This window comes from Rheinheimera soli (genome assembly GCF_021290985.1).
Classification (GTDB): domain Bacteria; phylum Pseudomonadota; class Gammaproteobacteria; order Enterobacterales; family Alteromonadaceae; genus Pararheinheimera; species Pararheinheimera soli.
This window is the reverse complement of record NZ_JAJOYU010000029.1, coordinates 1-52,998: the sequence shown is the minus strand read 5'-3', so window position 1 is coordinate 52,998 and position 52,998 is coordinate 1. Positions and strand designations below refer to the sequence as shown.

The window sequence follows — 52,998 nt, the reverse complement described above, 5'->3', positions numbered from 1 at the left end:
CGTGTTGAATTCCGAACATGCCAATTAGATAGTTTGTACTGACTTATTTATTGGCAATATCCCAGAGCATCTTTTCTATTTCTTTTTGCTCCGGAAACTTCTCGAAGCTCACAGTGCCGTCGCTGTTCAGCCAATGTGCACTTTTCAGATGACATTCATAGACGACCTTCGTTTTGGTATCTCTATATGGATAAACACTGACGTTGGTGACGTATTGCATATCGTCTTTTTTCAGGAAGATAGACGCTGTTTTTTCAATCTTATGTTCTGTAGTGTTGTTCACACCCAACTGGATAAAGTTGGCGTAGACCGAATCATCTTTGTAGTTAACGATAAAGTCGCCACGGAGAGTTTTCTCTTTCTGATAGCCAATTCGATCTATGTGTAAGCTATTAAATGTGTCCACTACATTCGCAATGAATTGGGTTTCATCATAAGGCGGAATAATCATCGGGCTTCCGCCCAAATTGCCATTACGCGACAAGGGTCGACCAGCAAATCCAAATCGCCTTGTTCTGTGTCTGTGCCTTGCAGCACAGAACCAAAGCCCCGAACATTACGGACATGGTGAGCCGCGATGATGTTAAGGATCTCTTCTCGGTGTTTAGCTAAAGCATCTGGAGGTTTCATACCAATATCATTTCCCTCAACGAAACCCTTCAAAGCTAAAAATCTGCTCTACCGGCACTTCAAAATAACGCGCCATTTGCAACGCTATCACCACTGAGGGGGTAAAACGGCTGGTTTCTACTGTGCTGATAGTTTTACGCGATACACCAATGGCGTCGGCCAGTTGCTGCTGCGACAGCCCTCTGGCGGCGCGCAGCTCTGCAATTCTGTTGTACAGTTGTTGCTCTTCCATCAATTCGTTTCCTGGGCTGGTTCGTCCTGTTCAGCCAATACGGAGCGCAAACTCAGATAAAAGCTCAGGGTGCCGATGAATATCGTCAGTAATGGAAACAGCTGAAATGAGATCCATTGCGGGTCGCCATGCTTGTTGATTAAATTGGTTGCAGCATACCCCGCAAACGCTATCGTAATAGTTAAGTGAAATGCCAGCGTAGTAGCACGCTGAAAACGGCTGCGTAAATACTCGTCCTGAAAATCACCGCATATTTCCCGAATTTTCCAGCCATAGGACAGCAGGCTGGGTTGTTTGGTCACTTTGACTAGAAAATAAATCACCGAAAACAGCACGCCATACCCGAAAGCATCACTGACTAAGGTGAGTTGAAACCAAAACAAACTGATATCTTTTAACAGTTGAAAGCCTGTTAACAATACAAAAAACAGCGCACCGAACAGAGTCGCTTTCACGCAATTTTCCTGATCTTCGATAGTCCATACAGCCATAATAAGTGTTCCTTTTTATTAAGTTTAGATACCTTGAGGTATCAGTATGAAACCTTAAGGTGTCAGTGTCAAGTTTTTTTGATACCGCAAGGTTACATTTATGTGTGCAAGGCTGAACATCAGTATCAAGTTTTGTTGCTAGATACGGATCTAACTTTTTTAGCTGATACTAAAATTGACGAATGAAGCCTGAAAGGCTACATTCGTAGCTTATTTGGCTTCATTTGGTGCTGCTGTGTCTGCTCTTACGGATTTGCTTTTTACCGGTTACCGTCGTCAGGTATTGGGTTTGTTATTGCTGAAACCCGATCAGGCCTGGCATGTGCGCGAAATTGCCCGTTTAACTCATACTCAGCCCGGCACTTTGCATAAAGAGCTAACCAAGCTGGCGAAGGCTGGCATTTTGAAAAAAACACAGCAGGGGAATCAGCTGTGTTACCAGGCCGATACCAGCTGTGTGGTGTATGAAGAACTCGCCAGTATTCTGCGTAAAACGACCGGTTTGGCTGATGTGTTACGGCAGGTTTTATTACCTGTATCCGACCAACTGCAGTTTGCTGCTGTGTTTGGTTCAGTCGCCAGTGGTAAAGCGACAGCCAGCAGTGATATCGACCTGCTGATGGTGGGCGAACTGAGTTTTGTTGATGCAGTGAAAAGCCTGTATCCAGCGCAGCAACAGCTTGGCCGCGAGATCAATCCTAAACTATATTCATTGTCTGAATGGCAGAAAGCGTTGGCGGAACAATCAGGTTTTATCCGTGAACTGCTGGCCAGTCCGCTACTGATGATAGTTGGAGACAAGGATGACCTTAGACAATCTGATAGAACGAATTAGCCCATGGATTCCAGCACCGCTGGTCAGTAAAGCAGAACCAGCATGCATTATTTCTCCAGTACAAGCCCTTCAACCCAAAACACTTTCATTCTTGCCGCTTTCCCGCGCCACAAAACTAACCTTTTGTGCTGCTACATAACAAAGTGTCTTTAGTGCACAGCCATAAAGTAGAGTCAGCAAGCATACTGCGGTGGCTTGTCCAAAGCTGGAGGCGAAATTATCCGCATTCATGGCGTTTGCTATGGCCACTACGCCTATTAAAGTGCTAAAGAAACCAAGTAATAAAGCACTGTTGCCCATGACATTAAAGAAATGGCTGATCTGCTGGTAAGTTAAAGGGTCTGCGCCCGGTCTGGGGTTAAGCAAAAAAGCCATGGCCTGCTGTAAAGTGTGGCCTGAGGTTGCGCCAACGGCAAATAACACAGCTGGAGGGATAATCAGTACCAGTGAAACTAAGTCATAAAACATCCCTGAGTTACCAGCGCCCGCTATAAACATGGCCCACAAAGACACTGCAATAAAAAACACCACACTCAATACAAACATCAGCCAGTCTCCTTTGGTTTGATAAATAAAATGCCAGCAGGTTGAAAGTGTCTGCTGCCGATACCACCAGCAGGCGCGGCTGCGGTTTTGTTGTTGCCGTTCGATAAATTCTTCCTGCAAATCACCTAATACTGGTTCTTGCAGCGTTTCTGGTAATACCCATTCCAGCAGTCGCTGGCACAACAAGGGCGGTTGTTCTGACTGTTGGGTTTTGTGGTGTTTTTGCTGCTCCGCAGTTGGCTGTTTCATAGCAAAACCTCAGAGCCATTTACAACTGTGTTCAATTGCTTGCCGGATTGGCGCACCAAACCTTGCCATAACTGATCCAGTGCTTGTTTACTGCGATTAAGCGCCTGCTGGCCTTCGGCTGTAACGGCAAAATACTTTTTGGCGCGGCCACCCCGTTCCGCTGTGGCTTCACCTAATCGGCCTGTCAGCATGCCTTTTTGTTCCAGCCGCTCCAGCGTAGTGTATAAAGCGCCAATACTTAAATCCCGTCCGACTGCCTCTGCCAGATACTGCCTGATTTGGCTGCCATAAGCCTCTGCTTTCAGTTGCAGCACAGTAAGCAAAATCATCTGTTCCAGCTCACCAATAAATTTGTCCTGAGCCATTTATAGTCTCTTAATAAATATTCCTCTACAAAGTAGATTAAATTAGAACAGAAAGCAATTCGGCTCAAGGCTTAATGCTAAAGAGGGCCGCTATAACTTAGCTCCGCTCAGCCAATCTTTATGCCCGGCCAAACATCATCCAGTTTCTTCACTCTGCTTCAGAATCGAAGCGCGATTTTGTACCTGTTGCGCGTTTTCGCCCGTTATATGAAGCTTATTATTTTTTAATTATTTGATTTTATTGAAAATAAATTGTGGCACGTCTTTTCCATTGCGGTGGTATAGATCGCAGTGAGATTAAGTATGGATATCCGATTACCTGAACGCAGGCCATGGCGAATTTATCTGTTGGCGGCTGGTTTTAGTTTGCTGTTTTGTTTTGGGCTTTATCAGTTAGCCAGCCCTGCAATTCCGGCTGTGTCGCTGAAGGAATACGTTCTTGTTGAAGTGCAGCAGAGTGATATAGCGCTGTACACAGATGCGCTGGGTGAGTTGTTTGCCAGTCAGCAGTTGCTGTTAACCGCGCCTGCACAGGGAGCTGTGATTGAAGTGCTGCAAAGGCCTGGTGCTTTGGTACAAGCCGACACGGCCATTTTGCGGCTGGATAACCCAGAGCTGGATTTAAAAGTTCAGGCGGCGGCCAGTAATCTGAAAAAGATGCAGGCGGAATTGTCTGCGTTTCATGCGCAGCAGCAAAGCGAATTACTGGAACAACAAGGTCGCCTCGCAGAACTAGCTGCTTTATTAGAGCAAGCGGAGCTGGAAACCAACCTGAACATGGAGCTGGTTGAGCGGGGCATAGCCGCCAATATTGAGTTACAGCGCGCTAAGTTGCGGTTGCGGCAACAACAGCAAAAACTGGATTTTGAGCAGCAGAAATTCACCCAATTCAGCACTTTGCAAAAAGCTGAGCTGGAGCAAAAGCACGTGCAGCTGAAGCAGTTGGAAGAAGAGCTGAACCTTTTGCAGAAGCAACAATACAAGATGCTGGTGACCGCTGGTATTGCAGGTTATCTACAGCAACTGGATGTCGAACTTGGCCAAAGTGTAATCCAGGGGGCAGCTTTGGCCAGAGTGGGCAGTCAACAGAAACTGAGTGCCCGTATCTATATCAATCAACGTCAGGCGGATCAGGTTGCTGTGGGAAGCTCCGTGATTATTGACAGTAGGCGCGGTTTGATTGAAGGCCGTATTCATCGGTTGGAAGCTCTGGTTGAGAATGGCACCGTGGCTGCGGAAGTCAGTCTGCCGGACGATTTGCCAGCAGGCTTACGGCCCTCCTTACAAATTACCGCCAGTGTATTACTTGGCGAGCGTAGCAATGCGCTTTACATACCGCAACAGACAGGTTTAAGGCCAAACAGTTCGGAACGGGTTTTTGTGCAGGGTTCTGCAGGACTGGCGCAAGCCCGACAAGTTCGCTTTGGTGAACTTAGCAACCAGCAATTACTGATTGAAAGTGGCCTTGAGGCCGGTGAGCGCTTCATCGCAGTTCCATCCGACCTCTGGCCAGATCAATCTTTACTTCAGCTTAAACACCAGAAATAATCACCCTTGAGGAAAAAACATGACAGAAAAATTAACACCTCTGGTTCAGGTCGGAGATCTGCACAAAGAGTTTCGTCAGGGCAATATTGCTACTCTGGCTTTGCAAGGCATTAGCTTGCAGATCCAGCGCGGCGAGTTTGTTGCTATCACAGGCCCTTCAGGTTGCGGTAAGTCTACTTTACTGAATGTTCTAGGTTTGCTGGATAGCTTTGATAGCGGCAGTTACCAACTGGCTGGCATAGACACATCCACTCTGACAGTGGATCAGCGCAGTAGTATTCGCAATAAACATATTGGTTTTGTATTCCAGTCTTTTAACCTGATTGATTCCATGACCGTATTTGACAATGTGGCTTTGCCCTTATTGCACAGAGGCTGTGGTAAAGCCGAAGTGACTGAAAAAGTTGAGTTTTCCCTCTCGCAAGTGGATATGGCACACCGCTCGGGTTTTCATCCTAATCAATTGTCTGGTGGTCAGCAGCAACGTATAGCCATAGCCAGAGCTTTGGTTGGGTCACCAGATCTGCTGCTGGTGGACGAACCCACTGGTAACCTCGACAGTAAAAACGGTGATGCTGTGATGCAAATGTTGCAGCAGTTGCATCAGCAGGGCACCACCATAGTGATGGTGACTCACGATCATCGTTACAGCCGCTGCGCCAGCAGGCAAATTCAGTTATTGGACGGCCAGATCATTACCAGCGGTCAGAAGCTGGAGGTGGCCTGATGTTGTATTTGCAACGCTTGATTTTTGGGTTGAGGCGGTTGTTTTTGCAGCCTGCGCTGAGTGTACCAATCATCCTCAGTTTAGGACTGACTTTGGCCGCTGTGCTTACCGTATTGTCCATTTACTATGCGCTGATGGTCAGGCCTTTACCGCAAATTAAGGCGCCGGAACAACTAAGTATTCACAGCGCTCAGGTAAAGCTTGGGTCAACGGATCTTAGTGTGATGAACAAAGCTTTGTTTATGCATTTTAAGCAACATATGCAAAGTTATGGCGAATGGGCCTATGTAATATCGCAGACCGAAAAAACTGCACATATAGAACAACAAGAGCATCAACTCACGTTGCTGGAAGCCAGCGCTGGTGCACCGGAATTACTGGGAATACAGCTATTGCTTGGAGAAAGCAGTGCAACAGCGGATGAACAGAGTGGGGTTTGGATCTCCGAAAGTGTCTGGCAGCAGTTGTATAAGGCAGATACAGCCGTTATTGGTAAAACGCTGAGTTATGAAGACCACATTTATAAGATTGCCGGAGTCTACAAAGATACCATTGCTATTCCTACCCCACAGAGGCCAACTGCGCTGCAGTTCTGGCAATTTTTTGATAAGAAAATACAACAAAGCGCCGAAACAAATTCATTTGGTATGCCAGGCATTGCAATATTACGTGGTCAGCAGCAGCCAGATGAGGCCGCTATGCTGCAATGGGTAGAGCTGGCTAAGCAAGATTATATTTATCTGAGCAGGTTGGTAACAGCCGGCGTGTTTGGCAGCACACATGAGGGCTATCACGCCAAAATCTTGGGGGATAGCGCAAAGCTTGTCTGGTTACTGCTGGCTGTGACCTTCACTATACTGGTTATAGCAGCGCTAAACCTGACTAATTTATTGCTGGCTCATTACCAAAGCAGACGTCAGGAGTTTGCTGTGCAGATGCTGACGGGATGCTCAGCTTTGAAATTGAAACTGTTGGTCGCAATTGAAAATTTAGCTTTGGTTGTACCGGCTGTGATCTTAGGTGTATTGGCCAGCTTGTGGCTCATCAAAAGTTTGCCATTAATAGTGGGCTACAGTTTACCGCTGTTGAACAGTATTCATCTGGACAACACTGTGCTTGGTATTTTGTCTGTAATAGGTGCCGTTTTACTGTTGTTATTCAGCTGGCCTGTGCAGATCCCAGCTCAGTTGGCGGAATCATTAAGTGGCAGTGGTAAAGGTCAGCAAAAACAGCAAAACGCCACCTTGGTGAACTGTCTATTTGTTGGGCAGTTAGTACTGTCGACTATCATTGTCTGTGGCAGTGCTTTGCTGGCTTATCAGGGCTATCGCGAAGTGTATACCGACTATGGTTTTGAGCGTGTGAATAGTTATTTGATAGATACCAATCCAACAAACTCCACCCCCTACGGTCCCGAGCAGCGACAAGAGAAATCCAGTCGGCAGCAGTATCAGCAACAAAATGAGCTACTGCAGAAAAAGTTACGCCAACACTGGCCTGACGCCATAGTGATGAATAGCAGGCAGCAACCTATTAGTTCATCTATGCACATAAGCCAACTTTCTGATAAGCAGAGTAATATTGTTGTGAATACCAATTTTGCCCTGGTAGATGGCCAGTATTTCGCTGCCTATAGTATTCCGTTATTGTATGGCCGCAGTTTCACCGCAGAGGATTCGGAGCTGCAAGTGATCATCGACCTGACAACGGCCAAAGCATTCTCTGCTGATGATCCATCGCAAATGATAGGACGCAGGCTGGGTGAGAAGCAGGTGATTGGTATAGTGGCTTCGACTAAAAACATAAATAAAATGCCGACCTCTTACTATCTAAGTATGCCGTTATCTGCTGAGTCACAGCAACTGGTGGTGGTGTTGCCTGATGGTGAATACCTGACAGCCTTAGAGGTAAAAAAGGCTTTGGGTGAACTGGCAGCCGAATACCCTGAACTGAGAATAGAGAGCATGCGGCAAAACTGGCTGGATAACACCAGGCAAGAGCGGCTTAATTTTTATCTGATTTCCGCCATCGCGGCCACGAGTTTAGTGCTGGCGTTGTTAGGTATAGCGGGGATCAGTCAGCAGCAAAGCCGACAGAAACGTTATGAGATTGCGGTGCGCATGGCGACAGGAGCCAGTCGGCGACAGTTATTATGGTTTGCAACTCGTCGCAGTGGTTTATTGCTATTGCTTGGGCTGTTGGCTGGTTCTGGACTTACATTGTTGATTTTTAATTACTTATCTGGGTATTTCAGTTTGCTTAGCGCTATGAATTGGCAGGCTTTACTCGTACTGGAATTGTTATTAATGTGGGTTGCCTTGTCGGCCATGCTGTGGCCATGTTGGCAGGTGATCCGCAAAGACCCAATCCAGACTTTGCGGAACCAGTAACCACAATAACGAGGCAGTAGCAAATCTGCTGTCTCGTACAAGGACAGAACTATTGATGAGTGCACTGATTGTAGTTGCCGACGATGATGAAGATATTTGCCTGGCGCTGGACTTACTGTTGAGCAGCGCGGGGTACAGTGTGTTAACAGTGCAGCAACCGCAGCAGCTGATGCAGACCTGTTTGCAAAAGCCGGATCTGGTGCTGCTGGATATGAATTTTCGCAAAGATACCACTTCAGGTCAGGAAGGATTGGCGTTGCTGGAGCAGTTAAATGCTGCACAGATTCCGGTGATCCTGATGACAGCCTGGGCCAGTGTCGAACTGGCGGTGCAGGGCATGCTGCAAGGAGCCAGACACTTTATTCAAAAACCCTGGCACAATCGTCAGTTGCTGCAATTGGTCAAGCAGCAGTTAGAACATCAGCAGTTGCAGCAGGAAAATCAGCAGCTCAAGCAATTATTACAACCTGCAGAGGTGCCATGGATTGCGGTCAGTCCTGTGATGCAACAACTGGAGCAGCTTGTGCAGCAAGTTGCAGCAACAGACGCCAATATTCTGATTTTGGGCGAAAACGGCACAGGCAAATCCCAGCTGGCACAGCGGCTTCATCAGCTATCACATCGTCAGCAAGGTAGTTTTATCAGTGTAAATATGGCGGCTATTCCAGACACTTTATTTGAGGCTGAATTGTTTGGCCATGAAAAAGGTGCTTTTACTGATGCAAAACAGCGCCGAGTCGGGCGTTTTGCTTTAGCTCATCAGGGCACGTTATTTTTAGATGAAGTAGGTTGCCTGCCACTGCATTTGCAACCCAAGTTGCTGCGGGTACTGGAAAGTGGTGCTTTTGAGGCGGTTGGTGCAAGCCAGAGTCTGCACAGCAATGCCCGTATTATCAGCGCAACCAATGCTGATTTAACGCAGATGGTGCAAAAGGGGGCATTTCGCCAGGACTTGTTATACCGGCTGAATACTTTGGTATTGCAAATGCCGGCTTTGCGTCAGCGTACGGCGGATATACCTGCCCTGGCTGAACTAGCGATCGCGCACTTTTGTCAGAAGTATCGCAAACCATTAATGACGCTGACTAAAGACGCAATCAAACAGCTGCAAAGCTACAGCTGGCCTGGCAATGTCAGGGAGCTGAATCATGTGATTGAGCGAGCTGTATTGCTCAGCAGCGGCACCATGCTGGATACCTCAACTTTGCTGATGCAGGGCATGGCGGTAACAGATCAGACCGCTATACAGAGCCTGGATTTAGCAGCCATGGAGCAGCAGTTAATCCGTAAAGCCCTGACTCAAACTGGCAACCAACTGACTGAAGCCGCTGCCTTGTTAGGGATCACCCGTCATGCGCTGGCCAGACGGCTGGAAAAACATCAGATGCAGGGCGCTTAATATGCCCTGGCTAAAAACCAGCCATGTGTTGTTGCTGAGTTTCCTGCTGCTATTTGTGCTGCTGAGTTTGTATTTATTGCAACTGGGCTGGTCTTCCTTAGCTGTGGTGACACTCTTGTATGCGGCTTGTTGGCCAGCCGTTGCTTTTTGGTATTGGCTGTACCGACGTGAGCAGCTGCAATGGCAGCAACTGAGCAGTTATGTGATGGCATTGCAGGAAGGCGAAACCAACTACAGATTGATGCAGCAGCATTTGTCTGTGCCAGCACAGCAACTCTGCCAGCAACTGATACTGCTCAGCCAAGCGAAGCAACAGCATGATAGTCAGCAAGATTTGCTGTTTACTGCCTTGTGGCAGCATTTGCCATATCCGATTTGTGTATTTGATGCCGGGTATTGTTTGCTTTACGCCAACACGGCGGCGAGCCATAGCTTGCAACGTCCGCTGCTGTTGGGCTCTGATGCCCGTCAGCTTGGATTTACCAATACGGGTATGTATTGGTTTCACCCGGATCTGCAGACTGGCTGGCAACAACATTCGGTACAATTTCAGTTGCAGGGTCAGCAGTGTGTAATTTATTACGCTTCTGATTTACGTCATCCGCTATATCAGCAACAAAAAGCCAGTCAGCAACAGCTGGTTAGGGTATTAAGCCATGAATTACGTAACTCGTTGACACCTATGGCTTCTATGTCAGAAACCTTACTCGCGGCTGAGACATTACCGGAAGAGCAAACCCGTCAGGTCTTGAACCGGATCCGCCAGCGTAGTCAACGCTTATTGGCTTTTATTGACAACTATGTGCAGATACAGCAACTACCAGCAGCAAAACAACAATGGCTGAATTTAACAGAGTTGCTTCAGGAGTTGCCGCAGGCGGACTATGTGCAACTTAGTGGTGAACAACACTGTTATGCCGATCCTGAACAACTGGCACAACTGCTGCTAAATATTCTGAAAAACGCGGTGGAAGCCTGTTCTGCCGATGCAGAAAAAACACCGGAAATTTCGCTAAGCTTTTATTGCAGAGGGGAACAACAGCTGCTGACTCTGACGGACAATGGCCCTGGCTTTGCCAATACAGACAACTTATTCACGCCTTTTTACACCACTAAACAGGGTGGTTCGGGGGTTGGATTAATGTTGTGTCAGGAAATTATGCATTTACATCAGGGGACTATCGAGGCCAGCAATACCAGTTCTGGTCATGCCTGTATTGAATTACGTTGGCCTTTGCCTGCTGTGGCTGGCGGTAATAATGCATTGGTTTGAAGGTTAAACGGGCGAGGGCAGACCATTCAGGATCAGATTGGAATTGTAGACGGGCGGGTACAAGACCCGCCCCTACAGGTTGTTGGTTATATCGCAGATTAAATCTTCGTCAGCCAGCCATGAGTATCAGCCGTTTTGCCCCACTGAATATCGTTCAGGGTCTGGCGTAACTTGGCTGTGGTGCTGCCCGGTTCGCCGTTGCCTACTTTGTATTCTTTGCCTTGATGGATCAAAGTGCCAACAGGAGCTAATACAGCCGCTGTGCCTGAAAGCGCAGCTTCTGTGCCTGGTTTGGCGGCGCGTTCCAGCAGTTCTTCTACTGTCAGTTCGCGTTCTGATACTTTCATGCCTAAGTCACGGGCCAGCGTCAGAATGGTGTCGCGGGTGATACCGTGCAGGAATGATGCGTCCAGTGCTTTGGTAATAATTTCGTTGCCATCGATCAGCAGGAAGTTGGCTGCGCCAGTTTCCTGCACATCACCATTCGGGCAGAACAGCACCTGATCGGCCTGGTATTTGGCTTTAGCTTGCATTGTAGGTTGCAGAGCGCTGGCGTAGTTACCACCGCTTTTGATCATACCCATATGAGGTGCACAGCGGGCATTGTCTTCCATCAACAGACGTAAAGCGCGGCTACCACCGGCAAAATAATCGCCAACAGGAGATAACAATACGTATAACAAAGACGTTAGCGTTGGAGTGGCTGCTTTACCAATGGCTGGTTCAGTGCCGATATGAGTAGGGCGAATATACATAGAACCAGGAGGCGTTGGCACGTCGGCCGCATAATGGCGCACCACGTCCACAATCATCTGACTCAGTAAAGTCGCGTCAAAAGTTGGCAACGACAATAATTCTGAGCTTTGTTGCATGCGGGCCACGTTTTTGTCCATGCGGAAAATAGCCACAGAACCGTCTTCATGGCGGAATGCTTTTAAGCCTTCAAAACAAGTGCTGGCGTAATGCAACACATGAGCGCCCGGATGCAGACTGATGCTGTCAGACGGAACTATTGCGGACTGACCCCAAGCTGTACCATCAAAACGGGCCATTGCCATTTCAGGCATAAATACACTACCAAAAGCTGCCATTTTTTCTTTTTCCTGCTGATGTTCAAAGGCCTTTATTGATTGGCCTGATTAAAATAGGGTGCGCTTTGTTATATGGGTTTTGTTATGGCTATCAGCGTGGTGCTGCGCCATGGCCTTGGTGAATAAAGTAACCCTGAGAATTATCAACGCCTAGCCATTGTACTCAGGCTTGGTAAATTCGGCATCAACTAATTGCCACCTTGTGCGGTGGGCGTTGAGGGTTGACTGGCTTTTCTACAGAGAAAATTACCAGATGTTCAGCTTTTCCAAATAAGTAACACCAGACCTGGCTCGCAGATTATTCCTGTAAAGCCTTGTTTTTGATTAGTTCAGTCCCTATCCTCCGTTCATGTTGTACAGGAAGCTTGCAATGCCACTTCAACCAAACACAAAACTATTGCGAATGCTGGCATTGTTGCTGGCAAGCTGTGCTTTGGTGTGGCTGCTGGCCTTTTTACATACAGTACCTACGGCTGAGCAACACGGACCAGGGTATCAACAACTTTGGACGGCGCCTGCGGATAAAGCCGAAGCGCCTTTGTTGCAGCAACTTCAACGCAGCCCTGCTTTATTGTTTTTGCATCAGAAACAGCAGGCCGATTACCAGTTGGTGCTGGAATTTGGCAAACTGGCTTTGGTTTTAATTCCTCTGATACTTCCTTTGTGTTTTCTGCTTTTACTCTGGTTTATTCGCGCAGGCCCAGGCCGGCGTTTTCGGCTGTCGTTATGGCACGACGCTAATCTGCATAAAAAACGGCTTTATTATCAGCTTTAACTTCAAGTGACTGTGTTTACTAGTTTTACAGAACTTTTATCAGTAATTTGAGGTAGTTATGATTTCTTTATTAAAAAGGCAGGCCCTTGCTTTGGCGCTGCTTATGGTTGTCGTTTTTCCATTTTTTGTTCAGGCAAATACCGCTCTTACCCCAGCTGAAAGACAAGCCAGTATTGATGGCGTTATTCGCATACTGAATGAGCAGTATGTGTTCCCCGACACTGCGCTAAAAGTCAGTGCGCTGTTGCAGCAACAACAGCAAAGCGGTGCTTTGGCTGATATTACCACTCATGAGCAGTTTGCAGACAAGGTAGGCGATTTGATGCGTCAATACAGCGGTGATGGTCATTTGAGTTTGGCATTAATAGCTGCACAAGGTGGCGTATCGCATCGTTTAATCGAGACCGAAGCTCGTAAAATCAATAACTTTGCTTTTGAGCAGGCGCGCATTCTGCCCGGCAATATTGGGTATTTAAAACTCTATAAATTCTGGCAAGCTGAAGAAGCGCATAAAATTGGCCACGCCGCTTTGGTGTTTCTAAGTCACAGTGATCACATAGTCATCGACCTGCGTGACAGCGTTGGAGGTTCGCCGCAACTGGTGCAGTATTTGATCAGCCACTTTGTACCGGAAGGCACTTTGTTATGGGATCTGCAGGATCGCGATGGCAAAATCACAGAGCAAATACGAAGTCTGGCCGTGCCGGATTCAGAGCTGTTAAAAACTAAGCCGCTATACATTCTGCAAAGTGACGGGCTAGTTAGTGCGGGTGAGTTTTTCAGCTATACGCTGCAACAGCTTGGTCGTGCTGTAGTGATAGGCGAAACCAGCGTTGGTCTGGCGCATTACACAGGCGCAGCTCAAGTCAACGACTGGCTTTTTGTGCGTATCCCAATGTACAGGCCAGTGAACCCAATCACCGGCACTAACTTTGAAGGTGTTGGCGTGGAGCCGAATATCAAGGTAAGCGCAGAAATGGCACTTTATACAGCTTTGAGGGTGGCGAATAAGGGCAGTTAGAAAGTGAAGGGTCTGCAGTTGCTTTTGTGATTGTGGGCTTTTTTGTTTTACCCGTTGTTGAACTTCTTATATTTTCCTGTATCGAATCAGCAGCTTAAATTTTAGGGACTCATCATGAACAAAGGATTGTTTTTAATCAGCTGTTTCCTTTGCACCTTGCTACAAAGCACAGGCAGTAAGGCCGAGCCTAGGCTGCGTTATCAGTTGGAATTATCAGAAGACCCAGCCAAAGCCCATTTGAGTATTCAGACTAAGCAGTTGGGGGCTTTTCAGTTAAGTGCTGCCCGCAGTATGAAATCTGACGCTGCTCCTCCAACAGAGCTGCTTTGTTTGTGGCAAGGTAAAGCCAGTAAAGCGACTTTGGACACAGATTTAATCTGTGACGAAGTGCGCTGGCCCGTGCATTTTATTGAGTTAAAACAGCAGGATTATGATGTATCACAGCAGCAAAATTTGTATTCAGAACAAGGCTGGTGGCTGCTGACTGAATGGGATGATCTGCTGAGAATTAAAGGTGCAGGTGTTGCAGAGATTTGCCTGAAGCAACAAGATCAGTTGAGTGACTGCAAAAGCATTGCTGCAGAGAACCAGCCGCCTTTGTTTTATCTAGTCGGTAAAACTTTAAGCTCTGTCAAAATAGCGAATCAACGCTTTGATATTTATAGCAATATAGATGTCGGCGCTTTGCTTAGCCCGACGCAGTTAAAGTTACAACAAGCCCAGTTTGATTATCTGATGCAATTAGCTGCAGCAAAATCATCTCAGGCCATCAGCTTGCTTTGGCTGGGAGTCAGCCCAGCGCAGCGTAACTTAGGTGGGGCTGCAGGCTTAAATAGCTATCTGGCGAATTTTCATTATGACGCCTCGGGGATCAGTGCAAAAAGCCAACAGCGTTTATGGTGGATTTCCGGCCATGAACTTTTCCATATGCTGTACACCAAGCCACTACCTTTGTGGCAAAGCGAAAGTCTGGCGCATTACTTTGGCTATAAATCGTTGCTAAAAGCCGGGGTTCAGCCTGAACAGACGCCGCTGTATTATGCAGAGAGAGCTGCTTCAGGCCCTAATGCAACAGCTGGTTTGTATCTGGCGCAGCAGAAAGTAACAGAGCAGCAGGATTACAGCTACTATGCTTTGTTTTACGATAAAGGCGCTGCTTTTTGGTATGAACTGGACCAGTTATTACAGCAACAAGGCAAGTCACTGGACCAGTATTTGCCATTGCTGCACCAGCAGCAACCAGAGAGTGACCAGTTGCCTGCTGGCTTTATTGATTCGGTAAGCCATTTAGTAGGGAAACGGAAGTTTGAGCAACTGCAGCAGCGATATTTAACGGCTGCGCCCAGCTCATAATCAGCTGTTTATTCGTTGACGATTTCAATCTGAGGTGCATGCTGGCGGAAAAAATGTCGTACTTGTTGCAGCTCATCCAGCTGAAATATCCACTGATGCCCTTGATTCCAGGCCAGTTGTAAATAGGCTGGCCCTTGAATATCCATACGACCAATCACAACTTTGCGGACTGTATCAGGAAGCTGGTAGTCGCCTATCCAAATAGTGTTGTTTTCCACTTTAAGCTCATTCATCAGACTGCCCAGATCTTCTTTGGGGAAGCCTTTAGCTTGCAAAATCGTGATTGTTAAAGAACTTATAGAAACTATGCACAGCACTAAGCTAAAAGCACTCTGTTGTTCGAGGCTATGATAAATGGAGAAGCCAAGGTACAACAGACTGAAGGTTATCAGTGCCACTTTGGCATTTCTGCTGAGCTGCTTCCAGCCGAGCTTTAGCGAAGAGCGTGATGGAGTTTGATTTCTCCAAAGGATTTGGGGCTTTTGCATCATTCTTCCTTGAACTGTTAAACTTTTAGCTTGGTCTTCAGGTTAGCTGGTGCCACATATAAAACAGATTTCCCTGCGTTAGCTTTGGCTGCCACTAATAGATCGGCGTCAACTAGTGCATTTAAATGGCTACGGGCGGTGTTTTCTGAGATATCAAACTGAGTGGCTACTTGTTTGGATGTAAAGACTTTACCCGGTTCTTTGACTGCTTCTTTTAGCAGGTCCAGCTGCGAGGTTTTTAGCTTTTTAGCCAATGGGCTGCGCTCTATCCAGCTCATAAACTGGTAAAACTCTTGTTTCTTGTTTTTGATATGAAGTTGCAAAGCGTCAACTGCTTTCACCACAGTATCGGCCTGATTGTATAGAAAGTAAGTCAGATCCAGCTCGTCTGTTTCGGTATAAATGAATGCTGCATCGTAGTCGCTTCTTTTCTCCTGGATCAGTTTGCTAATAGATACAAACTCGAACAGCCAGTACCCAGATCTGAGCATGGACCAATAAAACAATGCTCTGGCAGTTCTGCCGTTACCATCGCCAAAAGGGTGAATGTAACCAATCATAAAATGCAGGATTATGGCTTTCACCAGCGGGTGCATGAATTGGTCTGATTGTTGGCCATCACTGTTCTTATTGGCAAATTCACATAGTTTGATTAGCCTCTCTTTTAACGTAGTGAAGCAAGGTGGTTCATGCGCTATTTCGTTGTAACTGTTTCTGACACTAATGTCGTTGGCTGTGCGAAGTTCGCCTGAAATCGCATTATTATCAATGGCTTGATCGGTTGCTATACGATGCAGGTCCAGTAATAAATCTACGGACAAGCCCTCGTGTTTTTTCTCGAAAACCTTTTTCATCAACAGATAGTTATTCACAATCATCTGTTCTGATTTATCTCTGGGAGGTCTGTTGGTCTCCAGCATTTCTTTGGCAACTTTACGTGTAGTTGCAGCGCCTTCTAACTGAGACGAAGTAATGGCCTCCTCCATCATCAGGCTTTTCACCAAATACCGGTCTTTTTCATGTCCGGTGATAAAAGTGGCATCACCTAAAACCTGACCACCCCCTGTGATTTTGTCTATGTAATGCAGCTTGGCATACAGTGAATCTGGCACTGAGTAGTTAAATGTTTCTGTTTCATTTTTACCTTCCAGTTCAGGTATATATTTGATTGTGGCTTTCCGGGCTAATTTGGTAGCGGCCCAAGCTGTTTGTTCGTTATCGCCTTTTTCGACTTTCCACTTAAATTTGTCCCAATGCAGGTAAGCACCAGTAGAGTCTGTTGCTTTGTATTTTTGCATGAGCGGCCACAAAGTATCCGTTGATAATTTAGTAATTAGTTCACTAAAAGGAACTGGAGGTCTAATTCTGGCCATAACTCACCACAAAACAAAATTCTTAAAATTGAGTTTAAACAGATTGGTTTAAATTTCAACGCAAATTTTCAAAATTGCGTTTTCATAATTTATAAATAGAAATATTATATTTATCTATTTGTTTTAAATGAATTAATTAATATTTTTTTAATTGCGTTTTTAACAGTTTTTCTGAACGAAATTGCAACTTAACTCAAAACCTGTCGCTTTCCAAAGTGGATATACCATATTTGCCAAATGCCAAATGCCAAATGCCAAATGCCAAATGCCAAATGCCAAATGCCAAATGCCAAATCAGATGATGCTATTTAATTCTTCACTGCCTCAATCCGGTGCCGTTTTGCACCAATTCAACGCAAGGTTTTGATAGTTACTTGCGCATAAATTAGCCATTACCCAATAAAATCAGCGAGTTAATAAACTGGCATTCTTTGTGCTTTGGTTCTATCAGAGTTTGTAAAAGTTTATTCAGTGCGTTAGCTGAAGCGAACGCAACACAATCTGAATTTAAGCACATAGCTTTGGCTGTGCGCTGGCAACGAAGCCTGGACTCTGACCGCTTTTTGGTGGTGCAGAGCCGGGCTTTTTTTATGGGCAAAATTTGGCTGTCGAGTCAGCCGCCAAAGGCCTTAAGGACATAAAAATGCAGCAGACCAAACAAATTCTGGTGATCGGTAACGGCATGGTAGGGCACCATTTTGTTGATCAATTACGTGCCAAAGACCCATTCGCACAAATTACTGTGCTTTGTGGTGAAGCTCAGCTGGCGTACGACAGGGTGCATTTATCCGGCTATTTCAGCGGCACCAGCGCAGAGCAACTGGCGTTGACTACAGAAGAAGCCTATCAGGCTGCCAATATTCAGTACCGCTTAAATTGTTGGGTGGAGCAAATCAATCGCGAGCAGCAGGTGGTGGTGACCAGTCAGGGCGGTCAGTTTTATTACGACGAGCTGGTGCTGGCTACAGGTTCTTACGCTTTTGTGCCGCCTATTCCTGGCAATGATCAGCCACATTGTCTGGTGTACCGCACTTTGCAGGATTTAGATGCAATAGCGCAAAGCGCCGCTGTAAGCAAAATCGGTGTAGTGATAGGTGGCGGTTTGCTGGGCCTGGAAGCGGCCAATGCGTTGAAACAATTGGGCTTACAAACTCATGTGGTGGAGTTTGCGCCACAACTGATGGCCGTGCAGCTGGATCAAGGCGGCGGTCAGATGTTAAGCCAGAAAATTTCTGAGCTGGGTGTGTTGGTGCATACCGGTAAAGCCACTCAGGCGATCGTGGCTGGCACTGAATGTCGTTATCAGCTGCAGTTTGCCGATGGCGAAAGCTTAGAAACTGACTTAGTTTTGTTTTCCGCCGGCATCCGGCCTTATGACCAGCTGGCGCGCAGTTGTGGTTTAGCTGTCGGCGATCGGGGCGGCATTGTTGTCAACGATCAGTGCCAGACGTCCGATCCACATATTTATGCTATAGGTGAATGTGCTTTATGGCAGCAAAAGATTTTTGGTCTGGTAGCACCTGGTTATCAGATGGCGCGTGTGGTTGTCAGTCAACTGACAGGGGGCGAGCGCAAATTTAGCGGCGCTGATATGAGCACCAAGCTGAAGCTGCTGGGTGTGGAAGTGGGTTCTATAGGTGATGCGCATGCCAGAACGCCTGGCGCTTTAAGTTATGTCTTCACCGACCCTCGTGCTCAAGTCTACAAAAAAATGGTAGTGAGCAAAGACGGTAAACGTCTGCTGGGTGCTGTGCTGGTGGGTGACACCAGTAACTACGACAGTCTGCTGCAATATGCCTTAAACGATATGCTGCTACCAAAACAGCCGGAACAACTGATTTTACCTGCAGCGTCCGGCGCACCTTTGGCGGCTTTAACTTTGCCCAACAGCGCCACCATTTGCTCCTGCCATAACGTGGCCAAGGGCGACATAGTGGCTGCTATGGACAGTGGTTGCTGTGATTTAGCCAGTATCAAAAGCTGCACTAAGGCCAGTACAGGCTGTGGCGGTTGCACGGCTTTGCTCAAATCCGTAGTGGATGACGAGCTGAAAAGCCGTGGTGTGGAGGTGAAAAATCACTTGTGTGAACACTTTGCTTATTCCCGTCAGGAGCTACTGCATTTAGTCCAGGTTGGTGGTATTAAAACCTTTTCCGAACTATTAAGCCGCCATGGTCAGGGTTTAGGCTGCGATATTTGTAAGCCAACAGTGGGTTCTATTCTGGCGTCGAGCTGGAACGATTATGTGCTGAAAAAGCCTCACGTGGGTTTGCAGGATACCAACGACACCTTTCTCGCCAATATGCAAAAAGACGGTTCTTATTCAGTGGTACCGCGTATTGCCGGTGGCGAAATTACCGCAGAAAAACTGCTGGTGATAGGCCAGGTGGCTTTGGATTTTAATCTCTACACCAAAATTACTGGTGGTCAGCGTATCGACTTATTTGGTGCCCGTTTAGAGCAGTTGCCTGCCATTTGGCAGCGTTTGGTTGATGCTGGTTTTGAGACAGGTCATGCTTATGGCAAGTCGCTGCGTACCGTGAAGTCTTGTGTCGGCAGTACCTGGTGTCGTTATGGCGTGCAGGACAGTGTCGGTCAGGCCATAGCTATCGAAAACCGTTACAAAGGTTTACGTGCACCACACAAAATTAAAATGGCAGTGTCGGGTTGCACCCGCGAATGTGCTGAGGCGCAAAGCAAAGACATTGGCATTATTGCCACCGAAAATGGCTGGAACCTTTATGTCTGTGGTAACGGCGGCATGAGGCCACGCCACGCCGACTTATTTGCTACCGACCTCGATACTGAAACCTTAATCCGCTACATAGACCGCATTCTGATGTTGTATATCCGCACTGCCGACCGTTTGCAGCGCACTTCAGTCTGGATGGAAAAGCTGGATGGTGGTCTGGACTATTTACGTAAAGTCATTATCGACGACGAGCTGGGTTTAGCGGCAGAGCTGGAAAACCAGATGGCAGCACTTGTGAATACTTATGCCTGTGAGTGGAAAGCGACGCTGGACGACCCACAAGCGCTGAAACGTTTCCGCCAGTTTGTAAACAGCCCGGATGCAGATGAAAACATCGTTTTTGTCGAAGAGCGTGCGCAAATCCGCCCTGCTACTGCAGAAGAAAAACGCCAGTGGTTGCAGCAAATTCCTGTAACAGAAATTTCTGTCACAGCTTTAGTAGAGGAGAACTAACATGGCCTGGACTGATATTTGTGCTTTTGAAGATTTAGTCGAAAACAGCGGTATTTGCGCTTTGCTTAATGGCCAGCAAGTGGCGGTGTTTTTGCTGGAGCTGCAAGGCGAACCGCAGATTTATGCGATAGGAAATTACGATCCTATTGGCGGCGCCAATGTGCTATCGCGTGGCATGGTGGGTTCTATAGGTGAGCAAATAGTGGTCGCTTCACCTTTGTATAAACAGCACTTTGACCTGACCAGTGGCCAGTGCTTAGAGCAACCTGAAGTGGTGATCCCTGTGTATGGGGTGAAACTGCAACAGGGCAGGGTGTGGCTGAATGCGGCAAAACAAGATCAACAGGCATCAGCTGCCTGATCGCAAGGTTCACAAAGAATCGCGATAAGGGCAAAGGACAAGGCCGAAAGGCAGACAAGAGTAAAAAGGTGGGAAGCAAGATGAGTGTAATCAGTCATTTACTACGAGTACCACAGGCGGCGCAGTGGCTATCCGGCTGGAACTGGAAAGGTGAAGCTGCACAAACAGAACAGCAAAAACCAGCAGGTAAAGGCCAGGTGGTGCTGATAGGTGCAGGGCCTGGTGATCCTGAGCTGCTTACCGTCAAAGCCCAGCGTTTATTGCAACAAGCTGATGTGCTGCTGTTTGACAGTTTAGTGTCGGCCGAGCTGTTGGCGATAGCACCACGGCGCTGCAAAAAAGTATTTGTGGGCAAAAGAGCCGGCCGTCATGCCATGCCACAACAAGAGATTAACCAGTTGTTGATCCAATACGGCCAGCAAGGTGGTTTAGTGGTGAGGTTAAAAGGTGGCGACCCGGCGATTTTTGGCCGGGTGTCAGAAGAAGCTGCAGCTTTGCAACAGGCCGGTATCGCCTTTGCGATAGTGCCAGGCGTGACCAGCGCCTGCGCTGCTTCAGCTTATTGTGGTATTCCGCTGACAGCCCGGGGTTGTGCAACTTCAGTGCAGTTTTTAACGGCGCAGTTTGCTGACCCGGCTAAACAACCCGACTGGTCTGGTTATCAGTACAGAGCCAATGGCTCTAATCCCACTTTGGTGGTTTATATGGGACTCAACCGCTTGCAGCAATTAAGTGCCGGTTTAGTCTCAGTTGGCTGGCCGGATCATACGCCTATAGCGCTGTTGGATCAGGTAAGCACAGCCCAGCAAACCCAGCTGCAGGGTACTTTGGCTGATATCAGTGAGCGTCTTGCTGCTTTTCCACTGACTGGCCCAACCTTGATTGTGGTGGGCGATGTGCTGAAGCAGCGGATGAAAGTCGATTTGAGCTTGTTACAGCAAGTGACTGTAGAAAATTAACTAAGCCGTTAAACCCCATTTGTTTTGCTTTCTGGCTGCTTTAAAGCAGTCAGTTGGCGAAGCTTTGCCAAAAATAGAAGGAATCCTTATGCGCTATTACTCTTTACCCGCTTTGGCTGTAATGGCCGCTTGCACTTCAGTTTCAGTTTGTGCTGCTGATACCGCTTCCAGCGCTGTAGCTGCCCCTGAGCTAAAAATGTTATTCCGTTACCGGCTGGAAGCTGTGGATCAGCAAGGGTTGGCTGAAAACGCTTGGGCCAATACGCTGCTTTCGCGTTTTAGCCTGACGCAAAAATTCAGCCATGGCTGGTCGGCTGGTGGTGAATTTGATTATGTGGCGGCGATAGGGGATAAAAATTACAACGACAGTATCAATGGCAAAACGGCTTATCCGGTGGTGGCAGACCCTGCTGGTGCTGATTTAAACCAGGCTTTTGTGCAGTATCAAAGCGACAGCCAGAGCTTAAAAATTGGCCGTCAACGCATTAACTTAGCGAATGAACGTTTTGTTGGTGGTGTTGGCTGGCGTCAAAACGAACAGACCTTTGATGCAGTGCGTTATCAGGCCAGTTTGTCTTCTGATCTCAAACTGGACTACAGCTACAGCAGCAAAGTAAACCGGGTGTTTGGCAGTAAAAGCCCACAAGGCGACTGGAGTTCGGATTTACATCTGCTGGATTTACGTTATCAGCCCAGCAGTAATCATCAGTTGGGTGCTTTTGTGTATCAGATGGAATTTGACGATGCGCCTTTAGTTTCCAATCAAACCATAGGGCTGGATTATCAGTACAGCCAGGTGTTATCCGAAAGCAGCCGCTATACGCTGTATGGCTCTTATGCCCGGCAGCAGGAAGCAGGTGATAACCCAAATTCGTATGATGCAGATTATTGGACTCTGGAAGCCAATTTCTGGCTCGGAGCCTGGCAAAGTGGTTTAGGAGTTGAAGTTTTAGGTTCTGACAACAGCATCGGTTTTTCTACACCACTGGCGACTTTGCATAAATTTCAGGGTTTTGCCGATAAGTTTCTGACAACTCCGGCGAACGGCGTTGAAGATAAGTATCTGAAGCTGGGTTATAAACTGGACCAACTTGAGCTGGTGGCTTTTTACCACTGGCTGGATGCTGCGGAGGGCGAAGCGGATTACGGCAAAGAGCTTGATTTACAGCTGAGTTATAGCCTGAATGCTCAGCATACGGTCTTGCTGAAGTACGCGGATTATCAGGCCAACAGTTTACACACAGATACCAGTAAGTTTTGGTTACAGTGGCTGGCGAAATATTGAAGCTATCGGAAAAGCAGCTCGTTTTAATAGCGGGCTGCGATCAACCATAAAATAATCAGCGCCTGTACTACACAAAGGCACTGCCAGAACCATAGCGGATGCAACTCAATCAAACTCAGTGGTTTTTGAAATTCAGCATTGGGGTGGCGTAAGTCGTATAAAAACTCCGACAAAGCCTGATAGCGTTTATTCGGGTCGGGTTGCAGCGCTTTTTCTAAGGTTAAATCCAGCCAGACCGGCAGCTCACTGTCATTGCTTAATACCGACTGATAGCGCAATTTCTTCTGCGCTTTAACACTTTTACCTCGAGCTACTTCGGGGCCATAAGGATAACGGCCAGACAACAGCTGGTAGGTGAGCGCCGCCAGCGAATACAAATCTGACAGCTCTGTGCCTGCCAGGCCTAAAAAATACTCAGGTGCCGTGTACAAAGCTGTGCCTGGAATATCCCCTGCCGCTTCGTCATCTGTTTGCAACCCTGCCAGTCTGGCGGCGCCAAAGTCGATAATTTTGACTATACCTTGTGGGGTCACCATCAGGTTGTCGGGGCGGATATCCTGATGCAGAATTTCGCTGCGATGCAACGCCTGCAGCCCTTTCCCCAGCTGTTCAATAATGTCGCGTACTTGCTCCAGGGTAGGTTTGGGGTGATCCAGTTGCCACTGTTTTAAGGTTTGGCCTTCGACATAATCAAATAAGGTATAAAGCGCAGTGCGTGGCCTGTTGATACTGGCCGGGCGCACTACATGGTTGCTTTGCACTCTTTTGGCTATCCATTCTTCGCGCATCAGCCGCTCCAGATAATCCGGCTGTTCGGCTAAATCTGTGGAGGGGGCTTTGAGTACCAGCAACTGTTCTGTACTTGTATCCTGCACCAGATACACATGGCTGCGGCTGCTTTGTTGTAGCGGTTTTATCACCTGCAAGCCGTCCAGCGTATCGCCTTGTTGCAGCAAAGGCGGCAAAGGCAATTGCTGATCCAGGCAAATGGGCAAGTGACTTTCTGCAGGCAACTGATCAATACGCAGCAGTTGCAGCGTTATATTGTCTTCGCTGCCTGCTGCTAAAGCAGCTTCAGTCAGTTGCAGTGCCAGCAGGGATAAATTCTGCTGTGATTCCAGCAACTGCATCAGTGTGGTCTGGGGTAAAACTTCAAATAAACCGTCCGTTGCCAGCAGAAACAGATCCCCTTGTTGCAAAGGCAGGCTGTGATAATCCGCTTCCAGCGCTGCTCCTGCGCCAAGCGCCTGACTTAAAAAACTGCTGCTGCCCCGCCAGACTCTATGATCCCGTGTCAGTTGTTCCAGTTGCTGATTGCGCAGCAGATAAATACGGCTGTCGCCGACATGCAGCAGATGAGCGTGATGTTGTTTCAGTATTAAGGCACTAAAAGTACAGACATAACCTTTGTCGGGGTCTGAACTAAAAGGGCCATTGCGATTTTGCGCATACAACCAGTTATGACTGGCTTTGAGTACCTGCATGGCTGCATGAGGCACAGACCAGGCATCGCTGGTGCAGTAATAGTCATCCAGAAAACTTTTTACCGCAGTTTCACTGGCAATCTGGCTGACAGTGCTGGTGCTGATGCCGTCGGCCACCGCCAACACTATGCCTTTACTACTGAGTTCAGGTTCCTTGGGCAGATAAGCGCCAAAGCTGTCCTGATTTAAAGCTTTTCGGCCAGCAGTGGAGTGCTGGCCTATGGAGACTTGCAAAGATGCCGATGGCAACATAATCAGGCTTTGGCCAGAGTAGCTGCCGGGCTTTCGGCTGTTTTAGCTGTCAGGTTACGTTTGGGTGCAGTTTTATAGTGGGTGCTGTACAAGGTTAAACCGGTAAAAGCTAAACCACCGACCAGGTTACCCAAAACCGTTGGGATTTCGTTCCAGATCAGATAATCCATTACAGAAAAATCACCGCCCATCATCATGGCAAAAGGAAATAGAAACATATTGACCACTGAATGCTCAAAACCCATAAAAAAGAACAACATAATAGGCATCCACATTGCTATGACTTTGCCGCTGACATGAGTAGAAATCATAGCGCCCACCACACCCATAGACACCATCCAGTTACACAACATGCCACGCAGGAATATCGTCATCCAGCCTGTGACACCATGTTCGGCATAACCTAAAGTTCGTGCTTCACCCACACCAGCCAGTTTCTGTCCAACTGCGTCGGGTTCCAGATGGAAGCCCATAGTCAGCACAAAAGCCATCATGGCGGCGACAGTTAAAGCGCCAAGGAAGTTACCGGTAAAGACCAATCCCCAGTTGCGTAATATGCCTTGCACTGTCACGCCAGGACGGCGGTCCAGCAAGGCCAGCGGTGTTAACACAAAAACGCCGGTCAGTAAGTCGAATCCCATCAGATACAACATAATAAAACCGACAGGGAACAGCATGGAACCTACTAAAAAGGAACCAGTTTGCACCGCCACTGTCACAGCAAAAACTGCAGCTAAAGCCAGAATAGCGCCCGCCATATAAGAGCGGATCAACGTATCCCGGGTGGACATAAAAATTTTGGATTCGCCGGCATCGACCATTTTGGTCACAAACTCGGCTGGAACTAAATAAGCCATAGGTTCACCTCTTCCTGTTGTTGCTATTAGTTTGTTCAGGTGCTGTTTTTTAAAAAACAAAAAAGGCGTCCGGATCATTCTGTTACCAGAAGATCTCGGGACGCCTTTGTCCTGAATATCATTTTTGTTTGCTTGGAGGTGCTTCCCACCTCCGCCCTTTTAACAGAGCAACTTTAATGCCAGCTGAGGATTTAAGTTTAATTGGCTGATTTATATTGTATTTTCTAAACGGGTATTGGCGGGCGCTTGAAAATAAAGGTCCATACTTGTGCAGCGTCGAGCCTTTTTTGCACCGCTTTGAAGCAATACGGTGCCCGCTATGTGATTAAAATCTGGTGCTTATTTGGTAACAACGCAGCGCTGGCAGGCGCTGGCTCACTGCTGCTACCTGGATGGAATGGCCATTGCTAGGCTGTAAGGACGTAAAGTTCTTTGAGTGACAGATGAATCATCCAACGGCACTCTTTTTGCTGGCAGCTAAACAGGCTGAAATTAAAGCGCTGCAGCAGCTTTCGACCAGTTGTTTATTGGTCACCAGCATCAGCGAGCTGGTGCATCAACTGCAGCGTGAGCGCGGTATCAGCAATATTTTCCTTGCCTCAGGTTGTGAGCTCTTTGCAAAACAGCGCCAACAGCAGTTGTTGCAAAGTGTTCAGGCCGAGCAGGAACTGCGCACAGCATTAAACAAGCAGTATCTGCAAGGGGCTGAACCTTGTCATAGCAGTCGATTACTCAGTGGTATCTCTTTGGCTTTGCAGGGCGTCGATCATTTGGCCGGACTGCGTGAACAAGTTCAACTGCAAAAAATAACGCCGTTGCAGGCCACTGAAGCTTATAGTCGCTTAATTGCCGCCTGGCTTGCCGTAGTCCTGGAATCGGCCGATTTAGCTTGTGACGCTGGCATTACGCGTTTTTTGGTGGCCTTATTTAACTTACTGCAAACCAAAGAATATGCCGGACAAGAAAGAGCCTGGGGTGCTATGGGCTTAGCTTCGGGTCAGTTGACCACTGAGCTGGCCGAGCGTTTATTATTACTGCAACAGGCGCAGCAACACAGCGCTGCTGTTTTTCTGGAGTTTGCGACAACGGAGCAGCAGCAACAGTGGCATTTGCTTGAAGACGCGACAGCAGCAAAACAACTGCGCCAGCTGCGGACTATGATGCAGCAACTGGCAGGCACTGCAGCTCCAGTGCCTGCGGTTAGTGATCTGTGGTACCAGTTTGCCACTGAACGCATGGATGCTATGCATCTGTTACAGGCCGGCTTAACCTCTGAGTTACAGCAACTGACATCCGCCACAGTAGCTGCAGCGCAGCAGCAGTTACAGCAGCATCAGCACAAGTTGACTGAATTAACAGAACTGCCCGCCAGTTCGGGTTTAACCTTACTGATTGACCCCAGTATGCCGGGTTTATATGGTGCTTCTGTGCTGCCATCAAGCCAGGCTGAGCAAAATCTGCAGGCGCCCAGCCGATCCTTTTATCAGCTATTGTCTGAACAGGCTCAGCATATTCGCCAGATGCACACAGAGCTGACAGATGCCCGCCGTGCTATCATTGAACAAAAGCTGATCGACCGAGCTAAGTTGTTGCTGATGCAGTATAAAAAACTGACGGAAGAACAGGCGTATCGCCAATTACAGCAAAGCGCGATGAAACAACAGTGCCGTATTGCCGATGTGGCTGATGCTGTGGTGAAGGCTCTAAAGCCAATGAAAACTTAGCTTTAGTAACCCAGTTGTGGATCAAACCAAAGAGCTTTATTTTGCAGAGGGGTTTCGCTGGGCAGCAGAGAGTTGTTCAGCTGAATCACTGTTCTGGATTTTAAATCGGCCTGTTGTATAGCGCTGCTGAAATGTTGCAAAAACAGCTGCTGCATACTGCCATCTTCAATAGCCCGTAACAGCCCAATCTCGATGGCATTGGCCAGTTCGATATTGTCTTTTTGCACAAAAAAATACAAAGCCGCCGGGTAATGCAACACCCACTTGGGGGCAACTGTCAGCGACATTCCGTTTTTTTGCTGCAATTCAGGCCAGATTTCCGTGATTGAACGGGGGAAATAATCAATACGTTTCGCCTGCAGCATTTTGAACATAGCGTCAAAGTCGCCACTGCCTAATACCCGAAAATGATTGGCTTTTAAAATAGGGTAATCCGGCCAGTCGCTGCCCTGAACCGAAGGGCTGGTTTTTAAATGCTTTTCATCCAGTTGCTGAATTTTTTGTTCGTTATCCTGATGGATCAGCAACAAACGCCAGCCAATCAAACCTCTGTCTATGGGAATACGAATGGGCCTAAGTTCCTTTTCCCGCTCTGGTGAGGTCATAGTCCAGACTACATCTAACCCATTGTTCGAACCTAACTGACGCAAAGTTCTGTGTTGGCTCATGACCTGACCACTGGGAACCAACTGATACGAAGCGCCTGACTTCTCAATTGCCAGATGTAACAAAGCGATGGGATAGCTGCCTCTGGCATCGCCCAACATCGACATAGGCCATGAATAGATCACTTGTTGTGGTTGTGCGTTACTGAAAGCAGGCAGCAGCAAAAGAAAAGGCAGAAGCAGGATACAGAACCGGGTCGTCATCACAGACATATTATCCACTCCATGGTGTTGATTTAGAAACTATAGAACATTTCAGCTACAAGGTTAGGCTGCTGTCTTATCATGATGTTATTTCGTCTATTGTTTGCGGTTATACTCAGCGAAAAAATTGAGGGCAGGTAAAGAGATGACTGACGAATTAAAAATCGAAGATCTGGTGCTGGGCCAGGGTAAAGCTGCCGAACGTGGCGCTTTGATCACCACCAATTATCGTGGCTGGCTGGAAGATGGCACAGAGTTCGATTCGTCCTATAAAAGAGGCGAAGCCTTTCAGTGCATTTTAAGCAACAACAGAGTGATCCAGGGTTGGATTTTAGGTCTGAAAGGAATGAAAGTTGGTGGCAAACGTAAGTTGTGGTTGCCTGCTCATTTAGCTTATGGCGAACGCCAGATTGGAACTATGATCCCGCCGAATTCAAACCTGATTTTTGAAATTGAATTGCTGGAAGTGCTGACGCGGGACGACTGACAGTAAGGGGAAAGCTTTAGTGGTTGATAGATGAAACAGAAGGATTACCTTTAAAAGCAATCCTTCTGTTTAGGTGTCTAGATTGCTTTAAAACTTGTAGCTAAAGCTGGCAGTCACATTCCGTGGTGTGCCGTAACGATATTGTGTATAGGCACTACCCCAGACCGTCATGTAGTTGTAGTATTTTTCGTCCAGCAGGTTGGCGACGTTTAACTGCAAATCCATGTTTTCTGTCAGATCGTAACGTGCCATCAGGTTCACCAGCGAATAGGCCTTTTGATCTAAACGGGTACCACCACCTTCGGCGTAAGTTTCGCTTTGCCAGTTGATGCCACCACCTATGGTTAACTCTGGTAACAGGTCGATAAACTGATAGGTTGTAAAGAGTTTAAACTGCTTACGTGGACTGTCAGTATTCACTTTTAAGCCGTTTGCATCTTCAGCTTTAAATTGAGAATAACCAGCGCTGATATTCCAGCCATCAACAGGTTTACCTACAACTTCCAGCTCGTAGCCCTCGCTTTCGGTGCCATCCGCGCCATAGTAGGCAACTTGCTGTTCGGCATTAGGCACAAAGTTTGGATCTATGACTGCCAGATTATCCTGATTGATACGGAATAAGGACAGAGTGGTATGCAAACGATCGTTGAGGAAAGTGCTCTTCAGACCGATTTCATAGCTTTTACCTTCGACTGGATCAAGTAAGCCGTTGTTGGCATATCTTCTGTCCTGAGCTTTAAATATTTCGGTGTAACTTGCGTACAGACGGTGCTGCTCAGTCAGATCATAAAGTGCACCGGCATAAGGTGTAAAAATACCGCTATTGCCGAAGTCTTCTGCTGCACCGTACCAGATACCTTCACGATCCCAGCTGGACAGACGGCCGCCAAGGATAAACTTCAAAGAGTCACTGGCAGATAAGCGGGTTGCTGCGTAGAAACCTTTTTGTTTGATGTTAACGTCTTCTGCCCGGGTTGGAGTGGCTTGCCATTCTGGTTCTGCCAGATCACCCCATTGATAGAAGTTATCAATATCTACGCGGTCATAACCACCACTCATATCTCCACCAATAGGAGTGTAAGAGTCGGTCTGAATATCCTGAGAGCTGGAAATTGCACCTAAAACGAATTCATGTTGCTGGTTAAACAGTTGGTAATCACCTTTGAGCTGAATATCAAAGCTGTCCTGAGAGGTTTCACCAAATGCACGGTAACGCTGAGCGCTTAACCCTTCGCCCGTTTCTTTATCCAAAGCACCATAAACATACAGCAACTTAGAATCTTTTTCGTATTCCATTCTGTTGTAGTTGCTCACCAACTGCCAGCCATTACTAAATGTATGCTCTAAACTGGCAAAGTAGTTAGTGTTGCTTGTGTCCCACTTTGTCCAATCAGTACCTGTGGTGGTTGATACATCCCAGTCGGCATAAGTGCCATCTGTAAATACTGCAGGTAACGCGCCCCAGGTTGCAGCTTTCGGGTCGCGGTTTTGATAACTGCCGCCAGCTCGGAACAAGGTGCTTGCTGACAAGTCAGCTTCAACTACAGCATAAAACAGGCTGTTGCGCTCTTCGTACTTATTCCAGTATGAATCGCTGTCCTGATGTTTAGCCACAACCCGACCACGCACAGAACCACTGCTGTTCAGGGCATTGGCCACATCAGCTGTAATTTGTTTTTTGTCCCAGCGTCCGGCTGCAAGATTGACGTAGCCAGTCAAATCAGTGCTGGACGCTTTTTTGCGTACCAGATTAATAGAAGCTGATGGATCGCCTGCACCTGTAAGTAAACCAGTAGCGCCACGAACAAACTCTACCCGCTCGTAAATAGAGACATCAGCGACTGTTTCTCCTGAATCACCAGCTAAACTCCAGGCTAACGGCACACCGTCTACCTGATAATTACTTACCTCAAAACCACGGGATTTAAACGAACTACGCACATTGTCCAGTTCTGTAGAGGAAACCCCAACGGCGTTTTGAACTGTTTCCAGTACTGAATTTATATTTTGGTCGCGCATGCGCTGTTCAGTCAGCACAGTCACTGACTGCGGTGTTTCACGTAAAGTCAGGCCCAGCCCTGTTGCCGTATCCAGCACTTCACTGACTGTATATAAGCCTTTGACTTCCAGTTTCTCTATATCGTCGCTTTTGTTGCTTTGCTCCTCAGCCAGCACAAGAGGAGAGGCTGAAGCAAGGGCTAAAGAAATTGCACTGGCAAGAGGTAACAACCTGACTTTGGGTACGTTCAACATCAAAAATAAACCTGCGAAGGGAGGAAGAAGGCTGCATTTTAAACATAACGAGAATCGTTATCAATGGCATTCGTCGCTTATGTTGTTGAATGTATCTGCGGCAGAAAAGTAAAAATTAAGGGGTAGCAAGGGCAGAGTCTCAATACTCTGCCCTCATTTTTATTAAGCTAAAGCGTAATCCACGCCAGCACAAATCACTGCAACCTGAGCTGCATTACATTGTTCCGGACTGGCTTTTGGACTGTCCGGATAAACTTCTGTGGTAGTGACAAATTTGGCATCTGTCATACCGCCACAAAGTCCCAACGAACGTTTTGGGTAATTCACCACACCAAACTGGGCGAGTTTTTCGCCAATCAGGCAGCCATTTTCATCGGCTTCAGCTATATGAGTGACTTTCTGCACTGCTTCGATAATAGCGCGCTGAAAACCAGGCTCTGGCTTATCAGTGTCCCCAACCAGATAAAAACCATCAGGGATATTCCAGTTGGTGTTCACAGTGCCATCTCGGGCAGCTTTGGCCGGACGAAATTCGCTGTTATCAGAATCTGTGGTTTCGTGCAGGTCAATATGCACTAACACTTCACCACTGTGCTGACGTACAAAGGCCATAGCTTTCGTTGCTTCATCAGACTGACTTTCAGCGCCAAAGGAGCGGTTTGGATCGACGGCTTTTGGATTCCAGCGGTTGATAGTTTCATAACCCCATGGACTGATACAAGGCAAAACCAGCAGGTTCACCTTGTCGCTGTAATGGCTGAACTCTTCTTTAACAAACTTAATCGCACCTTGCACACCACTGGTTTCATAGCCATGCACACCACCAGTGATCAGTACTACAGGATAACCTTCTTGCCAGTTTTTACTGCGCACAGCAAACAGCTCATACAAAGGTAAATCAAAACTGCGGTAATCCAGCTTGCCGTAGCTAACCAGTTCAGCTGTATCAGGTAAATGCTGAAGTAGCGGTTTCACTACTTCGTCTTCGTAGCTGCGTTTAATTTGTTGCTCACTCAGCCACTGTTGTTTTTCCGCGTCGCCCCAAGGCGTGCCTACAGTGCCAATGTGATAAATAAAGTCTTTCGTTGGGGTGGTCATACCGCACCTTTTTTGTTTTATATGAATGTGTTGTTATTCAGTGGTCATTTCATCAGCAATTTGCAACAGACTGGCGGCTAAAGTGGCTGGGTCCTGTGCACCGGATATCAGATAGCGCTGGTTGATTACAAAAGCCGGCACCGAACTGATACCCGCTTGCTGATACTGGGCTTCTTCAGTGCGTACTTCTTCAACAAACTGCTGTGATTGCAGCACTTTTAATGCGTTATCCGCGTTAAGCCCGGCTTTTTCTGCGCATTTTTGCAGAACATCAGCTTTTGACACATCTTCTGCAAAACCAAAATAAGCTTCAAACAAGGCTTGTTTCATCGCTGTTTGTTTGTCAAAGCCAGCCGCCCATTTCACCAGACGGTGCGCATCAAAGGTATTGCAGGTAAAACGTTGCTGCATTTTATCGAAGTTAAGCCCTAAATCAGCAGCAACTTGCATCATCGATTGTTGTGATGCGCGCATTTCATCTTCGCTGCGGCCATATTTTTTGCTCAGGGCAGGCAAAATAGGTTCGGGGATTAGCTGAGGATCCGGATTGAGTTCAAAAGCGCGCCATTGAACACTAACGCTGACTTTATCTTTTATGCTGTCCATGGCTTGTTCCAGTCGCGCATAGCCTATGGCGCACCAGGGACAGGCAATATCGGACACTAAATCTATATGCAGGTTTTTCATCACAGATCCTGAAATCATCAAAGAGATTCAAGGGATCTGGTTACGTGACTGATAAATATCAAGACCAGTACAGGCATTTGTCGACGAGAAAGTGGTGGCTTGAGTTGTAAGTACCAGTCGGGATCTTCATCCCAACTGGTATTACTAAGGTGTTAGCTTTTAATCTGCAGAATACAGTGGATTAAAAGCGGTAATTGATGCCTGCGCTGATGCTTTCTACATCCAGGTTATCTTCATCATCATCACCTATTTCTGGTAAGACAGCGTACTCCAGGTTAAGGCTCAGGTTCGACGTAAGATGCAGCTCTGCACCAGCACCGTAAATCAGGCCGTCTTCACTGTAGTCATCACGTAGTGTGTCGCCATCATTCACTTTGAAATCGTACTTGGTTTTATTAAAACCAGCTATGCCATACACAGACAAAGTTTCCAACATAGGCCATGACGCTTTACCCAGTATTGAGTAGCTGTGGTCGACACCTACTTTTGCAGAGGTAAGTGCGCTTGAGTATTCTTCATCCTGTATACCTAAACCAAAACGGCCTTCAATGGCGAATACGTCATTAAACTTATAACCAGCAACCGCGGATAAGACGCCAAAGTCCCAGGAAAGGTCATCAACACTTTGCTGGCTGTACTGAGCACCAAAATAGAGAGGTTGTTCAGCCTGAGCTGAAAATACTGCTGCTGAACAGCCTAAACCCATCAATGCTACTGCAATTTTTTTTAACATATTTTTCCTTAAATAGTCTGAGAATGCTGCCAGGCCTGGAGGCATGACCGGTGTCCTTGAATGGACTGAAGGTAAAATATGTTAATTATTGTGAATGTGAGATTAATGAGAATATGCTTTAGCAGCTCTGATCACTGTCAATCAGGCTTACACTGGCATCATCCAGATTAATTTTAATGACCCCGGCAGGGCGGATAGGTAAATAAAAGTCACGTTGTAGCAGATAGGGTGATTTTGCAAAACAGCGCCATTGCACCGAGCTGACTGAACGCAACAGCTGTTCCAGTTGTTGCTTAGAGTAAAAGGCGCTCAGACCAAAGCTTTTCAGCACAGAACCGTCAGCTTTGTAAATCACTACCACTTCGCCATGCCCAGGGTTATACCAGTTATCTATCGTAATCAATTCCCCCTGATTGCTGGCATAGCTAAGTAAAGGCAAAACTTTGTTCCGTAACGACAGCTGTTGATAAGGTTGATAGTTACCCTGGTTGTCCCAACGGAAAAAACTGGCTTTGGCAAAATGAGGCTGGTTACTGGCATCTCTGTTGGGTAAAACGCCAGGCTCGACCCTCACTAGTATTGATGCATCAGCACTTAAAACAGCCATAGGTTCAGGCGGTAGCCAGCTGTCGGCATCTAAGATAAAACTGAAGAGTAAAAGCAGCGACGCTATAAATTTCATGGTGATAGTCCGGCTTTAGTGATGCGCTTTATCATAAAGCAGATCAAGCCAAAATAAATCGGTTTGGGTAATTTACTCCGATAGGTTTTGGCTCTACACTTTGCGCGTTTTTTACACAGGAGGCCTTATGGCAAAAAAGACAACGGCTGAGCATGGCCGCGGCGAGATCCGGGATAATGCACTCAAAGCTTTAGTGACCAGTAAATTATTTCAAATGCAGGTGGTGAAAGCGAAAAAAGGCAAAGGCTCCTACAGCCGCCAGAAGTTTAAACAAGGGCAGAAGTGTGATCACTCTGCCCTTTTTGTTTGCAGTATTTAATTCGTTTTTCCAGCTTGTTTGTTCAACTACTCCTCTTTTTTAAAACCATAGATGCATAAAATTGCACTTCATATATCTATATGGAATAAAAAGTCACAAAAAATAACTTTTTCTTCGGCATGGATTTCAGTATTATGCGCGCAACCATCTGGACGTCTAAGTGTTTGTATGGTTTTTCAATCTGCTGTTCTGCACTTCACTCTTCATAGTCGAAGTATGACTGTCAGGTTCATTATTTAGCTGTAAATCAGGCAAATCAGTCCGCTGGATGCCGGGTTTGTTGTAAGGGTAAAATCCTATGTTCATTGTTTCACTTCGCTTCTGTGCTTCCTCTGCTACTGCACTGCTGCGTTGTTGCCGAATGCCTCATTGTTCAGCTCATCTTTTGATGTGCTGCTAAATCTTTTGCGCTCTTGCCCCTGATCGTCAGTTGCACAAAGCGCTGCGGTTTAACCGCTTCATTTAGCTTTCTATAAAAATAAATTGGTCTGGTCAGGCGTTAAATCCGTCATGGCACAGCTTTATCCACATTTGAGGTCTTTATGTTAAAAACAAACTCTTCTGGCTTTGCGCCTAAGCTTAGCCTGCTGGCATTGGCTATCTCTGCTTTTTCCCCTGCTGTGGCGGACGAAAACAAAGTGGAACGTATTCAAGTGACAGGTTCACTGATTAAAAGAGTGCAGCAGGAAAATGCCACCCCTTTGCTGCAAGTGACGGCTGAAGATATTAAAGCCAGCGGCAAAGTCACCTTAACTGATGTGTTACGTGACTTAACAGTCAACTCTGGCAATAGCTTTGACGAACAATACACAGGTAGCTTCTCAGCAGGTTCGGCTTCCATCGGTTTACGTGGCTTAAGCCCAAAAAATACCTTAGTACTGGTGAATGGCCAGCGTGTCTCTAACTATGGTTTTGCGCTGAACACGCAAGATACTTTTGTTGATTTAAATGCCTTGCCATTAAGTGCAGTCGCCCGGATAGAAGTATTAAAAGACGGCGCCTCTTCTGTCTATGGTTCGGACGCCATAGCAGGTGTGGTAAATATTATTCTGAAAAAAAATGTGCAGGACACTGAAATCAAAGCCTCTACTGGCGCTGCTACTCAGGGGGGCTTGGAGCAGCGGGCTTTGGGTTTAGTCACGGGCACAGGCGATTTAAACCAGGACGGTTATAACCTGAGTTTAACTCTGGATTGGTTTGACCGAGAGCGACTGGATGCCAGCGACAGGGATTTACTCAGCAGCGGCGATTTCCGTCATTTACCAGGTGGCAAGTTATCCGGCTGGAGCAGTCAGGGCGCAAATAGCTTACAAAACCCTTCTGCTCCTGCAGCTTTTGAAAATTGCCCTGCAGGTGCTGTAAAACGACCATGGACTGATTTCACTCCAGGCCGTGCTGGTGAAGTTTGTGCTTTTAACGCTCAGCCTTTTAATACCTTACAACCTGAAGTGACGCGTCGTCAGGCCTCTTTGCAAGGCACTTACCAGTTGTCGGATAAGCTACAAGCCACAACCGAGGTGCTTTACAGTTATAACGATTCGGCAATGATTTTTGGCTCGCCTTTAACAGTAGGACCGGGCTTACGAGCATATGATCCAGTCAACAGCACTTTGACTGATATCGCAGTGGCTTTGCCAGTGGGGCATCCGGATAATCCAACCAACGCCGCTTTGCCATTTGAATACACTTTGCTTGATTTAGGCCCGCGTCTTAAAGAAAACAAACAAATCTTCAGCCGAGTGCTGGCGGGTTTACGTTATCAGTGCGATGAATGGGACTTACAGTTCAATGCACTGCAGTCCAGTAGTCATCAGCGTGAATATGTAGATAACTTCGTTGACCGTTTTGCCTTTGAGCAAGCTTTACAGGATGGCAGCTACCGTTTTGATGGCCGTGAAAATTCCGCTGAAGTGTTGGACGAATTACGACTGCAAACTCGTCGTCCCGGCACTTATCATTTAAGCTCCATCAATGCCAGTGCCAGCACTGTGTTAGCAGAGCTTGAGCATGGTCCACTGGCTTTTGCCGCTGGTGTGGATTTACGCCGCGAAAAAATGGATGCTGGTACTTCGCCTGAAGTCTTATCCGGCACCGAGCTGCGTCCTGCCATTAATCTGGTCAAAGGTGAACGCGAAATTAAAGCTGCCTTTGTCGAATTTAGTATTCCGCTGTTGCAGGATTTAACCGCCAGCCTGGCTGGACGTTCTGATCATTACGACGATTTTGGCAGTGCCTTTTCACCTAAAGTGGGCGTGCATTATGTATTGGCGGAAGACTGGCTGCTGCGGGCCTCCTGGTCTAAAGGCTTCCGTGCGCCGTCTTTGCCTGAGATAGCCAACAGCAACACCATCAGTTATGGCGCTGTGATTGACCCTAATGATCCGATTGAGCCCGGTGTGCGCCGCGGTTTTACTCAGCTTCGCACTGGTAACCCGGAGTTGCAGCCTGAGCGTTCAAAAAACCTTAACACTGGGGTTATCTGGTCTTTTACTCAGCGAGGCAGCATTGGTGTGGACTGGTTCCGGATTGAACAGGACCAGATCATAGGGGCTGATAATGCCCAATTTATTGTCAACAATCCGGCTTTATATGCTGACCGTATAAAGCGTGATGCACAGGGCCGATTACAAATTGTTAGCAATCAATACAACAATCAAGGCAGCAGAACCACTTCTGGTATAGACGTTGATTTTAACTACAGATGGCAGTTAGCTGCAGATCAGTCGCTGGCCTTTAAATCGGTGTGGTCACGTTTAATCAGCTACAAACAAGCCTTAGTTGCAGGGCAGGCCGAAATTAACGGTGCCGGAAACAACCAGTTTGGCGCTTTACCGCAGTGGAAAAACAGCACCAGTCTGAACTGGTCTGTGGCAGACTGGCGCAGCAGTCTGATCAGCAGCTATAGCAGTAGCTACGAGCAACAAATAGCAACTCAAAGCAGTAACCCCGGTTTGCAGCCCAAAGTTGCCAGTTATACACAACTGGATGCTCAGGTCAGTTATCTGGGGCTTGCCAATACGGAACTGGCTTTGTCTATCGGCAACTTAACAGACAGAGATCCACCTTTTGACCCGGCAGCGGGTGGCGATTATTTTGATACCAGTTTGTACAACCATAAAGGCCGTACCTGGACACTCAGCGCCAGTTATCAGTTCTGATCGTTGTTTAATCTTTGATGGGCTGCAGTATGCAGCCCTTATTTTCTGATCTTTATTCAGCTCAGGTTCAAGACTTCAGGTTCATGCTGCCCTCGCTTGTAATCAATGACTTACTTGTCACCATCCTATTTTCAACCCACTAATGCATTAAGGGAATTTTATGTTTGAAGCCGAATTCAGCAAGTTAGAGCAGTTAATTCAGAAATTAATTTCTGAAAATCAGCAACTCACTGCACAAGTACAGCAATTAGATCAGAAAGAGCAGCAGTTGCAGCAGGAACTGAAAAAAAGCACAGATCAATTGGAAACCTTGCAGTTGCATGCCATGGAGTCTGACGACCAGAAACAAAGGGCACAGCAGAAACTACAACAACTGACCCAGTTGTTTGAACAACAATTGTCAGCCTGAAGATGTTAAAGCAGCCCTTAGTGGTCGAACAGAAAGTAGTGATAGCCGGGCGTGAGTACTGGCTGCGCTGCACTGTAAAAGAACAGGCTGAGCTGCAGGAAGCGGCGCGGCTGCTGAACACTAAAATTGCTCAGGTAAGGCAAGGTGCAGGGCATTTGTCGATGGAGCAAAGCATAGTGCTGGCGGCTTTAAGCCTGGGCCAGCACCTAGTGACTCAGCAAAGCCCGCAATTAGAGGAATGTCAGCAAAGGTTGGCTAAGTTAGTGGCGTTAATTGAAGCCAAAAACTAACCAGTTCATTTTTTGAACTGGTTAAGTTCTGGTTCATCCGGATAAGCCACACTGAATGTATAAAGTAAGCCAGTGCAGTAACAGGCGTTACAGGATTTTTCCGATGGAAGGAGCAAACATATGACGTACTTTAAGCTAGTGATCACTGCAGTCGCCGCTGTTTATCTGAGTGCCTGCAGTTCTATTGCAGACGACCAACAACATTATGTGCAAGTGCAGAAAGAGAATTCGCAAAAAGTAATGATTGTGGTACACAGCGATGCAGCTGTACCTGATGCTTTAATACAGGCATTTAACCGCGAAGTTCCGGCCGTAGCGGCGGAGCAGGGCTTTCAGATTGTGGATGCTCAAACGCGTCAGTTGACTGAGGTACCAGCCCTGACAGATGTGGATATGGTGCTTTATGTCGATATCCAGCGTTGGTCTGAGCAGAGTGCTAAATTGCTAGCTTCAGAGGCTACGGTAGAGCTGGAGTACAAACTGGTGTCTGCTACTTCTGATCAAACACTTTGGCATCATAAAGAAAAACAGACGGATACCCGTTTTGCCATGGCTGAAAAGTTCTTACCTGAAGCTTTGTACCAGGCTTTTTTTGAAGCTTCGAGCGCCTATGAACAGCAAGCCAGTTCTGTGACAAAAGAAGCTTTCTCTGATTTCCCTGAAGCGCTGGCTGCTCAGCGTTAATCTAAAAACAAGGTCAGAGTCACCGACTCTGACCAGGCTTACCTACTTACAAGGCTGGCTTTTGCTGTTGATATCACAAATATGGATTTTGTTGGTGTAATCCAGCCATAAATCCCATTCGGTTTGCAAAGGTAAACTGCGCCACACCTTGTTAAATACATAGAGCGACTCTTTGCCTGCTATGGATTTGTGCAAAATTTTGGAATAAGCGCCGCTTTTACTTTTACACTCAGACACCCACACCAAGGTCGGATAACCATTCACTGGCTCTTCGCTCAAAATCTGACTATCAAACAACTCGTCGCAATTACGCTGGCCTTGCTGATCATCAATGGTTTTGGTTTTCATCAGATCGCTGTTGGGCTGTTGTTCAAACACAAAACTTTGTACATAGTTTTCTGAATCAACCGATTGCCAGCGCATCTCTGTGACATTATCTATATCTTTAGGACTGCTTTGGCTGACTGTCCATTCACCTTCAGGCAAGGGCATAGGTTGCTGCAACCGCTCGGTGTAACGCGGTATGGCACAAGCGGTCAGTAACATGCTGCTGATCAAAACAAAGCTGAAGTTGGTTTTCATAGGACTCAAATTATTTTTCATCAATGGGAGCAGAGTTTTTATCTGCTCCCTGTTGTTTTGGATGCTACAGGTATTTTTGTAAAAAGGCTAAATAAGCCTCTTGCGCCTTAATACGGTTTTCCTTTTTCAGAAAACCATGGCCTTCATCCGGAAATAATACATAGTCGACCGGCACATTCTGAGCCCGAATTGCTGCGACCATTTCATCGCTCTCAACCTGCAGTACCCGCGGATCATTAGCCCCTTGCACCACCAATACCGGCTTTTTCACTTTGTCGCCGTGGAATACAGGGGAGATACGACGTAAACGCTCACCATCGACAGCAGGGTCGCCCAACTCCGCATACAACGACTCACGGAAAGACTCCCACCAAGGTGGAATACTTTCTAAAGTGCGTACCCAGTTGGTCACACCAAAGATATTAATGCCGACTTTAAACTCATCGGTAAAAGCCATTGCAGCCATCGTCAGATAACCACCGTAACTGCCACCCATCACGCCAATACGGTCTGCCGCTACCCAGTCCAGCGATTGCAGGTATTTTTTACCGTAGACTATGTCCTGTAAATCGTCTTCGCCGTGTCTTAAATCATCCAGATGAAAAAAGGTTTTGCCATAACCGCTGGAACCTCTGTTATTGACCGATAACACGGCATAACCCTGGTTAACCAGATGCTGAATGACGGGGCTGTAGCCTGTACGCGACTGACCACCAGGACCGCCATGGATCCAAATCAGTGCAGGAACTTTAGTACTGTTGCTGGCTTGTTTAGGTTTATACAGCAGGGCTGGTATGGCTAGGTCGTCAAAGCTTGGGTAACGCACCACTTCACTGTTCACCAGTACGCTTTCATCTATGGCTTTATCCAGTGCCTGAGTTAAACGTTCTGCTTTGGGTTCTGACAGTTTCCAGACAAATAAATTAGAAGGGCTGTCGTCGGCGTTGACGTAAAAGCTCAGGTACTGGCTGTCATCCGAAAAGGTGACTCCCCGTAAATCACCTGCAGGTAATTCAGGTAACTGCAGTGCTTTACCTGTGCTCTGGTCTGTGATGCTGATTTTAGTCGATGCATCAGCGTTGACCGCTTCTACTTTGTATTTATCGTCTTTGCTAAAGCCAATGTACATAATGTCCCAGTCGGCTTTGCTGTAAGGCTTTACCGCTTTTTCAGCGATGTTGTAGGCAAAGGCTTCGCTGAATTCAGATTTCTCATCACTGCCAAAAATCAGCTGATTATTATCACGGCTAAAACCATAGATGCCATGCGACACATTGCCTTGATGCGGCGTGATATGCACAGGCGTTTTATCAGCGCTTTGCAAATCAACCAAATACAGGTTGTTGTCAGCATTAGTACGCTCTTTCGATAAGGCGATATAACGGCCGTTATCACTTAAAGCGCCTATGTCATAACCTTCATTGTTCTGATACACCAAAGTGCGCTGATAGTCTGTGCTGTTGTAGCTGTACAGGTCAAAAAACTTCGGATCCCGTTCGTTACTCATTACCCAGAATTGGTTGTCATCTGTCCAGCCAATAAACTCAGCTTTGTGTTTATCACCCGGGGTTAAATCTTTGACTGAGCCATCCAGTTCACGCACATATAAATGGTGCAGTTCGTTACCACCCTGATCGGCGCGATAGAGGACACGGTCATCCTGCGGAAACCAGCCTACAGGTAAAATAGATTCGGTGGTGGAATTGGTCAGGGGCGTCCAGGTTTTGCCATCCAGACTGACTTTATACAGGTTAAATACGCCAGTCTCATCAGACGCCACTAACAGCGCATCGGCTTTGTGGTTGATGTCATTGCCCAAGTAAGACTTGGTGGCATAAAACTGAGTTGGGCTGTAGCCAGGAATAGCTTTGGCCTCAACCTTAGTTTCTATAACTGGGGTGTCGGTTTTCGGCGTTTTATCACAGCCACTGAGCAGCAGAACACTGACCAATGCCGCCAGATAAAGTGGGGTATGCTTCATACAAAATCCTTGTTTTAAGTTATGTTTCAGCTGTTTTCCTAACACTACTTAAAGTCAGGATTGGAGGAAAAGGAGCCTGCGTTTTGTGATAACGCAGACTCCCTATGTTTTTTCACTGTATTTAAAGATTAACATCAGCGCCAATTGCAAGTGATGAATAATCGGACCAGTCTCCGCCAAACACTTCGTCATCCGCCGTTCTGCTTCTTTTTACCAGATTTCTCAGAGCACTCTGGTAATTCGTTTCGCTGGCATATTTTGATAAAGACAGTTGAATATACAGATCTGAAACCATCTCTAATCTTTCTTCCATGTTGTAGTCTGCCGGCAAAATGTTTTCCGGGTATTTGCCTTGCATTGGCCCGTAAAAAGCTTCGCTGTATTCAGTACCATCCATCAGGCTAACTTCAGCATAGAGTGAGAACATTGCATACTGATTTGCATTAGGAATTGAATAGTTGTTTGAATCGGACGTAATAAAGTTGTCAAAAGCCAAGGCCATACCTTCAAGTGGAGTGACATCCGGCTGGTCAATGGAGGTGGTACCTGGGTTTGTAAGATTTACTGCTTTTCTGCGATTGACAAAGATATTTACCGACTGTCCATCTTCTGTGATCCGCTGAAAGTTGGTGCCACTCAGGTGAGCCCGTGTCAGATTATCCAAGCCTGTAAGCACCGGGAATTCTGTGCTGCCTTGATCGATAGGGGTGCTGAGCATAGTGCCATCGACTTCATGTATTACCCTGACATTATTGAAATTTATGTCAACATTGGCCGGATAAAGTGTGGCGAATTGGTCCAACTGTATTTCCAGATCTGTATTGATGTTGTAATTAGTCAAACTACCAGCTGCTAATTCAGTGCTCGCCGAGTTTAACACTGTCAAAGCAGGCCAGGCTCCACCTGAGGTCCGGCAAATTTGGGCATTCCTAAAAACACCGCCATAGGAGGAAAGTTGTCGAAATGCGACCGGACTCGTAATTCCAGCCAACGTCATACGATCAATACCAAATCCCTGCGCTGAACTCACCCGAACATCCTTGGTTTGGCATTCACAGCCTTGGGTTGAAGAGCCTAAAGCAGTAAATTTTCCGAGGTCACCCACAGGGTGCTGAGCTCGGGACTCTGCATAAATCTGTGTGCCAGAGGTCGTTTCTGTTCTGGTAATAAAAGCTATATTGACTGACTGAGTGGCAGGAATTGCCGCTGTTATTTTGCCTTGAGTATCAGGGGTATGCCGACTTTTTATCGCCCAATTCGAATCGTAGACAACAAGTTCAGCATTGGTGGCAGGGATCTCTGTCCGGCAAAGGCTTTGCTGTACTATGTCAGCCGTCAGAGTGACGGTGTTATTACCTCCACCTGTACCCCCGCCATCACTTCCACCGCCACCGCAGGCGGTGAACAGTATGGTGCTACTGAGTAATGTCATTAACTTTAGTTTGTTCATTATGAGTCCTTTCTTGTGTGATAAAACGGCAGTTTCCGAGGATTTAGCCAGGTTAAGATACTAATTAATAAAAGCTTTGTATTATTCAGCCCAACGTTGTCTGATTTCAAGGATTTGTTGCAGATTTTCATCAAGCAAATCGACCAGTTTGGGTTCAAAATGCAGGCCTTTTTGCTGGCGGATATGCTGCAGTGTCTCTTCAATACTCCAGGCTTGTTTGTAAGGCCGGGCGCTGGTTAAAGCATCAAACACGTCGGATAGCGCCACAATGCGGGCTTCAACTGGTATTTGCTCAGCACTCAGGCCAAAAGGGTAACCAGTGCCGTCCCATTTTTCGTGGTGATACAAAGCCACGGCTTTAGCCATTTTTAATAAATCAGATTCACAATCGCCGATAATCTCTGCACCTATCAGCGGATGTTTTTGCATCTCTGTGTATTCTTCACCCGTCAGTTTGCCGGGTTTGAGTAAGATATTGTCGGCAATGCCAATTTTACCTATGTCGTGCATAGGGGCTGCATGCAGCAAGTCTTCGGCTTTTTGTTCGCTAAAACCATAAGCTAACGCCAATACCTGAGCGTAGTGACTCATACGCATCACATGTAAGCCAGTTTCATTGTCTTTGTATTCAGCAGCCCGGCCTAAACGCTGGATTACCTGCAGCCGGGTTTGTTTCAGCTCTTGCGCCTGCACTAAAGACAAATGGGTTTTCACTCTGGCCCGCACCACAGCAGGGCTGATAGGCTTGGTGATGTAATCCACAGCTCCCACTTCAAAGCCTTTGGTTTCGTCCATTTCATCTTTTAGGGCTGTAACAAAAATAACCGGAATAGCGCTGGTCGCCGGGTTGGCTTTTAAGCGGGCGCAAACATCAAAGCCGGTTAAGCCTGGCATCATCACATCCAGCAGTATTAAATCAGGTTGTTCTTTTTGCACCAGCTGTAAGGCTTCTTCACCACTTTTGGCAAAAAACAGGCGGTACTGTTCCTGCAATACAGTGCGTAGTACTCTTAAGTTGGTGGGTTCATCATCCACTAGTAACAGGCTTTGTTTGTCTGTCATCAGAGTTCTCCTTCCGCCAGCTTCTGCTTTAACTGTTCCAGTAGTTGCAGCGCCAGGTTAAAGTCAAAATCGTTGACGGCATCCAGCAACATCAGTAGCACAGGCTGATGTTCGCCGCTGTATTGAGACAATTGCTCTATGCCTTGGTCATCCAGTTCATGCCGTAATAACGACTGTTTTAAGCTGTCGAGCATGGTATTAAGTTGCTGATTATCCAGTTGTGTCGACTCTTCTTTCTGCGCCAGAGGCTGCTCTGCCAGCAGTTTTTGATATTCAGCTTCATATTTATGCCAGCAGCCCAGAATTTTCTGTACTAATTCCATGGCTCTTTGTTGCTGCTGCTGTCGGCTTGCCTGTTCCAGCTCGGCGCAGGCTTTACTCAGAGGGTCCAGCCCAAGATTCGCGCTAACGCCTTTAATCGCATGCGCCTGTTGCTGCACTAACTGATAGTTTTCGGCTTGTAATTCTGCGATGGCCCGCTGTAACTGAGGCAGTTGTTGCTGTAAAAACTGCTGTAATTGCGGCAGATAAGTGGGCAGATTGCCCCAGAGCTGCAGTGCTTTTGGCAAGTTCAGTAATTGATCGGATGCAGGAGTTTGCGCAAGCTGGGATAAAGGCTCCCGCACTTCAATCTGCAGCACCTGAGCTATTTCAAAACATAACGCAGCAAAATCTATAGGTTTACTGGCAAAACCCTGCATGCCTGCTTCTTTGGCTGCGGTTTTATCTTCGTCCAGCACACTGGCAGTTAATGCGATGATGGGCAGGGTGGTGTTGTGATGGTTTTGCTCCCAGAGGCGAATTTGCTGGCAGGCTTTCAGGCCATCCAGGTTTGGCATCTGAATATCCATCAGCACCAAATCAAAGGGCTGTTGCTGCACAGCTTTTACTGCTTCGATGCCATCTGTCACCGCCGTTACCTGATGTCCGGCACGTTGTAATAAGAGTTTCAACAGTTCAAGATTTTGTGGGATATCGTCTGCTATCAGTACTTTTAAAGCTGGCAGCGCAGGCACATAACCTTGCTGAGCCGCAACAATGGCTTTACCTGCTTTGAGCGGTAAACTGAATTCAAAACAACTGCCCACACCTTCAGTACTTTGGACGCTGATTTCGCCGCCCATCAATTCGACTAACTGTTTGCTGATGGTGGTGCCAAGGCCAGTGCCACCAAAACGGCGGCTCATTGAGGCATCGGCTTGAGTAAAAGCATCAAAAATCAAGGCTAAGCGATCGCTTGCTATACCAATACCGGTATCCTGAATACTGAACTTCAGTTGCTGGTCTGCTGTTGGAGTCACCCGAACTAGCACCGAACCCTTGTCAGTAAATTTAATCGCATTGCCGATCAGATTCGTCAACACCTGACGCAATCTGTCCGGCGCGCCGTAATAAAACTCGCCGAGTTTTGGATCCAGTTCCAGCTTTAATTCCAGTTGTTTTTTACGCGCCTGGATCCATAAGGTAGACACCACGGCATCCAATACAGCAGGTAAAGAAAAGTCACTGCACTCCAGTTCCAGTTCCAGTTTGCCTTTTTCCAGCTTGGCGCTGTCGAGAATATCGTTCAGTAAATGCAGCAACGAATGAGCCGAACCATGGATAGTCGCCAGATGTTTTTTCTGCTCTGCAGAGAGCTCCGAGCTTAATAACAGATCGCTGAAACCTATAATGGCGTTCATTGGCGTCCGGATTTCATGGCTCATATTGGCAAGGAAAGCGCTGCGGCTTTCTGCGGCCTGTTCAGCTTTATTTTTGGCTTCCAGCAGGTCGACTTCCATCTGTTTACGCTGACTGATATCCATCAGAAATCCATCCAGCCAGGCTATCTCGCCCTGAGCCGATTTCACGGCTTCGCCATATTCCAGCATCCAGCGTACAGAGCCATCTTTATGATAGATCCGGTATTCAATACTGAAGTTACCTTGATACAAATCCAACTGGCTGGTGGTGCTTTTATCGTCCGGATGCACTAAATCAGACCAGCTTCGTTTGGGAGATGGCAGCATAAAATCACTGGCAGGGTAACCGGACAGGTTTTCAATGGCGTCACTGATAAACACCATATCCCAGTTTTCATTGTACAAACAGCGATACGCTGCCCCCGGAATATTGCCAATTAAAGAGCGGAATTTTTCTTCGTTTTCTTTCAACGCTTGCTCCATCCGCAGGCGCTGGCTGATGTCCGTAATAAAAGCGACAAAAATATCTTCGTCCGGTAATTTGGCATGGCCTATAGCTAATCGTACCGGTATAGGGTGGCCATCTTTATGCACTGCTTCAACATCACGGCCTATACCAATAATTTTTGCTGTACCAGTAGTCAGGTAGTTACTTAGATAAGAATCGTGCTCAGGGCGAATAGTTGCGGGGGTAAGAATATTGACGTTTTTATGCAGTAATTCGGCTTGAGTCCAGCCAAAAATCTGCTCTGCAGCTTTATTCATACCCTGGATCAGGCCCTTAGCATTAATAGTGACTATGCCATCTACCGCTGTGTCCATCATCGCCAGCAAACGGCTTTCACTGGTTTTGACAACAGCACTGACTTCGCGATATTTCAGCAGCAAGTTGATAGCCACAACAAAACTGCTGATCACTAAGGTGGTAAAAGTAATACCCATAGCGAGCACCAGCGGCATTTCGCCAGCCTGATCATCAGGTATAAAACCGGCCGGAGGAACAAAACGAGCTGCCGCCATACCTGTGTAATGCATGCCACTGATAGCGCCGCCCATCACCAGACTGCTCAACAGCGTTAACCATTGCGGGGCCAGATTAAAACGTTTTAAACCAAAACGGATCCAGAGTGCCACTATGGCAAGCACCACAGCAACCAGAATTGAGAGTAAAAACATCGGCAAGTCGTAACGCAATGCGACCGACATTTGCATGGCGGCCATGCCACTGTAGTGCATGGTACCAATACCAGCACCCATCAGCACTCCACCTAACAACAGCTGAGGCAGGCTGATCCGCTTTTTACTGATCAGATCCAAAGCAACCCAGGACGCTGCGACACTGGGTAGCATAGACAACAGGGTTAAACCAAAGTGGTAATTGACTTCTGTGCATAAAGTGAAGGCCAGCATGCCGATAAAATGCATAGACCAGACGCCACCGCCGAACGCCACACTGCCGCTGCCAAGCATCAATAAACGTAAGGAATTTTTTCGGACACTAATAGCCTGAGCCGTAATTTGCATCGCCATGGCAGAAGCAAATACAGCTATTAAAAACGACAACACCACTAAACTGAGATCGTAACTGCCGGATAACAGCAATGGATCGGCTGGATGTTCAAACAACTGACGTAACCATTCCATTACTTTTACCTCTACAACTTAAATTTAATGTTTAGCTGCATAGTCCTCTACTGCACGCCAAACCCGCAATGTGTTGCCGGATAAGATTTTTTCAATCTCTTGTTCAGTGTAGCCCCGTTCTAATAAACCGCGGATCAGGTTCGGGTACGTAGACACATCTTTCAGCTGTTCTGGCAGAGAATCGCCTACACCATCATAGTCAGAACCTATGCCTACGTAGTCTATACCCACCAGCTTCTTCACATAGTCGATATGATCCAACACCTTTTCTAAAGAGGCAAACGGATAAGGGTTGGTTTTGCGATAATTTTGGCTGAATGCATCTTTATCGGTCTGACCTGAAGCTTTAAAAGCCGCGTCACGTTGCAGGCCCCATTGATTTGCTGCATTGACGATAAAAGCAGAACCAAAGTTGATCTGCAGCACACCGCCATTTTTGGCCAGTGCTTTGAGCATCTTGTCGTCCATATTACGTTCAAAACCCGGTACTAAGGCTCGTAACGAGGAGTGGGACGCAATAACAGGAACTTTACTGATCGCGACCGCCTGATAAAAGGCATCATCTGACACATGAGACACGTCCACCATCACACCAGTTTCGTTCATGGCCTTGATCAGCTCTTTACCAAAAGGGCTTAAACCTTTCCACTGCCGGCGTAAGTCGTAGCTTGAATCGGCTATATGGTTACTTTCGGAATGAGCTAAGGTGATGTACCTGATACCGCGGTCATAAAAGTGCTGCAGATTTTCCAGCTTGCCTTCGATAGGAGTGCCGTTCTCCATACCCAAAGCCAAAGATATTTTGCCTTCTTTAAAGTGTTTGGCCAAATCGGCGCTGCTGTAAGCCATGGCAAATTTGTCCGGCGCACGGCCGACTAAAGCTTCCATATTGTCGATCAATTGGTTGGCCAGCAAATAACCGCCGCCTTTTTTCTCATAAGAAGACGGGATATAAATCGACATAAAAGGTGCATTTAAACCACCGGCTTTAGCGCGAGGGTAGTCAAATTCGCCTCTTTGGGTGGCTTTAGTGACATCTTCCCAGTCGTCATGTAAACGGTAAGGCACATCGATATGAGTGTCGATAATTAACATACTTTGGGCGATTTTATTCGCCTGTTGGCTAAAGTCTGCGGCTTGAGCCTGCAGACCAAAAGCGGCGACTAAACTGATGGATAGTAGAGTAAAGCGCATAGATCCCTCGATAGTTCTGGATAAAAGACACCGTTATCTGCTGCAACGGTTTTTCCTAATCTATCGCGCTTTACACTTCGGGTATAGAGCAAGCTCTGTTTCTGGTCGCAGTTTTTGCCCTTATGGCAGCAACCAGCCGGATAACCATAAGCTGTAAAAGGCTGAGGTGTTCAGTAACACCGTTAACCAAAACAGTAACTGAAAGCTGACTTTACGGTTTTTATGCCGAAACCAGTGTTGAGCTACAAAAGCCGCAGGCCAGCCACCCACCAGCCCCAATAGCAACAGGGTACTTTCCTGAGTGCGCCACGCTTGTTGTTCAGCGGCCTTTTTATCCCGCCAATAGCCAAACAAAGTCACAGCGTTCATCAGCACAAATACATACTTCAGCCAGCCAGGCACTAAAAGCTGCCAATCCAGATACAACAACCATAAAGTCAGCAGCACAAAAAGGCCGATACTGAGTTTTAAACTGAAGCGAAAAGTGCTGGTGTCAGGTTGCATGAGCTGATCCTTAGAAGGCGTTGGATTGGATTTCAGAACAAAGGCGTTATGAAGCTTGCTTAGTCTAAAGAATACTAGCTGAAATACCGCTGAACCAGAATTGCTTTGTTACTGTTTTTTCTGGAGATTTGTTTTGCTCCAACTAGACTTTATTTCAGCTGCCCCAGAGGAATAATCCATGAGCAAAATCACTAGCTGGATCTGTACTGTATTACTGTCTGTTAGCTTCGCTTCATCCGCTATCGAAACAAATGCTGCTGTAAAGGTAACGCCTGTGTTGAAAACCAGCCAAAGCTGGGATGGGGCCTTATTAACCTATCCTCAAGGTCAGGCCGAGATTACCGGTGTCAGAATTGAAATAGCGCCTGGTGGGGAAACGGGCTGGCATTTACATGCTGTGCCTTCTTTTGGTGTTGTGCTGCAAGGTCAGTTGGAAATAAAGTTAAAAAATGGTAAAAAGAATGTGGTTAAAGCGGGTGATGCTTTAGCTGAAGTAGTCAACACTGCTCACAGCGGCAAAAATATCGGCACTGAACCTGTGTTGTTACTGATTTTTTATGCCGGAGCTGTAGGGCAACCGAATTCAACCCCATTCACCGAAGGATTATAAATGCGGGTACCTATCAAAATATTGAGCCTTTTTACACTGCTGGCTGTTCTAACTGGCTGCGGCACCATGCAAACGCTGGAACCGGAAAAAGGCAAAGTGGCGATCAGTTTCAACAATAAAAAAAGTTATTGTCAGTCTATTCCACGCATTTACAGTGGGTTGGCACATAACTTTTGCCAGCTTTACGGCGAACCAAACAAGAGTAGTTATAGCGCACCGATGTATTTTTCATTTTGGGCTTCTGACACTGTATTTTGTGCTGTCACTGATACCCTGGCTTTACCTTACACTGTTACACGCCAGATCCAGGACGGCTCGCTGAAGGTAGTGAACTAAGGCGTTGTTGTTTCTGCTGCAAATAAAGCAGCGGCCCAAGCACGGCAATCAACAGCAGGGCGTACAACATATGTTCTGCGATAGCCACAGCCAGAATCAGGCACAAAGCTAAACTCACCAGACACAAGCCTTTATAGCGGCCGGGCAGCAGTTTATAAGCTGCTGCCATGCTGAGCAGATAAATCACTACAAAAACGCCGTTGACCCAGCTGATTAAATCTTCCAACTGCTGGCCGCTGAACCAGGTCAGGACCAGAACCCCGGCCATGGCCGCGATAATAGCGGTTAAAGCACGTTGTGGCATCAGGTAAGCATTTTTCTGCTGAAAGTAAGCAGGAGTAATGCCTTGTTCGCTAAAGCTGGCTAAAGATCGCGCCACACTGGCGGTATAGACATTGACTGTGGCTATGCCACTGCAAAAGCCTAAGACGCCAAGCACCAGTTCGCCATAACCTCCCAGTAACTGATTAAAAACACCAATCATAGCCAGCGGATGGCCAGAGCCCATCACCAACACCAGGTAGCTACAGGCCAGATAAATAGCGCCAACCACCAGGCAACCGCGGATCAGCGCAGGTAGTAAATCTTTGCTGGCATCTCTGAAGTCATGAGCCAGATGTGTCATCGCTTCTATTCCTAAAAAGCTCCAGAAGGCAATGGCACAGGCCGCCGCTAATGCACTGCCATTAAAGTCAGCCAAAGTAGGCTGTTGTACGTTTTGCGGTTGCAGCAGGCCAAAGGCCAGTAATAGCAGCAAGACCACCATAATAATCAACAGAGTTAAGCCAAACTGCAAGCGGGCTGAAAGCTGTAAACCCCGGTAGTTCAGTAGCCACAATAACCCGAGTAAAGCCAGTTCAACTGGTAAACGCCATTGTTGGGCCTGCGGTATCAAGGGTGCAATAAATTCAAAAGTAATCATCAAAGCAGCAGATGCGCCCAGTGGCACCACCAGCAAGAACATCAGGCCTAAAATTCTGCCTGTCAGTTCACCAAAAGCTAAGGCCGCAAAGTGGGCAGGCCCGGTGGCATGAGGGAAGCGGCTGGCCAGTAAACCAAAAGTAAAAGCCAAAGGCAAAACGGTGACAGTGAGTAACAGCCAGGCCAGCAAAGCCCATGAACCTGCTACTGCGACAGTCATTTGCGGCAGAATAAATACTCCGGTACCCAGTAAGGTGGTGGCCATTAATGCTGCGCCTTGCCAGCGTCCAATTCCTTTGTGTGACATAGTTTTTCTCTTCGGTTAGGGCTGGTGATATTCTACTGAAAGCCCAGGCTGCAAACTGCGGTTTTGTACCGTGAAAATGCAGCTGTATTGATAAAAACAGCGGCAAAATGCCGGAGCGCGTATACAAAAGATGGATAAATTTGATCAACATATTCTGGCTGAACTGAAAAAAGACGCGCGGCAAAGTGTGTCTACTTTAGCGGAGAAAGTTAGTTTGTCACGCACTGCTGTGTCCGATCGCATTAAGCGGCTGGAGCAGAGCGGGGTGATCCGTGGTTATCAGGTGCTTTTGTCTGAATCACAAAAAAGTGCGGTGTCGGCTTACTTTGAAATTCAGCATCGGTGTGGCCGTTGTGCTGACGTGATGCATGTGTTTCGCGCCATTCCTGAAGTGATCACTTGTCATGGCATCAGCGGTGAAATGGATTTACTGGTTTATGTAAAAACAGAGTCGATGCAGCGCCTGCATGAAATACGAGAGTTATTGGATGCCGAACTGGATGTGATTAAAATCCGCACTCATGTGGTGATGAGTGAATGGATTAACAATCTGGGCTAGAGGAAGCTGCAGCTTTGGATCGAACCTGGCAGTTACGCCCGGCATTTTTGGCTTGATACAACGCCTGATCAGCCAGTTCGACCAAGGTTTCGCTATCCATGTCAAAGGGCGGAATATCGCAGTACCAGCCGATACTGACAGTGCAATGGCCTTGTTGCTTATTCAGCTGTACCTGATGCGCTTCCAGACGCTGTAAGAAGTCTTGTAACAATTCCTGCATAGTTTGGGCGTCACAGCCTACGCTGACCAGAATAAATTCTTCACCACCATAACGCACCACTAAGTCGTCTTTACGCTGAAACTGGCTTTGGCATAAAGTGGCGAAGTCTTTTAAGCACTGATCACCAAAGTTGTGACCAAGGTTGTCGTTAATGTGTTTAAAGTGGTCTAAATCCATCATGGCTAAGGTCAGAGGCAGTTGCTGACGCTGACACAAAGCCAGCGCTTGTTGCACACGAGGCTCAAAATATTGCCTGTTGTACAACCCTGTTAAAGGGTCATGCTGACTTAACTGCTCCAGCCGGATATTGGCTTCTGTCAGTGCCTGATTGAGCTTTTTCAGTTTCAGGTAACTGATGCTAACCACGGAAATCAGTAACATAAAGGCCAACAGCATTTGCCAGAATAATTCGTAGTCAAAACCCTGATCGTAGCGAATAGCCAGCCAGTGATTGTTGATCTGCTGTTTTTGCTCCGGACTGATCTGCGCCAGCAAGGTATCAAAAATTTCCAGCAACACAGGGTCATCATTACGACAGGCCAGACTCAACAGCGTATCTTCAGCTAATCGGCCTGCTATTTTCAGGTTGATGATTGAGTTTTGTTGCAGGCTAAAGCTGATACTGCCCATATTGCCAAGCATGCCGTACAAATTTCCGGCCTGAACCTGTAATAGCCCTTGTTCATAGCTATGAAAAGGCACTAGCTGTAATTGCGGGTAACGTTGCTGATAAAGCTCAAGCGTGCCGAAACCAGCTCTGATCCCGATAGGAGCTGAGTTTGGAATATCGGCTGCAGAGCGGATAAAAGCCTTGTCTTTGGTCGTGACCACCACATTAGGCACCTCCAGATAAGCTTTGCTGAAGTTTAAGTAATCCAGACGGGATGGAGTGGGCATAGCCAGAGTGAGCAGATCGCAGTGTCTGTCTTTGGCCGCTTGCAAAGAGGCAGGCCAGTTTGGTGTTGGATGCAGCTCCAGTGGTACAGGCAGCATTTGTTGTAACAGGCGAATATATTCGGCCGACATCCCTGTATGTTTGCCTTGTTGCGATAGCGCTTCAAAAGGCAGCCAGTCCGGGTCTATACAGTAAGTGATTTTGCCTTTGAGTTTCAGGTGCTGTATGTGGGAGGCTGACAACAAAGGTTCGGCCCATGCAGCTGCGCTTGCCAGCCAGAGGCAAAGCAAAAGAATAGCACCAGCACCCTTAAAACCTACTGCTGACATGAGATGAACAGCCCTGTGTTATGGCATATGCTCCTTTAGCACCATAGGTCTGCTTTGGGTAAGCCGCAAGGTCATCAGCAAAATATTAACAGAAGGTATTTCAGCTGGGGGGAGGTGCAGAAATAAAAATGCCCCATGAA

Annotated in this window: 49 protein-coding genes; 23 read left to right on the top strand and 26 right to left on the bottom strand. The window is 47.1% G+C overall.

The features are described 5' to 3' along the window. Nucleotides 1-43: 43 nt before the first annotated feature. From LSG37_RS16985 to LSG37_RS16970, 4 genes are read right to left on the bottom strand one after another with little or no spacing between them, the layout of a single operon-like run. The gene (locus tag LSG37_RS16985) at nucleotides 44-451 is read right to left on the bottom strand and encodes a hypothetical protein (protein ID WP_233080996.1); all 408 of its coding nucleotides are present in this window, start codon (nucleotides 449-451) and stop codon (nucleotides 44-46) included. After that, entirely contained in the window at nucleotides 448-630 is a 183-nt protein-coding gene (locus tag LSG37_RS16980; RefSeq protein ID WP_233080995.1) for a nucleotidyltransferase family protein, read from the bottom strand. Before LSG37_RS16980 ends, LSG37_RS16985 begins: the two co-directional genes overlap by 4 nt. A gap of 16 nt (nucleotides 631-646) precedes the next feature. Then, nucleotides 647-862 (bottom strand): helix-turn-helix transcriptional regulator, encoded by a 216-nt coding sequence (locus LSG37_RS16975; protein WP_233080994.1) that lies wholly within the window; start codon nucleotides 860-862, stop codon nucleotides 647-649. Beyond that, entirely contained in the window at nucleotides 862-1,353 is a 492-nt protein-coding gene (locus LSG37_RS16970; protein ID WP_233080993.1) for a hypothetical protein, read from the bottom strand. The genes LSG37_RS16975 and LSG37_RS16970 overlap by 1 nt, the downstream gene beginning before the upstream one ends. A 235-nt stretch (nucleotides 1,354-1,588) precedes the next feature. Here LSG37_RS16970 and LSG37_RS16965 point away from each other — a divergent pair, with 235 nt between their 5' ends. Further along, a complete protein-coding gene (locus tag LSG37_RS16965; RefSeq protein ID WP_233080992.1) occupies nucleotides 1,589-2,188 on the top strand; it encodes a nucleotidyltransferase domain-containing protein in 600 nt (199 codons plus the stop codon). 69 nt (nucleotides 2,189-2,257) lie between these two features. Here the strand turns inward: LSG37_RS16965 and LSG37_RS16960 are convergent, their stop codons facing one another. Next, the gene (locus LSG37_RS16960; protein WP_233080991.1) at nucleotides 2,258-2,983 is read right to left on the bottom strand and encodes a permease prefix domain 2-containing transporter; all 726 of its coding nucleotides are present in this window, start codon (nucleotides 2,981-2,983) and stop codon (nucleotides 2,258-2,260) included. Next, nucleotides 2,980-3,348 (bottom strand): PadR family transcriptional regulator, encoded by a 369-nt coding sequence (locus LSG37_RS16955; RefSeq protein ID WP_233080990.1) that lies wholly within the window; start codon nucleotides 3,346-3,348, stop codon nucleotides 2,980-2,982. The genes LSG37_RS16960 and LSG37_RS16955 overlap by 4 nt, the downstream gene beginning before the upstream one ends. 303 nt (nucleotides 3,349-3,651) lie before the next feature. Here LSG37_RS16955 and LSG37_RS16950 point away from each other — a divergent pair, with 303 nt between their 5' ends. The 5 genes from LSG37_RS16950 to LSG37_RS16930 are packed head-to-tail and all read left to right on the top strand — an operon-like array spanning nucleotide 3,652 to nucleotide 10,685. Further along, a complete protein-coding gene (locus LSG37_RS16950) occupies nucleotides 3,652-4,896 on the top strand; it encodes an efflux RND transporter periplasmic adaptor subunit (protein ID WP_233080989.1) in 1,245 nt (414 codons plus the stop codon). Between the two features lie 19 nt (nucleotides 4,897-4,915). Next, complete coding sequence (locus tag LSG37_RS16945) at nucleotides 4,916-5,623, top strand: ABC transporter ATP-binding protein (protein WP_233080988.1); 708 nt, start codon at nucleotides 4,916-4,918, stop codon at nucleotides 5,621-5,623. Continuing rightward, nucleotides 5,623-8,013 carry an FtsX-like permease family protein gene (locus tag LSG37_RS16940; RefSeq protein ID WP_233080987.1) on the top strand — a complete coding sequence of 797 codons (2,391 nt, stop codon included), beginning with the start codon at nucleotides 5,623-5,625 and terminating at the stop codon, nucleotides 8,011-8,013. The genes LSG37_RS16945 and LSG37_RS16940 overlap by 1 nt, the downstream gene beginning before the upstream one ends. A gap of 55 nt (nucleotides 8,014-8,068) precedes the next feature. Next, nucleotides 8,069-9,412, top strand: coding sequence for a sigma-54-dependent transcriptional regulator (locus LSG37_RS16935; RefSeq protein WP_233080986.1), 1,344 nt, complete (start codon nucleotides 8,069-8,071; stop codon nucleotides 9,410-9,412). Nucleotide 9,413: 1 nt separating this feature from the next. After that, on the top strand, nucleotides 9,414-10,685 hold the full coding sequence (locus tag LSG37_RS16930) for a sensor histidine kinase (protein WP_233080985.1): 1,272 nt from the start codon (nucleotides 9,414-9,416) through the stop codon (nucleotides 10,683-10,685). Between the two features lie 98 nt (nucleotides 10,686-10,783). Here the strand turns inward: LSG37_RS16930 and LSG37_RS16925 are convergent, their stop codons facing one another. Next, nucleotides 10,784-11,812 carry a branched-chain amino acid aminotransferase gene (locus LSG37_RS16925; RefSeq protein ID WP_366515570.1) on the bottom strand — a complete coding sequence of 343 codons (1,029 nt, stop codon included), beginning with the start codon at nucleotides 11,810-11,812 and terminating at the stop codon, nucleotides 10,784-10,786. Nucleotides 11,813-12,146: 334 nt separating this feature from the next. Between LSG37_RS16925 and LSG37_RS16920 the strand changes: the two genes are divergently transcribed. The 3 genes from LSG37_RS16920 (at nucleotide 12,147) to LSG37_RS16910 (ending at nucleotide 14,925) form a co-directional block, all read left to right on the top strand. Then, a complete protein-coding gene (locus tag LSG37_RS16920; protein WP_233080983.1) occupies nucleotides 12,147-12,551 on the top strand; it encodes a hypothetical protein in 405 nt (134 codons plus the stop codon). Nucleotides 12,552-12,609: 58 nt separating this feature from the next. Next, entirely contained in the window at nucleotides 12,610-13,572 is a 963-nt protein-coding gene (locus LSG37_RS16915) for a S41 family peptidase (RefSeq protein WP_233080982.1), read from the top strand. Nucleotides 13,573-13,686: 114 nt separating this feature from the next. Next, on the top strand, nucleotides 13,687-14,925 hold the full coding sequence (locus LSG37_RS16910) for a hypothetical protein (protein WP_233080981.1): 1,239 nt from the start codon (nucleotides 13,687-13,689) through the stop codon (nucleotides 14,923-14,925). Nucleotides 14,926-14,933: 8 nt separating this feature from the next. Here LSG37_RS16910 and LSG37_RS16905 read toward each other — a convergent pair whose 3' ends face one another. Together LSG37_RS16905 and LSG37_RS16900 are read right to left on the bottom strand one after the other, a co-directional pair. Next, nucleotides 14,934-15,413, bottom strand: a complete 480-nt coding sequence (locus LSG37_RS16905) for a hypothetical protein (RefSeq protein ID WP_233080980.1) — start codon at nucleotides 15,411-15,413, stop codon at nucleotides 14,934-14,936. Nucleotides 15,414-15,430: 17 nt separating this feature from the next. Beyond that, nucleotides 15,431-16,711 (bottom strand): Fic family protein, encoded by a 1,281-nt coding sequence (locus LSG37_RS16900; protein ID WP_233080979.1) that lies wholly within the window; start codon nucleotides 16,709-16,711, stop codon nucleotides 15,431-15,433. Between the two features lie 718 nt (nucleotides 16,712-17,429). On the opposite strand from LSG37_RS16900, the gene nirB reads away from it, so the two are divergent. The 4 genes from nirB (at nucleotide 17,430) to LSG37_RS16880 (ending at nucleotide 22,596) form a co-directional block, all read left to right on the top strand. Beyond that, nucleotides 17,430-19,991 (top strand): nitrite reductase large subunit NirB, encoded by a 2,562-nt coding sequence (nirB, locus tag LSG37_RS16895; RefSeq protein WP_233080978.1) that lies wholly within the window; start codon nucleotides 17,430-17,432, stop codon nucleotides 19,989-19,991. A 1-nt stretch (nucleotide 19,992) separates the two neighbouring features. Further along, a complete protein-coding gene (gene nirD, locus LSG37_RS16890; protein WP_233080977.1) occupies nucleotides 19,993-20,352 on the top strand; it encodes a nitrite reductase small subunit NirD in 360 nt (119 codons plus the stop codon). An 80-nt stretch (nucleotides 20,353-20,432) separates the two neighbouring features. Beyond that, on the top strand, nucleotides 20,433-21,311 hold the full coding sequence (gene cobA, locus LSG37_RS16885; RefSeq protein ID WP_233080976.1) for a uroporphyrinogen-III C-methyltransferase: 879 nt from the start codon (nucleotides 20,433-20,435) through the stop codon (nucleotides 21,309-21,311). 88 nt (nucleotides 21,312-21,399) lie between these two features. Continuing rightward, a complete protein-coding gene (locus LSG37_RS16880; RefSeq protein WP_233080975.1) occupies nucleotides 21,400-22,596 on the top strand; it encodes an alginate export family protein in 1,197 nt (398 codons plus the stop codon). 23 nt (nucleotides 22,597-22,619) lie between these two features. On the opposite strand, the gene LSG37_RS16875 is transcribed toward LSG37_RS16880, so the two are convergent. Beyond that, nucleotides 22,620-24,332, bottom strand: coding sequence for a bifunctional protein-serine/threonine kinase/phosphatase (locus LSG37_RS16875; RefSeq protein WP_233080974.1), 1,713 nt, complete (start codon nucleotides 24,330-24,332; stop codon nucleotides 22,620-22,622). Between the two features lie 2 nt (nucleotides 24,333-24,334). Beyond that, nucleotides 24,335-25,189, bottom strand: a complete 855-nt coding sequence (locus LSG37_RS16870) for a formate/nitrite transporter family protein (RefSeq protein WP_233080973.1) — start codon at nucleotides 25,187-25,189, stop codon at nucleotides 24,335-24,337. Nucleotides 25,190-25,632: 443 nt separating this feature from the next. Between LSG37_RS16870 and LSG37_RS16865 the strand changes: the two genes are divergently transcribed. Further along, the gene (locus LSG37_RS16865) at nucleotides 25,633-26,913 is read left to right on the top strand and encodes a nitrate regulatory protein (RefSeq protein ID WP_233080972.1); all 1,281 of its coding nucleotides are present in this window, start codon (nucleotides 25,633-25,635) and stop codon (nucleotides 26,911-26,913) included. Between the two features lie 2 nt (nucleotides 26,914-26,915). On the opposite strand, the gene LSG37_RS16860 is transcribed toward LSG37_RS16865, so the two are convergent. Continuing rightward, nucleotides 26,916-27,791 carry a substrate-binding periplasmic protein gene (locus LSG37_RS16860; RefSeq protein WP_233080971.1) on the bottom strand — a complete coding sequence of 292 codons (876 nt, stop codon included), beginning with the start codon at nucleotides 27,789-27,791 and terminating at the stop codon, nucleotides 26,916-26,918. A 136-nt stretch (nucleotides 27,792-27,927) separates the two neighbouring features. Here LSG37_RS16860 and LSG37_RS16855 point away from each other — a divergent pair, with 136 nt between their 5' ends. Further along, complete coding sequence (locus LSG37_RS16855) at nucleotides 27,928-28,269, top strand: FKBP-type peptidyl-prolyl cis-trans isomerase (RefSeq protein ID WP_233080970.1); 342 nt, start codon at nucleotides 27,928-27,930, stop codon at nucleotides 28,267-28,269. A gap of 87 nt (nucleotides 28,270-28,356) precedes the next feature. Here LSG37_RS16855 and LSG37_RS16850 read toward each other — a convergent pair whose 3' ends face one another. From LSG37_RS16850 to LSG37_RS16830, 5 genes are all read right to left on the bottom strand, one after another. Next, nucleotides 28,357-30,522: a TonB-dependent siderophore receptor gene (locus LSG37_RS16850; RefSeq protein ID WP_233080969.1), complete on the bottom strand. Its 2,166-nt coding sequence runs from the start codon at nucleotides 30,520-30,522 to the stop codon at nucleotides 28,357-28,359. Between the two features lie 162 nt (nucleotides 30,523-30,684). Beyond that, nucleotides 30,685-31,620, bottom strand: coding sequence for a M14 family metallopeptidase (locus LSG37_RS16845; RefSeq protein ID WP_233080968.1), 936 nt, complete (start codon nucleotides 31,618-31,620; stop codon nucleotides 30,685-30,687). Between the two features lie 33 nt (nucleotides 31,621-31,653). Next, a complete protein-coding gene (locus LSG37_RS16840) occupies nucleotides 31,654-32,307 on the bottom strand; it encodes a DsbA family oxidoreductase (RefSeq protein ID WP_233080967.1) in 654 nt (217 codons plus the stop codon). A 181-nt stretch (nucleotides 32,308-32,488) separates the two neighbouring features. Continuing rightward, a complete protein-coding gene (locus LSG37_RS16835) occupies nucleotides 32,489-33,040 on the bottom strand; it encodes a porin family protein (protein ID WP_233080966.1) in 552 nt (183 codons plus the stop codon). Nucleotides 33,041-33,158: 118 nt separating this feature from the next. Next, nucleotides 33,159-33,722 (bottom strand): hypothetical protein, encoded by a 564-nt coding sequence (locus LSG37_RS16830; RefSeq protein WP_233080965.1) that lies wholly within the window; start codon nucleotides 33,720-33,722, stop codon nucleotides 33,159-33,161. 127 nt (nucleotides 33,723-33,849) lie between these two features. On the opposite strand from LSG37_RS16830, the gene LSG37_RS16825 reads away from it, so the two are divergent. The 5 genes from LSG37_RS16825 (at nucleotide 33,850) to LSG37_RS16805 (ending at nucleotide 38,582) form a co-directional block, all read left to right on the top strand. Beyond that, on the top strand, nucleotides 33,850-34,041 hold the full coding sequence (locus tag LSG37_RS16825) for an alternative ribosome-rescue factor A (protein ID WP_233080964.1): 192 nt from the start codon (nucleotides 33,850-33,852) through the stop codon (nucleotides 34,039-34,041). A 542-nt stretch (nucleotides 34,042-34,583) separates the two neighbouring features. Continuing rightward, nucleotides 34,584-37,199: a TonB-dependent receptor plug domain-containing protein gene (locus tag LSG37_RS16820; RefSeq protein WP_233080963.1), complete on the top strand. Its 2,616-nt coding sequence runs from the start codon at nucleotides 34,584-34,586 to the stop codon at nucleotides 37,197-37,199. Between the two features lie 160 nt (nucleotides 37,200-37,359). Continuing rightward, nucleotides 37,360-37,608: a hypothetical protein gene (locus LSG37_RS16815; RefSeq protein ID WP_233080962.1), complete on the top strand. Its 249-nt coding sequence runs from the start codon at nucleotides 37,360-37,362 to the stop codon at nucleotides 37,606-37,608. A 2-nt stretch (nucleotides 37,609-37,610) separates the two neighbouring features. Further along, on the top strand, nucleotides 37,611-37,898 hold the full coding sequence (locus LSG37_RS16810; RefSeq protein ID WP_233080961.1) for a cell division protein ZapA: 288 nt from the start codon (nucleotides 37,611-37,613) through the stop codon (nucleotides 37,896-37,898). A 120-nt stretch (nucleotides 37,899-38,018) separates the two neighbouring features. After that, nucleotides 38,019-38,582 (top strand): DUF799 domain-containing protein, encoded by a 564-nt coding sequence (locus LSG37_RS16805; protein WP_233080960.1) that lies wholly within the window; start codon nucleotides 38,019-38,021, stop codon nucleotides 38,580-38,582. A gap of 42 nt (nucleotides 38,583-38,624) precedes the next feature. On the opposite strand, the gene LSG37_RS16800 is transcribed toward LSG37_RS16805, so the two are convergent. The 7 genes from LSG37_RS16800 to LSG37_RS16770 form a co-directional block, all read right to left on the bottom strand. Continuing rightward, a complete protein-coding gene (locus LSG37_RS16800) occupies nucleotides 38,625-39,185 on the bottom strand; it encodes a hypothetical protein (protein WP_233080959.1) in 561 nt (186 codons plus the stop codon). Nucleotides 39,186-39,228: 43 nt separating this feature from the next. Continuing rightward, entirely contained in the window at nucleotides 39,229-41,145 is a 1,917-nt protein-coding gene (locus LSG37_RS16795) for a S9 family peptidase (protein WP_233080958.1), read from the bottom strand. A 121-nt stretch (nucleotides 41,146-41,266) separates the two neighbouring features. Next, the gene (locus LSG37_RS16790) at nucleotides 41,267-42,595 is read right to left on the bottom strand and encodes a hypothetical protein (protein WP_233080957.1); all 1,329 of its coding nucleotides are present in this window, start codon (nucleotides 42,593-42,595) and stop codon (nucleotides 41,267-41,269) included. A gap of 81 nt (nucleotides 42,596-42,676) precedes the next feature. After that, nucleotides 42,677-43,657 carry a response regulator gene (locus tag LSG37_RS16785; protein ID WP_233080956.1) on the bottom strand — a complete coding sequence of 327 codons (981 nt, stop codon included), beginning with the start codon at nucleotides 43,655-43,657 and terminating at the stop codon, nucleotides 42,677-42,679. Beyond that, nucleotides 43,657-46,983 carry an MHYT domain-containing protein gene (locus LSG37_RS16780; protein ID WP_233080955.1) on the bottom strand — a complete coding sequence of 1,109 codons (3,327 nt, stop codon included), beginning with the start codon at nucleotides 46,981-46,983 and terminating at the stop codon, nucleotides 43,657-43,659. The genes LSG37_RS16785 and LSG37_RS16780 overlap by 1 nt, the downstream gene beginning before the upstream one ends. Nucleotides 46,984-47,007: 24 nt before the next feature. After that, nucleotides 47,008-48,177: a dipeptidase gene (locus tag LSG37_RS16775; RefSeq protein ID WP_233080954.1), complete on the bottom strand. Its 1,170-nt coding sequence runs from the start codon at nucleotides 48,175-48,177 to the stop codon at nucleotides 47,008-47,010. A 120-nt stretch (nucleotides 48,178-48,297) separates the two neighbouring features. Continuing rightward, nucleotides 48,298-48,681 carry a DUF1294 domain-containing protein gene (locus LSG37_RS16770; protein ID WP_233080953.1) on the bottom strand — a complete coding sequence of 128 codons (384 nt, stop codon included), beginning with the start codon at nucleotides 48,679-48,681 and terminating at the stop codon, nucleotides 48,298-48,300. 178 nt (nucleotides 48,682-48,859) lie between these two features. Here LSG37_RS16770 and LSG37_RS16765 point away from each other — a divergent pair, with 178 nt between their 5' ends. Both LSG37_RS16765 and LSG37_RS21510 read left to right on the top strand, forming a co-directional pair. Further along, entirely contained in the window at nucleotides 48,860-49,291 is a 432-nt protein-coding gene (locus LSG37_RS16765; RefSeq protein WP_233080952.1) for a cupin domain-containing protein, read from the top strand. Then, a complete protein-coding gene (locus LSG37_RS21510; protein ID WP_494546246.1) occupies nucleotides 49,292-49,627 on the top strand; it encodes a YceK/YidQ family lipoprotein in 336 nt (111 codons plus the stop codon). Here LSG37_RS21510 and yjeH read toward each other — a convergent pair. Further along, entirely contained in the window at nucleotides 49,584-50,855 is a 1,272-nt protein-coding gene (gene yjeH, locus LSG37_RS16760; RefSeq protein ID WP_233080951.1) for an L-methionine/branched-chain amino acid transporter, read from the bottom strand. The two genes, LSG37_RS21510 and yjeH, sit on opposite strands and share 44 nt — an antisense overlap. A 130-nt stretch (nucleotides 50,856-50,985) precedes the next feature. Here yjeH and LSG37_RS16755 point away from each other — a divergent pair, with 130 nt between their 5' ends. After that, nucleotides 50,986-51,414 carry an Lrp/AsnC family transcriptional regulator gene (locus LSG37_RS16755; RefSeq protein WP_040555077.1) on the top strand — a complete coding sequence of 143 codons (429 nt, stop codon included), beginning with the start codon at nucleotides 50,986-50,988 and terminating at the stop codon, nucleotides 51,412-51,414. Here LSG37_RS16755 and LSG37_RS16750 read toward each other — a convergent pair. Next, complete coding sequence (locus LSG37_RS16750) at nucleotides 51,398-52,858, bottom strand: diguanylate cyclase (RefSeq protein ID WP_233080950.1); 1,461 nt, start codon at nucleotides 52,856-52,858, stop codon at nucleotides 51,398-51,400. The genes LSG37_RS16755 and LSG37_RS16750 overlap by 17 nt on opposite strands. Between the last annotated feature and the right edge of the window lie 140 nt (nucleotides 52,859-52,998).

What these genes read in the sequence shown, in the direction of transcription:
- LSG37_RS16810 (WP_233080961.1), top strand. Translation starts at nt 37,611, where the DNA reads ATGTTAAAGCAGCCCTTAGTGGTCGAACAGAAAGTAGTGATAGCCGGG.
- LSG37_RS16830 (WP_233080965.1), bottom strand. Translation starts at nt 33,722, where the DNA reads ATGAAATTTATAGCGTCGCTGCTTTTACTCTTCAGTTTTATCTTAGAT.
- LSG37_RS16920 (WP_233080983.1), top strand. Translation starts at nt 12,147, where the DNA reads ATGCCACTTCAACCAAACACAAAACTATTGCGAATGCTGGCATTGTTG.
- LSG37_RS16795 (WP_233080958.1), bottom strand. Translation starts at nt 41,145, where the DNA reads ATGAAGCATACCCCACTTTATCTGGCGGCATTGGTCAGTGTTCTGCTG.
- LSG37_RS16865 (WP_233080972.1), top strand. Translation starts at nt 25,633, where the DNA reads ATGAATCATCCAACGGCACTCTTTTTGCTGGCAGCTAAACAGGCTGAA.
- LSG37_RS16750 (WP_233080950.1), bottom strand. Translation starts at nt 52,858, where the DNA reads ATGTCAGCAGTAGGTTTTAAGGGTGCTGGTGCTATTCTTTTGCTTTGC.
- LSG37_RS16955 (WP_233080990.1), bottom strand. Translation starts at nt 3,348, where the DNA reads ATGGCTCAGGACAAATTTATTGGTGAGCTGGAACAGATGATTTTGCTT.
- LSG37_RS16900 (WP_233080979.1), bottom strand. Translation starts at nt 16,711, where the DNA reads ATGCAAAAATACAAAGCAACAGACTCTACTGGTGCTTACCTGCATTGG.
- LSG37_RS16790 (WP_233080957.1), bottom strand. Translation starts at nt 42,595, where the DNA reads ATGAACAAACTAAAGTTAATGACATTACTCAGTAGCACCATACTGTTC.
- LSG37_RS16875 (WP_233080974.1), bottom strand. Translation starts at nt 24,332, where the DNA reads ATGTTGCCATCGGCATCTTTGCAAGTCTCCATAGGCCAGCACTCCACT.
- LSG37_RS16975 (WP_233080994.1), bottom strand. Translation starts at nt 862, where the DNA reads ATGGAAGAGCAACAACTGTACAACAGAATTGCAGAGCTGCGCGCCGCC.
- LSG37_RS16950 (WP_233080989.1), top strand. Translation starts at nt 3,652, where the DNA reads ATGGATATCCGATTACCTGAACGCAGGCCATGGCGAATTTATCTGTTG.
- LSG37_RS16800 (WP_233080959.1), bottom strand. Translation starts at nt 39,185, where the DNA reads ATGAAAAATAATTTGAGTCCTATGAAAACCAACTTCAGCTTTGTTTTG.
- LSG37_RS16815 (WP_233080962.1), top strand. Translation starts at nt 37,360, where the DNA reads ATGTTTGAAGCCGAATTCAGCAAGTTAGAGCAGTTAATTCAGAAATTA.
- LSG37_RS16905 (WP_233080980.1), bottom strand. Translation starts at nt 15,413, where the DNA reads ATGCAAAAGCCCCAAATCCTTTGGAGAAATCAAACTCCATCACGCTCT.
- cobA (WP_233080976.1), top strand. Translation starts at nt 20,433, where the DNA reads ATGAGTGTAATCAGTCATTTACTACGAGTACCACAGGCGGCGCAGTGG.
- LSG37_RS16785 (WP_233080956.1), bottom strand. Translation starts at nt 43,657, where the DNA reads ATGACAGACAAACAAAGCCTGTTACTAGTGGATGATGAACCCACCAAC.
- LSG37_RS16765 (WP_233080952.1), top strand. Translation starts at nt 48,860, where the DNA reads ATGAGCAAAATCACTAGCTGGATCTGTACTGTATTACTGTCTGTTAGC.
- LSG37_RS16840 (WP_233080967.1), bottom strand. Translation starts at nt 32,307, where the DNA reads ATGAAAAACCTGCATATAGATTTAGTGTCCGATATTGCCTGTCCCTGG.
- LSG37_RS16850 (WP_233080969.1), bottom strand. Translation starts at nt 30,522, where the DNA reads ATGTTGAACGTACCCAAAGTCAGGTTGTTACCTCTTGCCAGTGCAATT.
- LSG37_RS16980 (WP_233080995.1), bottom strand. Translation starts at nt 630, where the DNA reads ATGAAACCTCCAGATGCTTTAGCTAAACACCGAGAAGAGATCCTTAAC.
- LSG37_RS16860 (WP_233080971.1), bottom strand. Translation starts at nt 27,791, where the DNA reads ATGTCTGTGATGACGACCCGGTTCTGTATCCTGCTTCTGCCTTTTCTT.
- LSG37_RS16770 (WP_233080953.1), bottom strand. Translation starts at nt 48,681, where the DNA reads ATGCAACCTGACACCAGCACTTTTCGCTTCAGTTTAAAACTCAGTATC.
- LSG37_RS16825 (WP_233080964.1), top strand. Translation starts at nt 33,850, where the DNA reads ATGGCAAAAAAGACAACGGCTGAGCATGGCCGCGGCGAGATCCGGGAT.
- LSG37_RS16930 (WP_233080985.1), top strand. Translation starts at nt 9,414, where the DNA reads ATGCCCTGGCTAAAAACCAGCCATGTGTTGTTGCTGAGTTTCCTGCTG.
- nirD (WP_233080977.1), top strand. Translation starts at nt 19,993, where the DNA reads ATGGCCTGGACTGATATTTGTGCTTTTGAAGATTTAGTCGAAAACAGC.
- LSG37_RS16835 (WP_233080966.1), bottom strand. Translation starts at nt 33,040, where the DNA reads ATGTTAAAAAAAATTGCAGTAGCATTGATGGGTTTAGGCTGTTCAGCA.
- LSG37_RS16940 (WP_233080987.1), top strand. Translation starts at nt 5,623, where the DNA reads ATGTTGTATTTGCAACGCTTGATTTTTGGGTTGAGGCGGTTGTTTTTG.
- LSG37_RS16775 (WP_233080954.1), bottom strand. Translation starts at nt 48,177, where the DNA reads ATGCGCTTTACTCTACTATCCATCAGTTTAGTCGCCGCTTTTGGTCTG.
- LSG37_RS16755 (WP_040555077.1), top strand. Translation starts at nt 50,986, where the DNA reads ATGGATAAATTTGATCAACATATTCTGGCTGAACTGAAAAAAGACGCG.
- LSG37_RS16945 (WP_233080988.1), top strand. Translation starts at nt 4,916, where the DNA reads ATGACAGAAAAATTAACACCTCTGGTTCAGGTCGGAGATCTGCACAAA.
- LSG37_RS16820 (WP_233080963.1), top strand. Translation starts at nt 34,584, where the DNA reads ATGTTAAAAACAAACTCTTCTGGCTTTGCGCCTAAGCTTAGCCTGCTG.
- yjeH (WP_233080951.1), bottom strand. Translation starts at nt 50,855, where the DNA reads ATGTCACACAAAGGAATTGGACGCTGGCAAGGCGCAGCATTAATGGCC.
- LSG37_RS16855 (WP_233080970.1), top strand. Translation starts at nt 27,928, where the DNA reads ATGACTGACGAATTAAAAATCGAAGATCTGGTGCTGGGCCAGGGTAAA.
- LSG37_RS16845 (WP_233080968.1), bottom strand. Translation starts at nt 31,620, where the DNA reads ATGACCACCCCAACGAAAGACTTTATTTATCACATTGGCACTGTAGGC.
- LSG37_RS16915 (WP_233080982.1), top strand. Translation starts at nt 12,610, where the DNA reads ATGATTTCTTTATTAAAAAGGCAGGCCCTTGCTTTGGCGCTGCTTATG.
- LSG37_RS16910 (WP_233080981.1), top strand. Translation starts at nt 13,687, where the DNA reads ATGAACAAAGGATTGTTTTTAATCAGCTGTTTCCTTTGCACCTTGCTA.
- LSG37_RS16960 (WP_233080991.1), bottom strand. Translation starts at nt 2,983, where the DNA reads ATGAAACAGCCAACTGCGGAGCAGCAAAAACACCACAAAACCCAACAG.
- LSG37_RS16970 (WP_233080993.1), bottom strand. Translation starts at nt 1,353, where the DNA reads ATGGCTGTATGGACTATCGAAGATCAGGAAAATTGCGTGAAAGCGACT.
- nirB (WP_233080978.1), top strand. Translation starts at nt 17,430, where the DNA reads ATGCAGCAGACCAAACAAATTCTGGTGATCGGTAACGGCATGGTAGGG.
- LSG37_RS21510 (WP_494546246.1), top strand. Translation starts at nt 49,292, where the DNA reads ATGCGGGTACCTATCAAAATATTGAGCCTTTTTACACTGCTGGCTGTT.
- LSG37_RS16985 (WP_233080996.1), bottom strand. Translation starts at nt 451, where the DNA reads ATGATTATTCCGCCTTATGATGAAACCCAATTCATTGCGAATGTAGTG.
- LSG37_RS16935 (WP_233080986.1), top strand. Translation starts at nt 8,069, where the DNA reads ATGAGTGCACTGATTGTAGTTGCCGACGATGATGAAGATATTTGCCTG.
- LSG37_RS16880 (WP_233080975.1), top strand. Translation starts at nt 21,400, where the DNA reads ATGCGCTATTACTCTTTACCCGCTTTGGCTGTAATGGCCGCTTGCACT.
- LSG37_RS16780 (WP_233080955.1), bottom strand. Translation starts at nt 46,983, where the DNA reads ATGGAATGGTTACGTCAGTTGTTTGAACATCCAGCCGATCCATTGCTG.
- LSG37_RS16805 (WP_233080960.1), top strand. Translation starts at nt 38,019, where the DNA reads ATGACGTACTTTAAGCTAGTGATCACTGCAGTCGCCGCTGTTTATCTG.
- LSG37_RS16870 (WP_233080973.1), bottom strand. Translation starts at nt 25,189, where the DNA reads ATGGCTTATTTAGTTCCAGCCGAGTTTGTGACCAAAATGGTCGATGCC.